Source organism: uncultured Aliivibrio sp., from assembly GCF_946479765.1.
Lineage (GTDB): Bacteria > Pseudomonadota > Gammaproteobacteria > Enterobacterales > Vibrionaceae > Aliivibrio.
Window position 1 is genome coordinate 115344 of record NZ_CAMLHO010000003.1, and the last position, 57671, is coordinate 173014.

The 57671-nt window shown below is 38.5% G+C and carries 54 protein-coding genes (2 of these 54 cut by a window edge); 30 read left to right on the forward strand and 24 right to left on the reverse strand.

Annotated elements, in window-relative coordinates:
- Window positions 1-4057 carry the 3' portion of an SslE/AcfD family lipoprotein zinc metalloprotease gene (locus Q1K78_RS02860; RefSeq protein ID WP_300174229.1) on the forward strand. It extends 677 nt beyond the left edge of the window, so the window shows 4057 of its 4734 coding nt (coding positions 678-4734); the start codon falls outside the window, past its left edge; the stop codon is at window positions 4055-4057.
- Between the two features lie 74 nt (window positions 4058-4131).
- Here the strand turns inward: Q1K78_RS02860 and Q1K78_RS02865 are convergent, their stop codons facing one another.
- Window positions 4132-4458 carry a hypothetical protein gene (locus Q1K78_RS02865; protein ID WP_300174231.1) on the reverse strand — a complete coding sequence of 109 codons (327 nt, stop codon included), beginning with the start codon at window positions 4456-4458 and terminating at the stop codon, window positions 4132-4134.
- Window positions 4459-4541: 83 nt separating this feature from the next.
- Window positions 4542-6530 (reverse strand): methyl-accepting chemotaxis protein, encoded by a 1989-nt coding sequence (locus tag Q1K78_RS02870; RefSeq protein ID WP_300174233.1) that lies wholly within the window; start codon window positions 6528-6530, stop codon window positions 4542-4544.
- 169 nt (window positions 6531-6699) lie between these two features.
- Between Q1K78_RS02870 and nrdR the strand changes: the two genes are divergently transcribed.
- The 10 genes from nrdR (at window position 6700) to Q1K78_RS02920 (ending at window position 16098) form a co-directional block, all read left to right on the forward strand.
- On the forward strand, window positions 6700-7149 hold the full coding sequence (gene nrdR, locus Q1K78_RS02875; protein ID WP_300174235.1) for a transcriptional regulator NrdR: 450 nt from the start codon (window positions 6700-6702) through the stop codon (window positions 7147-7149).
- A gap of 1 nt (window position 7150) precedes the next feature.
- Window positions 7151-8272, forward strand: a complete 1122-nt coding sequence (gene ribD, locus Q1K78_RS02880) for a bifunctional diaminohydroxyphosphoribosylaminopyrimidine deaminase/5-amino-6-(5-phosphoribosylamino)uracil reductase RibD (protein WP_300174237.1) — start codon at window positions 7151-7153, stop codon at window positions 8270-8272.
- A gap of 3 nt (window positions 8273-8275) precedes the next feature.
- Window positions 8276-8932, forward strand: coding sequence for a riboflavin synthase (locus Q1K78_RS02885; protein ID WP_300174239.1), 657 nt, complete (start codon window positions 8276-8278; stop codon window positions 8930-8932).
- Between the two features lie 36 nt (window positions 8933-8968).
- A complete protein-coding gene (gene ribBA / locus Q1K78_RS02890; RefSeq protein WP_300174241.1) occupies window positions 8969-10078 on the forward strand; it encodes a bifunctional 3,4-dihydroxy-2-butanone-4-phosphate synthase/GTP cyclohydrolase II in 1110 nt (369 codons plus the stop codon).
- 149 nt (window positions 10079-10227) lie between these two features.
- On the forward strand, window positions 10228-10698 hold the full coding sequence (gene ribE, locus Q1K78_RS02895; RefSeq protein WP_300174243.1) for a 6,7-dimethyl-8-ribityllumazine synthase: 471 nt from the start codon (window positions 10228-10230) through the stop codon (window positions 10696-10698).
- Window positions 10698-11165, forward strand: coding sequence for a transcription antitermination factor NusB (nusB, locus tag Q1K78_RS02900; RefSeq protein WP_300174244.1), 468 nt, complete (start codon window positions 10698-10700; stop codon window positions 11163-11165). The genes ribE and nusB overlap by 1 nt, the downstream gene beginning before the upstream one ends.
- Before the next feature lie 84 nt (window positions 11166-11249).
- Window positions 11250-12242, forward strand: a complete 993-nt coding sequence (gene thiL / locus Q1K78_RS02905; RefSeq protein ID WP_300174246.1) for a thiamine-phosphate kinase — start codon at window positions 11250-11252, stop codon at window positions 12240-12242.
- On the forward strand, window positions 12242-12745 hold the full coding sequence (pgpA, locus tag Q1K78_RS02910; protein WP_300174248.1) for a phosphatidylglycerophosphatase A: 504 nt from the start codon (window positions 12242-12244) through the stop codon (window positions 12743-12745). Before thiL ends, pgpA begins: the two co-directional genes overlap by 1 nt.
- A 43-nt stretch (window positions 12746-12788) precedes the next feature.
- A complete protein-coding gene (locus Q1K78_RS02915) occupies window positions 12789-13877 on the forward strand; it encodes a substrate-binding domain-containing protein (RefSeq protein WP_300174350.1) in 1089 nt (362 codons plus the stop codon).
- Window positions 13870-16098, forward strand: a complete 2229-nt coding sequence (locus tag Q1K78_RS02920) for a LuxQ periplasmic sensor domain-containing protein (protein WP_300174250.1) — start codon at window positions 13870-13872, stop codon at window positions 16096-16098. The genes Q1K78_RS02915 and Q1K78_RS02920 overlap by 8 nt, the downstream gene beginning before the upstream one ends.
- Here the strand turns inward: Q1K78_RS02920 and Q1K78_RS02925 are convergent.
- The 4 genes from Q1K78_RS02925 to xseB form a co-directional block, all read right to left on the reverse strand.
- A complete protein-coding gene (locus Q1K78_RS02925; protein WP_300174252.1) occupies window positions 16095-16370 on the reverse strand; it encodes a hypothetical protein in 276 nt (91 codons plus the stop codon). The two genes, Q1K78_RS02920 and Q1K78_RS02925, sit on opposite strands and share 4 nt — an antisense overlap.
- A gap of 96 nt (window positions 16371-16466) precedes the next feature.
- Window positions 16467-18350 (reverse strand): 1-deoxy-D-xylulose-5-phosphate synthase, encoded by a 1884-nt coding sequence (gene dxs, locus Q1K78_RS02930; protein WP_300174255.1) that lies wholly within the window; start codon window positions 18348-18350, stop codon window positions 16467-16469.
- Between the two features lie 20 nt (window positions 18351-18370).
- On the reverse strand, window positions 18371-19267 hold the full coding sequence (ispA, locus tag Q1K78_RS02935; protein WP_300174352.1) for a (2E,6E)-farnesyl diphosphate synthase: 897 nt from the start codon (window positions 19265-19267) through the stop codon (window positions 18371-18373).
- A complete protein-coding gene (gene xseB / locus Q1K78_RS02940; protein WP_300174256.1) occupies window positions 19260-19502 on the reverse strand; it encodes an exodeoxyribonuclease VII small subunit in 243 nt (80 codons plus the stop codon). Before xseB ends, ispA begins: the two co-directional genes overlap by 8 nt.
- A 277-nt stretch (window positions 19503-19779) precedes the next feature.
- Here xseB and pomA point away from each other — a divergent pair, with 277 nt between their 5' ends.
- From pomA to thiI, 3 genes are all read left to right on the forward strand, one after another.
- Window positions 19780-20544, forward strand: coding sequence for a flagellar motor protein PomA (gene pomA, locus Q1K78_RS02945; protein ID WP_300174258.1), 765 nt, complete (start codon window positions 19780-19782; stop codon window positions 20542-20544).
- Window positions 20545-20559: 15 nt separating this feature from the next.
- Window positions 20560-21477: a flagellar motor protein MotB gene (locus Q1K78_RS02950; protein WP_300174354.1), complete on the forward strand. Its 918-nt coding sequence runs from the start codon at window positions 20560-20562 to the stop codon at window positions 21475-21477.
- A gap of 149 nt (window positions 21478-21626) precedes the next feature.
- Window positions 21627-23075 (forward strand): tRNA uracil 4-sulfurtransferase ThiI, encoded by a 1449-nt coding sequence (gene thiI, locus Q1K78_RS02955; protein ID WP_300174260.1) that lies wholly within the window; start codon window positions 21627-21629, stop codon window positions 23073-23075.
- Between the two features lie 61 nt (window positions 23076-23136).
- Here the strand turns inward: thiI and Q1K78_RS02960 are convergent, their stop codons facing one another.
- The 7 genes from Q1K78_RS02960 to Q1K78_RS02990 form a co-directional block, all read right to left on the reverse strand.
- Window positions 23137-23727, reverse strand: a complete 591-nt coding sequence (locus Q1K78_RS02960; RefSeq protein ID WP_300174262.1) for a DJ-1 family glyoxalase III — start codon at window positions 23725-23727, stop codon at window positions 23137-23139.
- Window positions 23724-24617, reverse strand: coding sequence for a 2-dehydropantoate 2-reductase (panE, locus tag Q1K78_RS02965; RefSeq protein ID WP_300174264.1), 894 nt, complete (start codon window positions 24615-24617; stop codon window positions 23724-23726). Before panE ends, Q1K78_RS02960 begins: the two co-directional genes overlap by 4 nt.
- 107 nt (window positions 24618-24724) lie before the next feature.
- Window positions 24725-25480, reverse strand: coding sequence for an outer membrane protein OmpK (locus Q1K78_RS02970; RefSeq protein ID WP_300174266.1), 756 nt, complete (start codon window positions 25478-25480; stop codon window positions 24725-24727).
- Between the two features lie 283 nt (window positions 25481-25763).
- Window positions 25764-27107 carry an MFS transporter gene (locus tag Q1K78_RS02975; protein WP_300174268.1) on the reverse strand — a complete coding sequence of 448 codons (1344 nt, stop codon included), beginning with the start codon at window positions 27105-27107 and terminating at the stop codon, window positions 25764-25766.
- A gap of 94 nt (window positions 27108-27201) precedes the next feature.
- A complete protein-coding gene (locus tag Q1K78_RS02980; protein ID WP_300174356.1) occupies window positions 27202-27762 on the reverse strand; it encodes a peptidylprolyl isomerase in 561 nt (186 codons plus the stop codon).
- Window positions 27762-28331 carry a YajG family lipoprotein gene (locus Q1K78_RS02985; RefSeq protein ID WP_300174270.1) on the reverse strand — a complete coding sequence of 190 codons (570 nt, stop codon included), beginning with the start codon at window positions 28329-28331 and terminating at the stop codon, window positions 27762-27764. Before Q1K78_RS02985 ends, Q1K78_RS02980 begins: the two co-directional genes overlap by 1 nt.
- A 13-nt stretch (window positions 28332-28344) precedes the next feature.
- On the reverse strand, window positions 28345-29490 hold the full coding sequence (locus tag Q1K78_RS02990) for a methyltransferase (RefSeq protein WP_300174272.1): 1146 nt from the start codon (window positions 29488-29490) through the stop codon (window positions 28345-28347).
- Between the two features lie 92 nt (window positions 29491-29582).
- Here Q1K78_RS02990 and bolA point away from each other — a divergent pair, with 92 nt between their 5' ends.
- The 11 genes from bolA to alr all read left to right on the forward strand — a co-directional run bounded on the left by bolA (window position 29583) and on the right by alr (window position 40232).
- Window positions 29583-29897 carry a transcriptional regulator BolA gene (bolA, locus tag Q1K78_RS02995; RefSeq protein WP_300174274.1) on the forward strand — a complete coding sequence of 105 codons (315 nt, stop codon included), beginning with the start codon at window positions 29583-29585 and terminating at the stop codon, window positions 29895-29897.
- Window positions 29898-30292: 395 nt separating this feature from the next.
- Window positions 30293-31633: a Na(+)-translocating NADH-quinone reductase subunit A gene (locus tag Q1K78_RS03000; protein ID WP_300174276.1), complete on the forward strand. Its 1341-nt coding sequence runs from the start codon at window positions 30293-30295 to the stop codon at window positions 31631-31633.
- Between the two features lie 3 nt (window positions 31634-31636).
- Window positions 31637-32881, forward strand: coding sequence for an NADH:ubiquinone reductase (Na(+)-transporting) subunit B (locus Q1K78_RS03005; protein WP_300174278.1), 1245 nt, complete (start codon window positions 31637-31639; stop codon window positions 32879-32881).
- Window positions 32871-33638: a Na(+)-translocating NADH-quinone reductase subunit C gene (locus Q1K78_RS03010; protein ID WP_300174280.1), complete on the forward strand. Its 768-nt coding sequence runs from the start codon at window positions 32871-32873 to the stop codon at window positions 33636-33638. The genes Q1K78_RS03005 and Q1K78_RS03010 overlap by 11 nt, the downstream gene beginning before the upstream one ends.
- The gene (locus Q1K78_RS03015; protein WP_274445486.1) at window positions 33638-34270 is read left to right on the forward strand and encodes an NADH:ubiquinone reductase (Na(+)-transporting) subunit D; all 633 of its coding nucleotides are present in this window, start codon (window positions 33638-33640) and stop codon (window positions 34268-34270) included. The genes Q1K78_RS03010 and Q1K78_RS03015 overlap by 1 nt, the downstream gene beginning before the upstream one ends.
- Before the next feature lie 7 nt (window positions 34271-34277).
- Entirely contained in the window at window positions 34278-34874 is a 597-nt protein-coding gene (nqrE, locus tag Q1K78_RS03020; RefSeq protein ID WP_300174284.1) for an NADH:ubiquinone reductase (Na(+)-transporting) subunit E, read from the forward strand.
- Between the two features lie 29 nt (window positions 34875-34903).
- Window positions 34904-36130: an NADH:ubiquinone reductase (Na(+)-transporting) subunit F gene (nqrF, locus tag Q1K78_RS03025; protein WP_300174286.1), complete on the forward strand. Its 1227-nt coding sequence runs from the start codon at window positions 34904-34906 to the stop codon at window positions 36128-36130.
- 164 nt (window positions 36131-36294) lie between these two features.
- Entirely contained in the window at window positions 36295-37329 is a 1035-nt protein-coding gene (locus tag Q1K78_RS03030; RefSeq protein WP_300174288.1) for an FAD:protein FMN transferase, read from the forward strand.
- Window positions 37330-37340: 11 nt separating this feature from the next.
- The gene (gene nqrM / locus Q1K78_RS03035) at window positions 37341-37574 is read left to right on the forward strand and encodes a (Na+)-NQR maturation NqrM (RefSeq protein WP_300174358.1); all 234 of its coding nucleotides are present in this window, start codon (window positions 37341-37343) and stop codon (window positions 37572-37574) included.
- A gap of 136 nt (window positions 37575-37710) precedes the next feature.
- Window positions 37711-38808 (forward strand): DNA polymerase IV, encoded by a 1098-nt coding sequence (gene dinB / locus Q1K78_RS03040; RefSeq protein ID WP_300174290.1) that lies wholly within the window; start codon window positions 37711-37713, stop codon window positions 38806-38808.
- A gap of 212 nt (window positions 38809-39020) precedes the next feature.
- Complete coding sequence (gene alr, locus Q1K78_RS03045) at window positions 39021-40232, forward strand: alanine racemase (RefSeq protein WP_300174292.1); 1212 nt, start codon at window positions 39021-39023, stop codon at window positions 40230-40232.
- Window positions 40233-40309: 77 nt separating this feature from the next.
- Here alr and Q1K78_RS03050 read toward each other — a convergent pair whose 3' ends face one another.
- Window positions 40310-41764, reverse strand: coding sequence for an aminoacyl-histidine dipeptidase (locus tag Q1K78_RS03050; RefSeq protein ID WP_300174294.1), 1455 nt, complete (start codon window positions 41762-41764; stop codon window positions 40310-40312).
- Window positions 41765-42594: 830 nt separating this feature from the next.
- Between Q1K78_RS03050 and Q1K78_RS03055 the strand changes: the two genes are divergently transcribed.
- The 5 genes from Q1K78_RS03055 to Q1K78_RS03075 all read left to right on the forward strand — a co-directional run bounded on the left by Q1K78_RS03055 (window position 42595) and on the right by Q1K78_RS03075 (window position 48311).
- Window positions 42595-43887 carry an NCS2 family permease gene (locus Q1K78_RS03055; RefSeq protein WP_300174296.1) on the forward strand — a complete coding sequence of 431 codons (1293 nt, stop codon included), beginning with the start codon at window positions 42595-42597 and terminating at the stop codon, window positions 43885-43887.
- 37 nt (window positions 43888-43924) lie between these two features.
- Window positions 43925-44383, forward strand: coding sequence for a xanthine phosphoribosyltransferase (gpt, locus tag Q1K78_RS03060; protein ID WP_045101484.1), 459 nt, complete (start codon window positions 43925-43927; stop codon window positions 44381-44383).
- 142 nt (window positions 44384-44525) lie between these two features.
- Window positions 44526-45767, forward strand: a complete 1242-nt coding sequence (gene frsA, locus Q1K78_RS03065; RefSeq protein ID WP_300174302.1) for an esterase FrsA — start codon at window positions 44526-44528, stop codon at window positions 45765-45767.
- A 163-nt stretch (window positions 45768-45930) separates the two neighbouring features.
- On the forward strand, window positions 45931-47040 hold the full coding sequence (gene proB, locus Q1K78_RS03070; RefSeq protein WP_300174304.1) for a glutamate 5-kinase: 1110 nt from the start codon (window positions 45931-45933) through the stop codon (window positions 47038-47040).
- A gap of 14 nt (window positions 47041-47054) precedes the next feature.
- Complete coding sequence (locus Q1K78_RS03075) at window positions 47055-48311, forward strand: glutamate-5-semialdehyde dehydrogenase (RefSeq protein ID WP_300174306.1); 1257 nt, start codon at window positions 47055-47057, stop codon at window positions 48309-48311.
- A gap of 102 nt (window positions 48312-48413) precedes the next feature.
- Here Q1K78_RS03075 and lipA read toward each other — a convergent pair whose 3' ends face one another.
- The 10 genes from lipA to holA all read right to left on the reverse strand — a co-directional run.
- Window positions 48414-49379, reverse strand: a complete 966-nt coding sequence (lipA, locus tag Q1K78_RS03080) for a lipoyl synthase (RefSeq protein WP_300174308.1) — start codon at window positions 49377-49379, stop codon at window positions 48414-48416.
- Window positions 49372-50049, reverse strand: coding sequence for a lipoyl(octanoyl) transferase LipB (gene lipB / locus Q1K78_RS03085; protein ID WP_035470463.1), 678 nt, complete (start codon window positions 50047-50049; stop codon window positions 49372-49374). The genes lipA and lipB overlap by 8 nt, the downstream gene beginning before the upstream one ends.
- Before the next feature lie 146 nt (window positions 50050-50195).
- Window positions 50196-50465: a DUF493 family protein YbeD gene (gene ybeD, locus Q1K78_RS03090; RefSeq protein ID WP_012549745.1), complete on the reverse strand. Its 270-nt coding sequence runs from the start codon at window positions 50463-50465 to the stop codon at window positions 50196-50198.
- Between the two features lie 121 nt (window positions 50466-50586).
- A complete protein-coding gene (locus tag Q1K78_RS03095; RefSeq protein WP_300174315.1) occupies window positions 50587-51762 on the reverse strand; it encodes a serine hydrolase in 1176 nt (391 codons plus the stop codon).
- A gap of 261 nt (window positions 51763-52023) precedes the next feature.
- Window positions 52024-52833, reverse strand: a complete 810-nt coding sequence (locus Q1K78_RS03100; RefSeq protein WP_300174317.1) for a septal ring lytic transglycosylase RlpA family protein — start codon at window positions 52831-52833, stop codon at window positions 52024-52026.
- A complete protein-coding gene (rodA, locus tag Q1K78_RS03105) occupies window positions 52833-53954 on the reverse strand; it encodes a rod shape-determining protein RodA (protein WP_300174319.1) in 1122 nt (373 codons plus the stop codon). Before rodA ends, Q1K78_RS03100 begins: the two co-directional genes overlap by 1 nt.
- Window positions 53954-55828, reverse strand: coding sequence for a penicillin-binding protein 2 (mrdA, locus tag Q1K78_RS03110; protein WP_300174360.1), 1875 nt, complete (start codon window positions 55826-55828; stop codon window positions 53954-53956). Before mrdA ends, rodA begins: the two co-directional genes overlap by 1 nt.
- A gap of 6 nt (window positions 55829-55834) precedes the next feature.
- Window positions 55835-56305, reverse strand: a complete 471-nt coding sequence (gene rlmH / locus Q1K78_RS03115) for a 23S rRNA (pseudouridine(1915)-N(3))-methyltransferase RlmH (protein WP_023603633.1) — start codon at window positions 56303-56305, stop codon at window positions 55835-55837.
- 4 nt (window positions 56306-56309) lie between these two features.
- Window positions 56310-56627 (reverse strand): ribosome silencing factor, encoded by a 318-nt coding sequence (rsfS, locus tag Q1K78_RS03120; protein WP_300174323.1) that lies wholly within the window; start codon window positions 56625-56627, stop codon window positions 56310-56312.
- A 52-nt stretch (window positions 56628-56679) separates the two neighbouring features.
- Window positions 56680-57671, reverse strand: the 3' portion of a protein-coding gene (gene holA, locus Q1K78_RS03125; RefSeq protein ID WP_300174325.1) for a DNA polymerase III subunit delta. It continues 43 nt past the right edge of the window; the window shows 992 of its 1035 coding nt (coding positions 44-1035); its start codon lies beyond the right edge, outside the window; its stop codon occupies window positions 56680-56682.

Genomic DNA, 57671 nt, shown 5'->3' on the forward strand with positions numbered 1-57671 from the left:
TAGTTCAAATGCAGAAAAACTATATGAATATGTGCCAGAGGTTGCTGTACCTGAAAAATCGATATTAGTATTTGATGGTCAACCTGTTGTTGGAGTTGAATATTACGGCCCGACATATCGTGGTAAAACTGACGAAGATGGTTCATTTGAATATAACTGGGGTGACGAAGTTACTTTTGGTATTCAAGCATTAACATTAGGTTCCATTAAAGCCAAAGGGCTAGATATTCAACTTGGTGCTTTAGCTGCTGATCCAAGTAAGTCAAAGAATGTCGAGAACCTGATTAAGCAATTTGATAAAACCCATTCATCTCCTTGGGCTATAGAATCAGATGTGCATGAGCGTTTTGCATTAGAATCAAATAATATTGTTGAGTTAATTAACATGAACTTGGTGAATGCTGATATATCAAGTTTTGATCCAAGTTTTGGCATACCTCCAAAGATTGAAGATGAATTCATCGCTCAATTTGAAGAAGGTGGTAGTGCATTTGATATCGTTTCTTCATTAGAATTGACGCCGATTAATGCTGATAGTTATACGTTTTCACCTTATGTAAGTTTGCGTAGTGTGAATCGTGCTGAAACAGCATCTCAAGCATTATTAACAATGATGGGGCAGAATGATGAAGACGTTAAGAATGACGTTACGCATTTTCATGTTTTTGGCAATCAAAATGATGGTTATAATTTACCAACCCCTCACGCCGCTACCTTTATTAATATAGATAATAATGCGGCACCGGTAGTGATGCCTCGTAGTGATTTAAATGCTTACATTCCGTTTGGTCAGTTAGCGGTAACAGATAAGTTTAGTCGTCCATTTTTTGATTTAGCTAACGAACCGAGTAAAACACCAACTTATATTGATGCTAAAAATAAAACGCATTGGAATTTAAATGGTCAATCAGTTGCTGCTGATTCGCTTGAAAGTTCGTACAAGATGAACAAAGAAACAGCAACGTTTGAATTGCCATTTGTTGTATCAGGAAAAATTGGTGAAGGTAAAGTTTTAGTACTTGGTAACTCTCTGTACAATTCTATTTTAGTCTGTCCTGAAAATTACAGCTTTAATGCAAGTATTAATAAAGAAGGGATTTGTTCAAACAGTAATGGTATGACTGATAGTTTGGATATGTTTAACTTTTTTGTTAATGCATTTAATTGGTTGGATACTAAAAAATCGAATCAAGATATTCAAATAGCAACGAATCGTGCGGAAGTTGATTTTGCTCGTATTAGTGGTTCAGCGTCTCATCCATTTCAATTAAACGAGAGCTTTAAGGCTTTAGGGTTTGGATTGGAGTCTGATGTTTCTCCACAAGGTTTAGATGTAGCTAGTACGCCAATTTATATTTTACAGGCTTACCCTACATTAGGTGGGAATACAGACCGTCCAGATTACGAAAACCCATTAATTAATGAAGATGAAGTAAACGCCTTAATTGATTATGTGAATGAGGGGGGTAGTGTATTGATTATGGAGAGTTTATATAATCGTAATTTACCCGTTTTAGGTCGCTTCTTAGATACTGCTGGTATCAGTGCTATTGGTCGTAATAATGTGGTTAAATTTGTAGGTAAACTACCTAGTAACTTTATTGCGAAATTGGGTGAAGGCAGTACATCATTACGACCTGTTTATACCGAAGAAGTGTATGTACTTGAAGGTTTAGCATTTGAGGCGACTTCGGTTGATGGTAACGATATTCCTGAGAAAGGATATAAGTACGATAAAGCCACCAATACGTATTCTTGGGGTGATAAATCTATTAATAATAAAGCGATTCTTCGTGCGATGTTCCGTCCACAACAAGTGCGAGATGATCAATATGATAATGCAAATAAGCTGTGCCTATTTCAGTTTGATGGTAGTGGTAATAAATTGACAGGAGATGCTCTTGTTTCTTGTATTAACTTGGAATTGCATCGTTTAGCTCAAGAAGGGTTAGAAAAATGGATATCTGATGTTCAAGCTATTTATGAAGTACCTATGTGTACAAATAATGATTACCAATATCAGCTAGATTGTATTGAACGTCGTGAAGGTAATGGAATTCCTATTTCTAAAACAACCTACCCTGGCGCAAATGATATGGTACAAGCTTTTGCTCGCTTACCAATGAGTGAAGATGTATCAAAGGCTATGATTGCAGCTGCAAATATGGGAACTAATCTAACGGATCTTTATCAGCATGAACTGTATTACCGTACTGGTGGTAGAGAAGGTGTTCGTTTGAGTGGTATTGATGTAGACCGTATTTATAACAATCTTTCTGCTTGGATGTGGAATAACGAGCAATATCGTTACGATAGCTCAACGAATGATCAGTTTGGTCATAAAACCGTAGTGGAATTCTTAAACTGTTACTCAAATGATAGCTATCAAAATCCTGAGTTTGATTCAATTAGTTGTCCTGAAGATCTAAAAGCTGAAATGTTAGCTAAAGGGTTTTTAGTGGCGGTTGATGGGGTAAATCAATTAAACCCATCTTACCCATTAAACTACATGGAAAAACCACTAACGCGAATGATGCTAGGCCGTTCATATTTTGATGTCGATGCAAAGAATGGAGCTGCAAAAGATCGTGGTGTTCTGGTTGATGTACGCTCTTACCCGGGTGTAGCGACAACCACTACGCCTGCTAAAAACATCACAATTCATAAAGGTTCTCGTCAATCTGCTGGAGTATGGATCCCTGCTCGTGAAGTAGCTTATGTACATGGTTTAAGTGCGGATGATACTGTCATGGTAGCTATGGCTGACAATCTAACCGGTCGAGTTAACCATGAAATGGCGTTAAATCGCCCACCTCGTGTAAGCATGAGCTTTAATGGTACGGAAGCTGCAAATGGTTTCAAAGTGCCTTATGGTGGTTCAGTATATATCACTCTTGGTTCTAAAGAATCAGCAAAAGTTAGTTTTGATGGTTCGGCAGTAGCAGCGCCAATGTTTACAATGACATCAGCTACAGACGGTAAATGGATAACATCACCAGATAAAACTGATGCTCCAATTACGGAAATTGTGGGTAATCGTTTTAGTTACACAACAACAACTGCGGGGATTAAAGGTCACTCAGAAGCCGATGTTCTAACAATGGCAAAACAATTTGATTTGTTTACTATTGGAGCAAATGAATTTTATGGGCGTGATGAAGTAGCCGGTATTCACCAGATGTTTACTGATGCGGCTCCACAATTAGAATATCAAAATATGCGTTTGGTAGATGATGTTCAAATCTCAATCGGTTCTGCGCATTCAGGTTATCCTGTGATGAGTTCTAGTTTCCCCCGTAAAAAAGTATCGTCGTTATTTGAAGCAACGAATGATTGGATGTTAGGTCATGAAATTGGTCATAACCAAGCAGCCAATTGGTTAAATGTTGCAGGTGCTGGTGAAACGGCAAATAACGTATTGGCACTGTATACTCAAGATCGTAATACAGGTGATATGCCGCGTATTAAAGTATCAATTACGAATGCAACAGAGTGGGCAAATGGAACAAATCCATGGGCTGACGGAACAAATGCAGATCGACTAAACTTTTTTGGTCAATTGAAGGTTTGGGCTGAAGATAACTTTGATATTGCCCAATGGGAATCTGATGCTAAGTTAGCAGAAGAGCATAGTATTTATAATAAGAATGAAGCAGGTCAATATGATCAAGGTTGGAATTTCTATAAATACTTACATCGAGCAGCGCGTATGCCTGCTACTTTCACTGAAGGTAAAAAGACGAATAAAGTTAACTATTGTTCGTCGGAGTTTGCTCAGTCAAAGAGTTTATCTAACCAAGATATGATGATGATCTGTTCTTCATTCTTAACAGGTAAAGATATTGAAACTTTCTTTACTGAATGGAAGTTTGGTGAATCGAAAGTAACTCTGCAAAGTGGTGATAAATACTCTGAAGGAATTAGTAAAGCTGCTTTAGCTGTCATGGAAGATATGCGTAAGCAAGATGTTATCGTTAAATCAAAGACATCGCCATTAACAATCAATGCGACTAAATCAAAAGAAGTAATGTTACCTCAAGTTCCATACTTTAATTAATATGTAGTCATAAACTAAAGCCCCCGGACCATCACGGTTCGGGGGCTTTTTATTACCAGTAAGTAAATTAAAACTTACTTATTAATATTAATCAACGCGCCAGATTTACATTGGAAAGTATAGTAACGGCTTGTTTCATTAAATTTACCTAGACCTTCACCAGTACAGTAATCCACATTAATATCGCGCATTACCTCTAATGTTTTTTCATTGTTTAGTTGGAACTTAGAGCCATCGCTACAGATGATACGAACACGGCCATCATCACTTACTGAATAGACTTTTACTTCCGTATTACATAGCTCAAAAGACGCATCTTGATAGTTATCTTGTTGTTTTGGAGTACTGCTACAACCGGCTAAAACAAGTGCAAAAGCACACGCTAGACTGATCTTTTTCATTTTGATTATTCCTTTAAGCTAAATTATCTTTTAAATATATCTTGTAACTCTTTGGATTGCGAGTTTATGCCAGATAAATCAGCTTAGACCTTAATCGTATTGATTTGAATTGTTAACTCAGACATCGTTTGTTCGATATTCATCATTTCATTTTCAAGATGATGAATAAGATCATTGGTGCCATTTGCTAATGAGGCTAAATCTTCAATGTCAGCATTAACAGAATTTGCAGTTTCAGATTGCTCTAATGTGGCGGCTGAAATACTGGTATTAAAATTGTCGATGTCAGTAACAGCAGAGTGCAATGAATCAATAAAAGTGGATGAGTAATTAACGTTATCTTGAGTTTTATTACTCAGTTCTTTACTGTGTTCCATTAGTTCAAAAGCCTGCTTTGCACTTGTACCAATAGAATCGAGTAGTTGACGAATATCACCAGTCGCTTCTTGGCTACGTTGAGCAAGCTTTCGTACCTCATCAGCAACAACGGCAAAACCTCGGCCTTGTTCTCCTGCGCGAGCGGCTTCAATGGCTGCATTTAACGCTAATAAATTAGTTTGCTCAGAAACGGAAGTAATCGTGTCCAAAATCTCAGAAACATTTAATGTTTGTTTTTCAAGAGTTTCTACATGCTTATGAGTATTGATAATGCTGTGATGTAAGTCATTTACAATAGTTGTCGTTGTTTTTGTGTGATTTCTACACTCACTTGCGTGATTGGTCGCTTGAGTTGTGGTTCCATGAGCGTTATTGGTGACACTTGCAATCTCAGAGCTAGTTTGTGCCATTTCAGTCATCGCCGTCGCAATGCTGTCACAGTGAGTTAAGGTGGTTTGGCTTGATTGAGTTGCTTTTTTTAGGTGGTGACTTAATGAATTAAGTTCGTTCTGAGTCTTAGAGGTAACGATATGAGCCGCTCGTAAAGGTAATGAAATACTTTCAATTAAAGAGTTAATGTCTTTTGCTATGTCATCAAATTCATCCTCCCCATTATCATCTAAGGTTAGCGTTAAATCCTTGGTTGCTGAGATCTCATTGATACGAAGGCTGAATATGGTCATTCGTTTACTGATTGAGCGTGTTGTTATAAGGCTCATTATTGTAATCGGAAGGATCAGTAGTAGTGCGATAGCAATATAGATATTACGAATGAATTTTGCATCATTCATCGTACCGTTAGCCGCCGCATTTAACTTTTTAGATATGTCATCAGTAATCGCTTTGATTAAGCCGATACGTTGAGTTGCTAATGGAAACCAATCACTAGCCGCTGGGCCATTTAATTTGTTCAAATTATCTTTTTGAGATAAGTAGTTATTTTGAATAGTAGATACTTTTTGCCAAGTAGCTGAGCGAGAAGTTGAATTGAATTGCTCGATAAAAAATGGAGATAGAACAGAGCTTGCTTGGCGAATAGCGAGGGATTCCGTTGTTAGATAATTATTAATGTCAGCGTATGTATCTAAACTTGATTTCTTCCCTGCAAATGCCCCATTTAATGCCCCTCTTACTTTACCTGCTTCTTCTTTTACTTGTAGTAAAGCGGAAAGTCCGAGCATTTCGTTACGCAGTTCTTGAGAATTAATATTACCAATGATTACAGAGATAGAATCAAGAGAAAGTTGATTAAGCATCGAGTAATAAACAAAAGGAGATTGGGTGATGCGTAAACTATCCACTTGAGTTCGAATCGATGGTTTATTGTTTAGTTGTGAGGTGATATCTGATAATAAGGTACTAACCATACTCTTATCTAAATACACCGCGTTGAAATTACGTAATGTTTTCTCTGAGAGATCAGATTTTTTACGTTGTTGTATTAATTTTTCTTTGCCTGATTGGCCTTTTGTCGCAATAAACCCAGCTGTTAATCCACGTTCGACTGCAAAATTGTGTGCCATGTTATCTAAAGCGTTAAAAAGAGAAACTGCTTCAAGAGAATAATTTGCGTTATAAACATTTTTATTTTCTTGCATTAAAAGTTGAATAAGAAAAACGGAGATAATCAATGTTGGCAAGATCGATATGATTAACAAGCGGAGCTTAATACTTTTAAAAATAGACAGCGTCATAGATAACCTTTTAAATGTGTAGTGATATGCATGTTTATCGGCAAAATTAATTGATACTTTAATTGATAGTTGTAAATTACTCTTAGTGTAAGCCTGCTCTTCTTTCGCTTGAAAGTAGGCATGGTTCTGCTTTTCTTGTACACTAAATAAAAAATAATAGGAGACAAGAATGCATTGTCCATTTTGTAGTGCAACCGACACAAAAGTTATCGATTCACGATTGGTTTCTGATGGTCATCAAGTTCGTCGTCGACGACAATGTTTGGCGTGCAATGAGCGTTTTACAACGTTTGAATTTGCTGAACTAGTGATGCCAAAAGTGATTAAATCTAATGGTAATCGTGAACCGTTTAATGAAGATAAATTGTCAGGTGGTTTGTACCGTTCGTTAGAGAAGCGACCTGTTAGTGCCGATTTAGTTGAACTTGCGTTGAATACCATTAAGTCACAACTACGCGCAACGGGCGAACGAGAAGTGCCTTCTGATATGATTGGTAATCTAGTAATGGACCAATTAAAAGAGCTCGATAAAGTCGCTTATATTCGTTTTGCTTCGGTATATCGCAGCTTTGAAGATATTAAAGAGTTCGGTGAAGAAATCGCAAAATTAGAGAAATAACATGACATTTAGCACCCAAGATCACCAAATGATGCAAAAAGCTATTTTATTGGCTAAACAAGGTATCTATACCACAGCACCTAATCCAAATGTTGGGTGCGTATTGGTCAAAAATGGAAAGATTATTGGAGAAGGTGCTCACCTTAAAGTGGGTGAACCTCATGCTGAAGTTCATGCATTACGACAAGCAGGAGATAATGCCAAAGGTGCAACAGCGTATGTTACGTTGGAGCCATGCTCGCATTATGGAAGAACTCCACCTTGTGCGGAAGGCTTAATCAAAGCCGGTGTTGCTAAAGTTATCTGTGCGATGGTTGATCCTAATCCACAAGTGGCTGGGCGAGGTTTAGCGATGCTAAATGCTGCTGGTATTGAAACCGAATCAGGTTTATTAGAAGCAGACTCTAGAGCCTTGAATCCTTCATTTTTACAACGAATGGAGACCGGGAAACCTTTTGTTCAGTTAAAAATGGCGGCAAGTTTAGATGGTAAAACAGCATTGGCTAATGGTGAAAGTCAGTGGATAACCTCTAAAGAAGCGAGACAAGATGTTCAGCGTTATCGTGCTTTATCTGGTGCCATATTATCAACAGCAAAAACGGTAATAGAAGATAATGCTTCTTTAAATGTACGCTGGGATGATCTACCGTTATCAATTCAAAAAAACTATCCAGAAAGAAAACTAAGACAACCATTACGCGTTATTTTAGATCGTCAACACCAACTCACTTCAGATCTTAAATTATTCAATGTTGAAGGAAATGTTACCACCATTTCTTCCCAGTTATCTCACCCTATCAGTTCTCAACATAGCCATCTGCATTGCAATGTTTGTGACGATGGTAAACTTATCTTATCTGAAGTTATCGATAAAATAGTGCAAGAATGCAATGTTAATCATATTTGGGTAGAAGCTGGGGCCACCTTAGCGGCGAGTATGATAGAAGCCAATTTAGTGGATGAATTAATCATTTACTTAGCGCCTAAATTGATGGGTTCTGATGGTCGCAGTTTATTAAATATTGTCGGATTAACCACCATGTCTGAAGCTATCGATCTAAACATAACAGATGTTCGAATGGTAGGTAAAGATATTCGAATTACAGCAAAAATAGCAAGGTAACGTATGTTTACAGGAATTATTGAATCAACCGGTACACTTCAAGCAATTACACCAAAAGGTGAAGACATCAGTGTGACCGTTAATGTCGGTAAATTAGACATGGGTGATGTAAAGCTTGGCGATAGCATTGCAACCAACGGAGTATGTTTAACTGTTGTTGCGATGACAGCCCAAACTTATACCGCTGATTTATCACTAGAGACACTTAAACGTACTGGATTTGTCGATTACAAAGCAGGCGATAAAGTTAATCTAGAAAAAGCTATGTTACCAACGACTCGTTTTGGTGGTCATATTGTTTCAGGCCATGTCGATGCGGTTGGTGAAATTATTGAACGCCACCAAACAGGTAGAGCGGTCGAGTATTGGATCCAGTTGCCACAAAATCTAGCTAAATATGTAGTAGAAAAAGGGTCAATAACGGTCGATGGTATTAGCTTGACTGTAAATGATTTACGTAAAAATGCATTTAAGTTGACGATTGTTCCTCATACGGCAGCGGAAACAACAATGGACAACTTCTGTATAGGTCAAAAAGTGAATCTAGAAGTGGACTTAATTGCACGATATTTAGAAAGACTTGTGATCGGACAGAAAGAAGAGCAACCTCAGTCTTCTGTTACGATGGATCTTTTGGCAAAATCAGGTTTCTTAAATTAACCACTTAACCTAACTAATATATTAAAGGTATTTCACATGGCAATTAGCTCAGCAAAAGACATTATTGAAGATATTCGCTTAGGTAAGATGGTTATCCTGATGGATGATGAAGATCGTGAAAATGAAGGCGATTTAATCATTGCAGCAGAAAAAATCACACCAGAAGCGATCAATTTCATGGCAACACATGGTCGTGGTTTAATTTGTTTAACAATGACAAAAGATCGCTGTGAAAAATTAGGTCTACCACCAATGGTGCAAGACAATAACGCACAATTTACAACTAACTTTACTGTTTCTATTGAAGCCGCTGAAGGTGTTACAACGGGTATTTCAGCAGCAGATCGCTCTCGTACTGTTGAAGCTGCTGTTGCTAAAAATGCCGTTGCTGCTGATCTTGTTCAGCCTGGTCACATCTTCCCTCTTGCAGCACAAGAAGGTGGTGTATTAACACGTGCAGGACATACAGAGGCTGGTTGTGACTTGGCGCGTTTAGCTGGCTTTGAACCAGCAGGTGTGATTGTTGAAATCCTAAATGATGATGGCTCGATGGCTCGTCGTCCTGATCTGGAAATTTTTGCTGAAAAACACGATGTGAAATTGGGTACGATTGCTGACTTAATTGAATACCGTAATAACAACGAAACAACGATAGAGCGTGTTGCGGAGTGTAAACTACCAACAGAATTTGGTGATTTTGATTTGGTTACTTACCGTGACACGATCGATAATCAACTTCATTACGCAATGAAGAAAGAAAATACATCAGGTACTGCACCATTAGTTCGTGTACACCTTCAAGATACTTTCACCGATATCCTTCATTCCGATCGTTGTGCAGAGCGTAGCTGGACACTACCAACAGCAATGCAACGCATTGCCGATGAAGGTGGTGTGCTTGTGATCTTAGGGAACGAAGAGTCAACTGATAGTATTGTACATAAAATCAAAGTATTAGAGCGCCAAGATAGCGGTGAAGCGCCAACGATGGCTAAGAAACAAGGTACGTCACGCCGTGTTGGTGTTGGCTCACAAATATTAGCTGACATGGGCATTTCTGATATGCGTCTGCTATCATCTTCTTCAAAGCGTTACCATTCATTATCAGGCTTTGGTCTGAATGTAGTAGAATACGTTTCAAAATAAGCGTATTGATGGGCTCTATTGTGTAAATAGAGCCCAAATAATTAGATATTTGTCACAAAGCTGTGATAGAATTCGCCGATTCTCACTATGATATGTAGTTGAAAATAGTTACTCAGTTTAATTGGAATAATATAGATACAGGAAGGCTTATGAACGTAATTGAAGGCGGCATTGCTGCTCCTAATGCGAAAATTGCAATTGTCATTTCTCGCTTTAATAGCTTTATTAATGAAAGTTTACTTTCAGGCGCTATCGATACTTTAAAGCGTTTTGGTCAAGTATCTGAAGAAAACATCACTGTTGTTCGCTGCCCTGGCGCCGTAGAATTACCATTAGTTGCTCAACGAGTAGCTAAAACAGCAAAATATGATGCAATTGTTTCATTGGGTTCTGTTATTCGTGGTGGTACACCACATTTTGACTATGTATGTAGTGAATGCAATAAGGGTCTAGCACAAGTATCTTTGGAATACAGTATTCCAGTGGCATTTGGTGTTTTGACTGTTGATACAATCGATCAAGCAATCGAGCGCGCCGGTACCAAGGCTGGTAATAAAGGGGCAGAGGCTGCACTAAGCGCACTCGAAATGATTAATGTACTGTCTCAAATAGAATCCTAATGGGAGTTAGTGTGAAACCAGCCGCACGTCGTAATGCACGTCAATTTGCGCTTCAAGCAATTTATTCATGGCAAATAAGCAAAGAAAATGTTGCTGCTATTGAAGATCAGTTTTTAACCGCAGATAAGTATGATGAAGAAGAGCATCATGCAAAAGAGCCTAAACTACAAGCTCCAGAGACAGATGTAGCGTACTTCCGCGATCTTTTCTCAGGTGTTGCTCTTAACCACATTAAGTTAGACGGTAAAATGCGTCCATACTTATCTCGTCCACTTCAAGATCTTGATCAGATGGAACTTGCGTTACTACGTATGTCTATCTATGAAATGATGAATCGTGACGATGTACCTTACAAAGTTGTTATCAACGAAGCGATTGAACTTGCAAAAGTGTTCGCAGCAGAAGATAGCCACAAATTTGTAAATGGTGTATTAGATAAAGCGGCTCCAACATTACGTAAAAAGTAAGTTGGATTTAGCATACTAATTAATAGTAAAGGTCAGCCTAATCGCTGGCCTTTTTTATAACTAAAAAACAGTATTTTATATAATATGAGTAGTGAATTTAATTTAATTGACCAATTTTTTGTGCAAGGAAACCTGTCTCGAAGTGATGTTGATTTAGGGATTGGTGATGATTGTGCGCTAGTATCAGTACCAGAAGGTCATCACGTTGCCATTACCACCGATACGTTAGCGGCAGGCACCCATTTTTTAGCTGATGCTAATCCTGAACTTATTGGTTATAAAGCGTTAGCATCAAATTTAAGTGATTTAGCCGCAATGGGTGCTAAACCTACTTGGGTATCTTTAGCATTAACGTTACCTGAGCCAGATGAGAAATGGCTTGAAGGCTTTTGTAAGGGCTTTTTTGGATTGGCCAAACAATACAATGTGCAACTTATTGGTGGTGATACAACTAAAGGGCCACTGAGCATTACCATTACAGTTCACGGTATTGTACCAAAAGGGGAAGCGATGACCCGTAAAGGAGCAAAGCTAGGTGATGATATATATGTAACAGGGCCTTTAGGAGACAGTGCTGCAGGACTTGAGATTTTATTGAGAAGGTCACCCCAATCACAAACCGCATTAGAACAAGAGTTAGAATACAGACATTATTACTCGACACCGAAAGTTGAACTTGCTCAACAAATACGTCATCTTTGTCATTCAGCATTAGATATCTCGGATGGGCTTATTTCGGATTTAGGGCATATACTTAAACAATCGAATGTAAGTGCTAAAATTGACGTTAATAGATTGCCGGTTTCTAATGAGTTAGTTAAGTACTATGATGATGAAGATAAATATCAGAAAGTAGCGCTGACTAGTGGTGAAGAATATGAACTTTGTTTCACTGCATCTAAAGAGAATAGAGAAGCGATTAGACAAATAACTACCCTTTTAAATCATAACGTTAGTATAATTGGTGAAATAGTTAATGGGCCATTTACCAACTTACAGAATAGTATGCAATTATATAAAGAGACAGTGCTATTGGACTGGGCACTTTATGGCTATGACCATTTTAGGAATGAATAATGACAAATCCTTTAGCATTAATTAGTTTAAAAAATCCGTGGCATCTTTTAGCAACAGGATTTGGTAGTGGTTTAGCGCCAATTATTCCTGGAACAATGGGGACATTAGCGGCCATTCCATTTTATTTATTGCTTGCTCAGCTGCCTTTTTACTTATTTGTTGTAGCTGTTATTGTATCTGCGCTTGTTGGCATTAAAATTTGTGATGTGACTTCTGCGGATATGAAAGTTCACGATCACGGTTCAATCGTTTGGGATGAGTTCGTTGGATTGTGGATCACAATGAGCATCGTACCTTATTTGAATTTATCAGTAACTGATTGGAAATGGTTACTTACCGGGTTTATCTTATTTCGATTTTTTGACATGGTAAAACCTTGGCCAATTGGATGGCTAGATAATAAAGTTCATGGCGGCTTTGGCATTATGCTTGATGATATTGTCGCTGGATTTATGGCTCTAATTAGCCTTTGGTTAGTTGGAAAATATTCTGGTTGGTTGTAATTAAATGAGTAAAGTCAGAGCAAGTTTTTGCTCTTTATGTTTAATGTTGGTTGCTTTCTTTGGTTATTCAAAAGCGGTATTTTCTGATCCGGTTTTAGTTGGCTATTGGGGCTACAATGAATATTTGGCTAAGTATCCTAAAGAAGATGAACTAACAGCATCATTATCTAACATGGTAAAGATGGAGCCAGTCTCACTTTCTGTTAAACAAGATAAACCAATTAAGATTTCATTTGTTTATCCTGGAGGGCAAGCTTCTGATTATTGGAAGCGTAATTTGATTGCTTTTGAATCACGCTTACAAGCATTAAATATAAAGTATGAATTAACGCCAGTATCAACTCGACTTAATGTTGATTTTAAAGAGCAAAGCCGTTCTTTATATGATGCAATTAATAAGAAATCGGATTATCTTATTTTTACTTTGAATACTACCCGCCATCGTAAGTTTATTGAGCATGTAATTCAAAGCCCTAAAACGAAAATAATTGTACAAAATATTACCACACCAGTGAAGGCATGGCGTGATAATCAACCACTGTTATACGTAGGGTTTGATCATGTGATTGGTACTCGCTTACTTGCTAAATACTTTCAAGAAAAGTTTCCTCATGGTGCGAAGTACGGAATGCTGTACTTCTCCTATGGTTACTTAAGTACAGCGAGAGGTGATGTTTTTGTTCAATCAATGGACAATAATAAATACACATTAACCTCCTCTTTTTATACCGAAGCCACAAAAGAGAGTGCATTTACCGCGACGAAAAGCATCGTGAAAGACAGTCCTGATGTTGATTTTATCTACGCCTCTTCTACAGATATAGCATTAGGTGCACTAGATGCCTTGGATGAAATGACCAATATCCAACCTGTAATTAATGGGTGGGGTGGTGGTTCATTGGAATTAGATGCAATTGAAAATGGTAAGTTAGATGTAACAGTCATGAGAATGAATGATGACACTGGTGTTGCGATGGCTGAGGCGATTAAATTGGACTTAGAAGGCAAGGAAGTTCCAACCGTTTATTCTGGAGACTTTGAAGTAGTAACTTCTGAGACGAGTGCAGAAGACCTCATCTTATTAAAACAAAAAGCTTTTCGTTATTCTGGAGTGGATTTAAAGAATGAGTAATGAACATGTTTTGAAAAAAGCATCGTTAGCAGATCTTATATTTCGAGCTATTTTCATCATATTTTCAATTTTGACGGTAGGTATTACTATACATACCTACCAATTAAGTATAAATACAATTAATGAAGAGGTTAAGCGTAATTTACAACAAACCTCTAGTTTAATCACTAATTACTTAAATCATAGATTATCGACATTACAAATTAGACAAGATACTGATGCTGGTAGTTTAGGTATTCAAAATAATGATAGTAAAGATCATATTAAAAGTTTAGAAAATTATTTTTCTGATATTGAAGAAAGGTCACCCCATAATTCGCCTGATTTTCGGTTTATTGAAGTGGATAATTCATTGTATTGGGATGATGGAAATAGTCTTTTTTTTGGTTTAGAAGATAATGATTTTCAAAGAATTGTCAAAAAAAATATTCATATAAATGCTTGGTATTATATGATGATTGATCAGTCTGTATCACAAGTCCATTTTTTAATAAGAAAAACACCAATTGTAGTATCTTCTACGGGTAAGATGAGGGGCTATTTATATAATGCAGTTATATTGAATAATAATGTTTCTTTCCTTAATGATTTAAAAGAAATAAGTAACAGCCAAGATATATTAATTGCAAATAATGGAAAAATAATAACGTCAAGCATAGGAAAAGAAAGAGAAGAATATAAAGAAATTCAAATTGCATTGACTAATCCTGAATGTAAATTAACGAATAAAATATTGAATGTTACAGAGTTAGATATTAAATCATTAAATGGTTCTTTATCAATCGCTTCTTTAAAAAATAGAGATAATATTGATCTTCTTGAGCAGAATTTTATTTATAGTGTCGTACTTTCTTTCTTAATTTTAATTGCACTAGCTGTGATAATTAGAGGGTTGTTTGAACATAAAATATTATTAGCACTGAATTCATTATTAGATTATGCCAATAATGTATCTAAAAATGAGGCATCAACAGAATATAAAGGGAGTGGTATTGTTGAGTTTGATCATATTGGTCATAAGTTAGAATGTATATTTATTGAGCTCATAGAAGCAAAAAAAGAAAGTTATAAAGCGCAAGCAGTAGCAGAGAAATCCACACAGGTAAAATCAGATTTTTTAGCTCGAATGAGTCATGAAATACGAACGCCATTAAATGGTATTCTTGGGATCTCTAGTTTATTAAGGCAAAGTGATTTAACTATAGAGCAGAAAAAACAAATGATGATCCTTCATCAGGGCGGAGAGCATCTTCTTGCTGTATTGAATGATGTACTGGATTTTTCTCAAATAGAACAAGATAAACTCAATATTAACTGTGAGCCCTTTGCTTTAAGTGAAGTGTTAGAAACTATTAAGGCGATATACACCCCTATTTGTAACGAGAAAGGGATTGAGTTTTTGATAAATAATAATATTAATAGTGCTGTATTAATTAATACAGACCAAGTGCGAATTACCCAAATATTATTTAATTTATTAAGTAATGCAGTTAAATTTACTGAAAATGGTTATGTAGCATTAACTTTGTCGTTAAAGTTTCAAGACTCTCAGGCAGTGTTGCATATTGATGTTAAAGACACTGGTATTGGTATTGCTCAGAATAAGCAGGTACTAATGTTTGAACCTTTTATTCAAGTTGAATCTTCTGAAATCAGGAAAGTTGGTGGTAGCGGTTTGGGTTTGGCAATTATAAGGCAATTATTGAATCTGCTTTATGGAAGTATTCGTGTTGAAAGCCAGATTGGTGCCGGTTCTGTATTTTACATTCAAGTTCCTGTAACTGTTATTGATGCATCCGTATTGACAAGGAATATTAAGCATAATAATCATGACTCTTTATTACCAGCGAACTTAAATGTATTGTTAATTGAAGATAATAAGTCAAATGCTTATATAGCAAAAGCATATTGTCAAAAATATAATTTAAAAGTAACTTGGGAAACCTCAGCTAAAGAGGGGATAGGTCGATTGTTAGAGTCATCTTTTGACCTTATTCTGATGGACAATCAAATGCCGGGTATAAGTGGAATTGAAGCAACAAAGTATATACGACAAGAATTGAAATTAAGCACCCCAATTTATGCTTATACTGCCGATGTATTAAAGGAAGCTCATGATGAATTTCTATCTGTGGGTGCAAATTATATAATAACGAAGCCAATCAAAGAAAAATCGATTCTAGATGCGTTAGTTTTTTATAAGTCAGAGCTCAGAAGTTAACTGCGTTTAATTCGGACTATTTTCATGATATCAATATCAAACCCAGCAATAGTTTCCACGCTAGGATAATATGTCACATTTACGTTAGCTCCTTTAAGTGAGCGGTAGGCTTTTATTCTATTAAATTTAAATGGTACGTTACAGTTTTCGATCATAATGGTGTGCAGTACCCACTCGCCAATATCTCGTTGAGTATGAGATGTCACTTTTACATCTACGCTATGAGTGAGTTGTTGGTGCTTATTAAGCATTTTATCTACGTCTGATTTCATGATTTCACCGCGATTAATTTTATTGCTCAAATTTTACTGAATAATAGAGACAAAAAATGCCACAGAGTTGTGGCATTTTTTATAAGATGAAATTAATTATAAGTCTAAATAATCTCGGATTTGTTTTTCAATGCCAGGTGCATCTAAACCTAATTCGGTATGCATTTCTTCTTGTGTTCCTTGAGCAATAAACTCATCAGGTAGACCAAGTTGAAGGACTGGCTTTATTAGACGGTTCTTCATTAAGAACTCAATTACACCAGAACCTGCCCCACCAGAAATTGCATTCTCTTCGATAGTAACAAGAATATCGTGGCTTGTTACTAACTCACAAAGCAAAGTTTCATCTAATGGTTTTGCAAAGCGCATATCTGCCACCGTCGCGTCCAGCTTTTCCGCTGCGGCTAAGCTGCTTTCTAAGAAAGTACCAAAGTTTAGAATAGCAACACGTTCGCCTTTTTCTGTGATTTTAGTTTCACGAATTAAACGACCTTTACCTATCTCTAATGATTGCATTGTTTTATCAACTACAATACCTGTTGCGCTACCTCTTGGGTATCTAACAGCACTTGGGCCAGTGTGTTTGTGACCGGTATAAAGCATTTGACGGCATTCATTTTCATCACTTGGTGTCATGATGACCATATTAGGGATGCAGCGCATAAAGCTGATATCAAAAGCACCTTGATGTGTTTGACCATCTGCACCAACAAGACCAGCACGATCAATAGCAAACATTACGGGTAAGTTCATAATAGCAACGTCATGGATAAGTTGATCATAGCCTCGTTGTAAGAACGTAGAATAAATTGCAACGATAGGATGATAACCTGCGATAGCCATACCACTGGCTAGAGTTACAGCATGCTGCTCTGCAATTGCGGTATCAAAATATTGATCTGGAAATTCTTTTGAAAAACGAACCATGCCAGATCCTTCACGCATTGCCGGTGTGATGGCCATTAGTTTGTCATCTTCTTTTGCCATATCGCAAAGAAAATCACCAAAAATGTTTGAGAAGGTTGGTGTGCCACCTGATGATTCAGGTAAAGAATCATTGTTTGGATCGAATTTAGGTACACCATGATAGCTGATTGGATCTTTTTCAGCGGGCTCATAGCCTTTGCCTTTTTTCGTCATAATGTGTAAGAACTGCGGACCTTTTAGGTTGCGCATATTCTTAAGAGTGCGAACTAATTCGTTTACATCATGACCATCGACAGGACCAATATAATTAAAGCCTAGCTCTTCGAACATGGTTCCAGGTACGACCATGCCTTTTAGATGCTCTTCAGTGCGTTTAAGTAATTCTTTAATCGTAGGTGTTCCAGAAAGTACTTTTTTACCGCCTTCACGAATAGATGTGTACAGGCTGCCAGATAAGACGCGTGCCAATTGATTATTAAGCGCCCCGACATTTTCTGAAATAGACATCTCATTGTCATTTAAAATAACTAGCATATCAGGGTGAATATCACCAGCATGGTTCAATGCTTCAAACGCCATCCCAGCAGTAATAGCACCATCACCAATAACGCTAACTACTTTGCGATTTTCTTGTTCTTTTTCAGCACAAATAGCTAGGCCTAAAGCGGCACTAATAGATGTCGATGAGTGACCAACAGATAATACGTCATATTCACTTTCATCACGCCATGGGAAAGGGTGCAATCCATCTTTTTGACGAATAGTAGACAGTTTTTCACGGCGACCGGTTAAGATCTTATGAGGGTAAGCTTGATGACCAACATCCCAAATGATCTGATCAAATGGCGTGTTATAGACATAATGTAAAGCGACCGTCAGTTCAACAACACCAAGCCCAGATGCTAAGTGACCGCTTGTTTTACTGACTGACTTTAGAAGGTAAGCACGAAGCTCATCACACAATGCTAGTAAGCTCTCTTTTGGTAAAGAGCGCAACTCGTCCGGCGTATTTGCTAAAGCCAGAATTGGGTATTTTGAAATATCTAGTGACATAATATTAGCGCTTATCTGTTTTAGTTTTTACGCTCAATGACGTATTGGGCGAACGCTTGCATTGCATCCGTATTATAAGGGATGTCATTTAGAGCATTAATTGCAGTTTGGTATAGTTGCTCTGTTTTTTGTTGAGCACCGTTAAGTCCCAATAGAGCAGGGTAAGTGCTCTTTTCTAATTCTAGATCAGAACCTTGTGGTTTACCGAGAGTTTCAGTATCGCTAATGATATCTAAAATATCATCTTGAACTTGAAATGCGAGACCAATAGCATCAGCATACTTTTCAAGTTGTGGAAGAATGGTTTTGCCTTTTTCTCCGGCACATAGTGCGCCTAATTGAATGGCACACTTCATTAATGCCCCTGTTTTATGGGCATGAATTTTCTCTAAAGAAGCAAGATCAACCAACTTCCCTTCCGCTTGTAGATCAAGGGATTGGCCCATGCACATACCGGATGCGCCGGATGCTCTGGATAATACTCTGATCATATCAATACGTGACGATTCTGCTTCTTTAGAAAGTACACCATTAGCTAAAATATCAAACGCTAAGGTTTGCAGTGCGTCACCAGCAAGAATGGCGGTTGCCTCATTAAATTTAATATGACAGGTAGCATGACCACGGCGTAAATCATCGTTATCCATTGCTGGCAAATCATCATGAATTAATGAGTATGAGTGAATACACTCAATAGCAGCAGCAGCAGCATCGGCATGTTCTGCATTTATACCTAACATTTCTGCTGTAATATAAACAAGATAAGGACGCGCGCGTTTGCCTCCTAATAACAATGCGTATTTCATTGCTTCTGTAAGAGGTTGCTGCTGGATCTCTATTTTTTCAAGCCATTGATTTAAATGTTCAATATTACGTTGCTGAAAAATGGGTAATTGCTGTTTAAGTGAATCAGTCATCATTAGTATCAAAAGGCGTTAGTTCAGCATTATCATCAGCTTGAAGTAGAATATCAACGCGTTGCTCTGCGTCGGTCAGTTTTTCTTGTCCTGCTCGTGCTAGTGCAATACCACGTTCAAATTTCTTTAAGGCATCTTCAAGAGGCAAGTCGCCACTTTCTAATTGAGTAACGACAGAATCTAGTTCTTCAATTGCCGCTTCAAATGATAAATTTTCCGGTTTTTTTACAGCCATAATGATTCACTCTTAAAATGATCCAAGAAAGGTAACTCAGAGTCGGTAAAGGGTCAATTGAACTGGCGATAAAGTGATACATAAAAGGGGAATTTAGCGTTTAAGGGTTACTTTTCAAGCAATATATTATTTTTACACTCTTTTTTAATAAAAAAATTAAACCATCCAAGACTTCGGTCGATAAGTAAGAAGCGGCAAAAAAGTGATGATATTTATGGCTTGATTTTTGCTTAGCTCATTATAAATAAACACAAGCAGCAAGATAGGGGAGCGCTCTGTGGATTTAGCAACGTTAATAGGCTTAGTTGGTAGTTTTGCATTTATTATTATGGCAATGGTACTGGCTGGTGGTTTAGCCATTTTTATGGACATAACATCGGTTCTGATTGTACTTGGTGGTTCAACTTTTGTTGTACTTATGAAGTTTACAGTTGGTCAATTCTTTGGCGCAGGTAAAATTGCAGCTAAAGCATTTATGTTTAAAACAGATGAACCGGTTGACTTAATAGTCACTATTGTTGAAATGGCAGATGCGGCTCGTAAAGGCGGTTTCCTGGCATTAGAAGAAAAAGAGATCAGCAACTCATTTATGCAAAAAGGCATTGATTTGTTAGTTGATGGGCATGATGCCGAAGTGGTTAAAGCCACATTACAGAAAGACATCGCATTAACCAATGAGCGTCATGAAAGAGGTGTTGGTGTATTCAACGCTTTTGGTGATGTAGCCCCTGCAATGGGTATGATTGGTACGCTTATCGGTCTAGTTGGGATGTTATCTAACATGGATGATCCTAAATCGATTGGTCCAGCAATGGCGGTTGCCTTGCTAACTACACTATATGGTTCTGTTATCTCAAATATGATCGCATTCCCTATTGCGCAGAAATTGGAATTACGTAAAGAGCAAGAAAAACTAAATCGTCGTTTAATTCTTGATGGTATTTTAGCAATTCAAGATGGTCAAAATCCTCGTGTTATTGATAGCTATTTACGTAACTATTTAAACGAGAAAAAACGTGTTGTTGATACTGGCGAAGAATAAGACGAGGAGCTAATGATGGAAGATGAAGATAAGTGTAAATGTCCTCCTGGAGCCCCCTTATGGATGGCAACATTTGCTGACTTAGCAACGCTGTTAATGTGTTTCTTCGTATTGTTACTCTCTTTCTCTGAGATGGATGTACTGAAATTTAAGCAAATTGCAGGTTCAATGAAATTTGCATTTGGTGTTCAGAATGTTCTTGAAGTAAAAGATATCCCTAAGGGGACTAGCGTTATTGCACTAGAGTTTCGACCGGGTCGCCCTGAACCTACGCCGATTGAAGTGATCATGCAGCAAACGATCGACATTCCTCAGAAAACATTAGATTTTCATGATGGAGAATCAGATCGTGCTGGTGGAACGAAGAGAGATGCGGGTAAGCAAACGGGGGGAGAATCATCATCTACGGCAACACAGACCGAGTCTGAATCTGAAAGCCAGAGTCAGGCACAACAAGAATTAGAAGACGTTATTAAAAAAGCGTTAGAAAGTGAGATTAAAGATGGTGCGTTAGAAGTTGAAAATCTAGGTCAACAACTTGTGATCCGCATTCGTGAAAAAGGGGCGTTTCCTGCGGGGTCTGCTTTTTTACAACCCCAATTCCGCCCGCTGATCCGTCAAATTGCGGAACTGGTTAAGGATGTACCTGGTGTAATTCGAGTGTCTGGTCATACCGATAATCAACCATTAGATTCGGAATTATATCGTTCTAATTGGGATTTATCTGCTCAACGAGCTGTTTCTGTTGCTCATGAGATGGAGCGAGTTAAAGGGTTTGAAAGTGATCGTTTACGCGTTCGTGGTATGGCATCGACAGAGCCATTAGGACCTAATAAAACTTGGAAACAACGAGCTAGAAATCGTCGTGTTGAAATTAGTATTATGCAAGGTAAAGCGCATAAAAGTGATGAAGTACCCAGTGCTCAACAATAAGATTGCTCTAAATAGATGAATAGGAAAGGTGGGTTGAATTAGCAACCTGCCTTTTTTTTCGGTATAATCTTGCGCCTCAGATTAGGGCATCGCCAATCTAATCTATTTATATTTATTTGATCGTTACTCCACATCAGTGAAGCCTATATATGAAGTTTATCGTTAAGCCACATCCAGAAGTTTTTATTAAAAGTGATTCAGTACGTAAGCGTTTTATTCGTATTCTTGAAACGAATTTACGTAGCATCATTAAACGTGAAACCAAAGGCGTTGAAGTGATTAACCGTCGTGATTACATTGAAGTTTCAGGTCTTGATGGCACATACCGTAATCAAGTACTTACGGCTGTAACGCATACTCCGGGTATTCACCATACGTTAGAAGTAAAACAAACAGCATTTGCTGATATGCACGACATCTATGAACAATGTTTAGAGATGAACCGTGAGATCATTGAAGGCAAAACATTCTGTGTTCGTGTGAAGCGTCGTGGTACTCATCCATTTACATCGATTGAGCTAGAGCGTTACGTAGGTGGCGGTTTAAATCAGGCGGTTGAATCTGCAAAAGTAAAATTAAAAAATCCTGACGTTACCGTTAAGTTTGAAGTTGAAAATGAAAAACTAAACTTAGTGATTGCTCGTCATAAAGGTCTTGGTGGTTTCCCTCTTGGAACTCAAGAAGATGTATTAAGTTTGATCTCTGGTGGCTTTGATTCAGGCGTTTCGAGCTACTTACATATCAAACGTGGTTCAAAAGTGCATTACATGTTCTTTAACCTAGGTGGCCCTGCTCACGAAATTGGTGTTAAACAAGTTTCTCATTTCTTATGGAAGAAATACGGTTCATCGGCAAAAGTAAAATTCATTGCGGTCGATTTTGAACCTGTGGTAGCTGAAATTCTTGAGAAAGTCGATGATGGTCAAATGGGTGTTATCCTGAAACGTATGTTTATGCGTGCCGGTGGCATGGTTGCTGAGAAGTTAGGTATCCAAGGTATGGTTACTGGTGAAGCGCTAGGTCAAGTATCAAGCCAAACACTGACTAACTTACGTCATATTGATAATGTAACAGATACATTGATCCTTCGTCCGCTAATCAACTGGGATAAAGAAGATATCATTGATGTTGCTCGTCAAATTGGCACAGAAGATTTTGCTAAAACGATGCCTGAGTATTGTGGTGTGATTTCTAAAAAACCAACCATTAAAGCTGAAAAATTCAAGTTAGAGAAGGAAGAGGCTAAGTTTGATTTCTCTATTCTTGAGCAAGTGGTTTATGATGCTCGCGTAATGGATATTCGTGCAATTGAAACTGAAAGCCAAGAACAAGCGCCTGAAGTTGAAATGGTCTCTGAGTTAGGCTCAAATGTTGTTGTTTTAGATATTCGTAGTGCGGAAGAAGAAGACGAAAACCCATTAGAAATTGATGGTGTAGAAGTTAAGCATTTGCCTTTCTTTAAGATTGCGACTCAGTTTGGTGATTTAGACCAATCTAAAGAGTACCTATTGTACTGTGATCGCGGTGTAATGAGTCGTCTTCAAGCATTATTGTTAATTGAAAATGGCTATAAAAATGTAAAAGTTTACCGTCCGTAATTTAGTATCATAGTTGTATTTTAGAAGGGAGTTGAGAAATCAGCTCCCTTTTTATTTGCTATTATACTTTATGGTAATTTAATGTTGGTAGTGTTACTAAGTCAGTCGCTAATTGAGCGGTCAGTTCTTTACCACCAAATTGCGCCACAATTTCCATTGCAAACTCTAGTGCTGAACCCGGGCCTTGACTTGTAATCAGGTTATTTAATACATCGGTAAACACACGCTTTACTCGGCGGTTTTGTTCTGGAATGTGGTGCATTAGTGCTGGGTAACACGTCATTAAAGCGGTAGGATAAATATTATGATGTTGGAGTACGATGGCAGGTGCTGCACAAATTGCAGCAACCCATTTACCATCGTCTTTCTGTTGTTTTAATAGCTCAATTAATAAAGTACTGTCACGGAAGTTTTCAGATCCTTCTAGCCCACCAGGAAGAACGATACAATCAAATTCTTCATCAGCCACATCGACTAGTTTTACATCGGCAGTTAGTATTACTCGTTGTGCAGCCTTCATGGTCAATGCACCATCAAATGCGGTACTGGCTATGGTGACATCAAATTTAGCGCGCTCTAGAATATCAATAACGGTAATTGCTTCAAGCTCTTCTGTTCCTGGTGCTAGACAAACGAGAATTTTAGTGGTCATAGTGTGTTCTCTTCTAATTGTTTTATTTTATTATACAAGGCTTGGTTAATCGGTGCTGAAATTTGGTGCTTCTCGGCTTGTTTTAAAAGATAGCCAGTAATGAAATCAATTTCACTTCGGCGTTGATAAAAAAGATCGCGGTTCATGGAGGAGTAATTTTCTGCGGTAGCATTAATCACCAAATCGACCGTGTTTATTAATTCACCTAAAGGCCATTCAATTTTTTGTTGCTGTAAAACAAGATGAACTTCATGGCAGATACCCATGACCGTTACATGGTGCTTGGCCTGTGATAACTCACCATTTTTGCATTGCTCTATCGCGGTTAGTGGATTGATGGCACAATTAATAGCGAGCTTTTTCCACTGTGAGATATGGATGTTTGAATTCCATTCGACAGAGGCTAATGCATGATGAAGTACATCTTGCATAAAATGACATTGTTCGCCAAGTGGATTGAATGGGCCGATCACTGTAGTACCAAGCCCAGTGTGTTCAATTGATTTTTTATTGTGTTTTAGTGCTGCATGAGTCGTGGTTGCTTGTAAAATAGGGTGGTGATCTATGTGATTTTTTACAGTATCAATAGCTCCCATGCCATTATGCATAAAGAGTAATATAGTCTCTTTTGATAAATGGGGAAGCAAAGGGAGTAGAGCGCTTTCTACTTGCCATGCTTTAACGGTAATAAAGAGTAAATCACAATAGGTCAGTGATTCTTTATCGTTACAAGAAAAAGTGTGCGAAGAGTTTTCTTGTGCATTTAAAGAAAGAGAAACATCAGAAGGCGCTGAGCTTCTTGTCCATAAAGAGACATTATGCCCTGCTTTTTGCAGATAACATGCCCATAAAGAACCGACAGCTCCAGGACCAAGAATGGTGATATTCACGTGGCTATCCATTAAGTATAAATAATGAAAGCAGTGTAATGGGTTTGCTAGAAAAAACAAAGGCGCTCATGATGAGCGCCTTAGTAGAATAGAGATTCTAAATTAGATTAGAAGTTGTATTGTAGACGGTAAATAACCAAATCTTGATAATCTTTACGAGCTAGTTTATTTACAGTGAAGCGGTAAAGAACACCCGTTGACCAGTTTTTGTGGAAGTTCCACATAGCATTTGCACTACCATTTAGGCCCCAATCACCACCTTGTTGCTCTGCATATGCATCCATACGGCCAAACTCATATTCACCCCAAGTAGAGAAAGTAAAGTTTTGACCAATTAAATCAGTATTATAGAAGCCAACCCAACCGGCCATGCCACCATTATTACCTCGGATCTCTGCATCAGCATTAATTTGGTGAGCACCGATAAATGGAGTGAATGCCCAACCATCACCTTTAAGACCAGTATAGCCAAGACCTAGAACACGGTTTTGCTCATGAGCGCCAAACTCATCAAAGTCAGTATTATATACTTGAGCATATAAACTTACACCAGACTCTGTAAGATTATAGTGAATTGTACCTTTTGCAGAAGCTCCACGCTTATCTTGAGCACGGTCAACACCTTCGTAATCGTAGAAACCGTAGATTTGACCCCAATCAAATGCAGCACCGCCTTCAATACCAATTACAGCTTGGTTACGTCCTGAAATATCGTTACCGTTGTTATCAGCGTCGTTACCAATACCCTGATCCCAAACTTGGTAATCAGCGTACATGCTACCAAAACCATATAGGTATTCAGCTTGAGCAGGGATAGCAACAGTGGTAGCAAGAACAGATAGAGCTAAAAGGGATTTACGCATAATGGCATCTCTATAGTTATGTATTACTAAAAGTATTGGCGAGTCGTTTAATACCGCCTCTAAGTTGTGCATATAATATCTATAAAGTTCACTTTTTAAAATGCAATTAATGTAACGTTTATGTTGTATATTGATCTTGATCTTATTTATAAATATATCAGCATAAATTAAGTGATCTAAATCACGTAATGAGTGTCATTGTAATAATAAACTGTGAACAAAAACGACAAAGCCCCCGGAATATGGAGGCTTTGGTAACAGAGTTGTTATGTATTAACGTGCGTTAAGAACCTTGTGCCTTATCAAGTAGGGCTTTGAAATGTCCTTTAAGCATAAGTAACATGATCAAACTTGGGACAACCATCACGGCAGTTAATATAAAGAACAATGGCCAACTATTTAAATAGTCAACGAGCTCTCCACTGAAAGAGGCCAGAGTGGTTCTACCTAAGTTACCTAATGATGCAAGAAGGGCGTATTGGGTAGCAGAAAACGCTTCTCCCGTTAATATAGTTAAGAAGGAAACAAACGCAACAGTAGAAAAAGCCGTTGTAAAATTATCAACCAGAATAGTCGCTAAGAATAAATGCTCGTTTGGTCCAACATTGGCAATGAGGGCAAACATCAAATTACTTGCTGCCATGGCAATACCACCGATCATTAAGCCTTTGATAACACCAAATCGTACATTGATTAAACTGCCTAATAAGGTAAAGAAGACCGTTGCCCCCCACCCAATAAGTTTTGAGTAGTAACCAATTTGTTCATTACTAAAGCCAATTTCTTTATAGAAAGTAATCGACATTCTACCGAGGAAGGCTTCACCAATTTTAAATAAGAAGACAAACAGGAGTAAAGTACAGGCTGTTTTAACTCCATTACGATTAAAGAAATCATAAAATGGCTCAATAACAGTAACCGTAAACCAAGCTGCTGTTTTAGAATGCACGATTTTGTTATGTCGAGTTTCTGCTTCGTGTTGAAGTTCATTACGTTTAGTTTTCGGTTCACCAACGAGCAAAGTAAAGACCATTAGTAAAGCAACAATACCAGCCATACCATAATAAACCCCATTCCAACCAATACTGTCAGCATTAACAAATGCTAGGTATCCAGGAAGTGAGTAACCAGTCCACCAACCTATCACAGCCATTGCAGAAGCTTGTGGCATCTTACTTGATTCTGATTTAGGAAAGGTATCAATACGGAACGCATCTATGGCTACGTCTTGTGTGGCAGATGCGGTTGCAATAGCAAGAGCGAACATAGAGGTTAAGGCTAAATTATTTGCAGGGTCTAAACCCGCAATTTGTAAGGTACAAACAAAAACAATAGCCTGACATAGAAAAATCCAGCTACGGCGCTGACCCAATTTATTCCCTAAAAATGGTAATTTGACACGGTCAACAAGTGGAGCCCACATGAAGTTGATAGCGTAAACAGCAAAAACAGAGCCAAAGTAACCTATTGCAGCACGAGTTAACCCTGCATCTTTAAGCCAACCAGACATGTTTGAACCAATTAGTACCCATGGGAAACCACTAGAGCAACCAAGCATGAAAACCCAAAGTAGACGTTTGTCCATGTAGCTTTTAATGGCTGATTTCCATTGCATGGATTGAGACATGAAACGCTCCTTGTTGTTATTGTATGGATATTAGAAAAAACAAAGCAGCTCGAAAGCTGCTTTGATAATGAAACAGAATCAATAGTAAACTAAATTATTTAATCAATGTTGCTTTAGTTATGATAATTGGTTCAACTGGGATATCACGCATTCCATTAGGTAATGCTTTTGTTGGTTTTGTTGCCATCTTTTGAATAACATCAAAACCTTGGGTTACTTTACCAAATACGGCATAGCCTGGTGGACGTTGATTTGCATTTAAGAAACCATTGTCACTAAGGTTGATATAGAATTGACGTGTTGCTGAATCAGGATTATTGGTACGAGCCATTGCAACCGTGGCTGTATCATTACCTAAACCGTTATAGCCTTCATTTTTAATCGGGCCATAACTTGATTTTTTCAGCATGTCTTTATCAAAGCCACCGCCTTGAGCCATAAAACCAGGAATAACACGGTGAAATTGAGTACCTACATAGCTACCATCTTCAACATAACGAATAAAGTTAGCGACTGAAATCGGTGCTTTTTCTGAGTTTAATTCAATGGTGAAATTGCCTTCTGTCGTTTCAAATTTTACTGATTCAGCGGAGGCTACTTGAGTAAAACCCAGAGCGGCAATTAATAGCGCTGTTTTAGATGTCCATTTCATAATTAGAAGTTACCTTTAATGTAAGTTTGTAGCTCTTCATCAACCGCAATTTTGTCTAACACTGCATTTAGAAGATCATTTAAAACTTGTTCGATATCTTGGTTGTCAGCACTCATTGAGCCTGTTTTTTTAGATACGCCATTGTACGTTTTTACAAACTTACCTTGTGGTGTCTCTGCCGTAATTTGAAGTTTCACCTGGGTTGTTATTTCATTACTCATTAATGAATGTTGAGCACTCACTAATGCTTCAATAATGTCTAAACGTAGCGTGTTATCGCTATCAACCGTGATGATAAAACCTTGTGTTGTTAGCTGTGTTGCTAATGCGTCTTCAAGCGTTACACGTAAATTTTGTTTCGCGTGAATCGGTTGAACATTTTGGCGTCCGTTATCAATAACAGCAACATATTGAGCGGTACGTAAATCACTGCTATCCAAGGTTAGTTTTACACCATCAACAATTTGGTGTGCGCTTGAAGATGCGACAGGTTGGATATCCAACTGAGGATCAGAAGGAGCACTACATGCAGCTAAAAATAGAGCAGAAAGGGCAATAATGGCCTTTTTCATTGGGATATCCTTTTTATTTTGATTTTTCAGCTTTAACGGCTTCTAAAATAACGAATTTTGAATTGCTCGCGATGGTGGTGACGTTTTCTTCACCGAACAAGCGACATAATTTATCATCATAATCAAGATGACGGTTTCCAATAACTAATAACTTCCCTTCTTGACATAAGATGTGCTTAGCATCACAGAACATTTGCCACGCGATATGGTCGGTAATGGCTTGCCCTTGGTGGAAAGGGGGATTACATAGCACTAAATAGCTACTGTGCTTTTTAAAGCCATCTAAACAGTTGTTGGCAATAAATTGGAATTGACGCTCTTTACCTAAATTAACTTCTAAATTACGACGCGCTGATTCAATCGCCATAAAGCTCTCATCAACACAGGTAATACGAGCTTCTGGGTTTAGTTGGGCAGCTTTAACACTTAACACGCCATTGCCACAGCCTAAATCAATGATGTGGCGCAGTTCTGGGTCGACAGGAATATGTTCAAGTAAAAAACGAGCACCTTGATCCAAACGCTCACCAGAATAGACGTTAGGGTAGTTTAGTAGGTCAATATCTTCATTGTCGACACTCCAACATACTGCTTCTGCAATGGTTGCAGGATTAGTAGCATTGGCATTTGAAAAAACTAAACGGTGTTTTTTCCAAGCCAAAGAGGTTTTTGTTTCGCCTAGAAAGTCTTCAAACAATTCAAGAGTCGAATTGTGGATTTCTTTGGCTTTATTAACTGCAATGATTGGACATTCAACCGTCATTGATTGACGAAGTTGCTGAAGTTGCCATGTTAACATGCGATTGTTTTTTGGAATTTGCATGATAACCAGATCGAAACCTTGGGGCATCTCTTCTGTTGAAGTGATTAGCTGCACACGATTACATTGGTTACGTTGTAGATTTTTTAAGGTACCACGTTGAGCGACAAAGGAATCCGTCATCATTGTAACGTTATGCTTCTCAGAGAACCAACAAGATAAAGCACCAAAATTATCATTTAAGATAAGGATGTTTTTGCCATCTTCTAAGTTTAACTCTTCTATATGGTTAATGATGTACTCATCACCAGCATCCCAAGCTTGTAATAATTCTTGAGCACGTTTTGGGTAACGTTGTAAATTTAGGCTTCGGTCGAACAGACACAATTCGGTTTTCATAATTTAGATCTTCAGTTGGGTACGCTTCTGGCTATTGTCGCAAATGGTGTATAAAGTGGAAACAGAAGAATTCAAATAAAGAAAGGAATTATATGATTCAGCATCAAATTGAGCATAAATTACACACAGAACTGTCATCGTCGTACTTCAAAGTGCTAAATGAGAGCTATATGCATAATGTACCCGAAGGCTCTGAGAGTCACTTCAAAGTGATTGTAGTGAGTGATGAATTTGAAGGTAAACGTTTATTGGCTCGTCATCGAATGATAAATGCGATTCTCGCGGACGAATTAGCAAATCATATTCATGCGCTTGCTATCCACACTTATACTGAAACTGAGTGGGAAGCATTAGATACCGAAAAAGTACCATCATCGCCTAACTGCATGGGTGGTTCAAAAAGTTAACAATGAAACGAGAATGTTTAGTTTTTAACATAAAATAAATAAATATCATCTTCAATTGTTAAAATATGAGCAACTATTGATATCAGTACTACTAAGGTGGTATTTTTTGATTTTGAACAATAATTGTGCGCTGGATCTAAAATGCTTAAACCATTTCAATGATTTCTAACAATGAAGAGCAAAAAATTGCGGGAATCTGGCTATTGAACGTGGCATCTACACCATAAAAAATGCTAGAATCCTTCGCCTTAAAATAGCTTTTTTCGTCTTTATGTAAAAAGCATATTGCTAAATTGTTGCGGTGTTGGTGGTTTTGATTGTTAACGCTGAACATGATTAGTAATGTCGTGTCTTATATAGAATCCTTTTTCCCAATTAAATTAGTGCAAGTGCGTATGATTACAATAAAAAAGGGTTTGGATCTTCCTATAGCAGGAGTTCCAACTCAGGTGATTAATGATGGTAATTCCATCACTAAAGTCGCCTTGCTTGGCGAAGAGTATGTTGGTATGCGTCCTACGATGCATGTCCGCGTAGAAGATGTAGTAAAGAAAGGTCAGATTCTTTTTGCTGATAAAAAGAATCCTGGTGTTATTTTTACATCTCCAGTAAGTGGTAAAGTTGTTGAAATTAACCGTGGTGCTAAACGTGTACTTCAATCTGTAGTCATTACAGTTGAAGGCGAAGAGCAGGTTACTTTTAATAGCTATGTAGCAAATCAGTTGGCTTCTCTTGATCGTGATGCGATTAAGCAACAGCTTATTGATTCTGGTGCATGGACTGCATTACGTACTCGTCCGTTCAGCAAGGTTCCAGCGATCGATTCTGAAACAAAGGCTATCTTTGTAACTGCTATGGATACTAATCCTCTAGCAGCTGATGCAGAAGTGATCATTAACCAACAAGAAGACGCTTTTGTTGCAGGCTTAGACCTATTATCTGTGTTAACAGGTGAGAAGGTTTACGTATGTAAGAAAGGAGGTAGTTTACCTCGCTCTTCTCAAAAAAATGTTGAAGAACATGTATTTGATGGCCCGCATCCAGCTGGTCTAGCAGGTACACACATGCATTATTTGTATCCTGTGGATTTAAATAATGTGGCGTGGAGTATCGGCTACCAAGACGTTATTGCTTTTGGTCAATTATTCTTAACGGGTGAAATCTACTCTGACAGAATCGTATCTTTAGCTGGACCAGCCGTAAATAATCCTCGTTTAGTTCGTACTATGATTGGTGCTAGCTTACTTGAATTAACGGACAGTGAAGTCATGCCTGGTGAAGTACGAATCATTTCTGGTTCTGTATTAAACGGTACTCAAGCGTCAGGCCCTCATGCCTACCTTGGTCGTTACCATCAGCAAGTATGTGTTCTTCGTGAAGGTCGTGAGAAAGAGTTTTTAGGCTGGGCTGTCCCTGGTAAAAACAAATTCTCAGTTACTCGTTCTTTCCTGAGTCACCTATTTTCAGGTCAAGTGTTTAACATGACGACAACTACTAATGGTAGTGATCGTGCAATGGTTCCAATTGGTAGTTACGAGCGTGTAATGCCATTAGACATGGAACCAACTATGTTATTACGTGATCTTTGTGCAGGTGATGTTGACAGTGCTGTTCGTTTAGGTGCATTAGAATTAGATGAAGATGATCTAGGTCTATGTACTTATGTGTGCCCTGGTAAATATGAGTATGGTCCAATGCTTCGTGAGATCTTGGATACCATCGAGAAGGAAGGGTAATTGATGAGCCTTTTAAATTTATTTGAAAAAGTTGAACATCATTTTGAACCTGGCGGTAAATATGAGAAGTGGTTTGCTTTATATGAAGCAACAGCAACACTTTTCTATACTCCTGGTACAGTAACTAAAGGTAGTTCACATGTTCGTGATAGCGTTGATTTAAAACGTATCATGATCATGGTTTGGTTTGCTGTATTCCCAGCAATGTTCTGGGGTATGTACAACGCTGGTAACCAAGCTATTGTTGCTCTTGAGCACATGTATTCTGGTGCGGAACTAGCAGCTGTAATTTCTGGTAACTGGCATTACTGGTTAACTGAAATGCTTGGTGGCACCGTGAGTGCGGATGCTGGTTGGGGCAGTAGCATGCTACTGGGTGCAACATACTTTTTACCTATCTACGCAACAGTGTTTCTTGTTGGTGGTTTCTGGGAAGTGTTGTTCTGTATGGTGCGTAAGCATGAAGTAAATGAAGGTTTCTTTGTTACTTCTATTCTTTTCGCATTGATCGTTCCACCAACTCTTCCACTATGGCAAGCAGCGTTAGGTATTACTTTCGGTGTTGTTGTAGCAAAAGAAATCTTTGGTGGTACTGGTCGTAACTTCCTAAACCCAGCGCTTGCGGGTCGTGCATTCTTATTCTTTGCATACCCAGCTCAAATTTCAGGTGATGCAGTTTGGACTGCTGCTGATGGCTTCTCTGGTGCTACAGCACTTAGCCAATGGGCACAAGGCGGTCAAGGTGGCTTAGTTAATACTGTCACTGGAAACACTATCTCTTGGATGGACGCATTCATTGGTAAAATCCCAGGTTCAATCGGTGAGGTTTCAACACTTGCTCTGATCCTTGGTGGCCTAATGATCGTTTATATGCGTATTGCATCTTGGCGCATTATTGCGGGTGTTATGATTGGTATGGTTGCAGTGTCTACACTGTTTAATCTTATCGGTTCTGATACAAACGCAATGTTTAGCATGCCTTGGCATTGGCACCTAGTTTTAGGTGGTTTTGCATTCGGTATGATCTTTATGGCAACAGACCCAGTATCGGCTTCATTTACCAGTAAAGGTAAGTGGTGGTACGGTATTCTAATTGGTGCAATGGCTGTAATGATCCGTGTAGTTAATCCTGCATACCCAGAAGGTATGATGTTAGCTATTCTGTTTGCAAACTTATTTGCTCCACTGTTTGATAACCTTGTCGTTGAAGGTAACGTGAAACGGAGACTAAAACGCTATGGCAAGTAATAACGATAGCATTAAAAAAACACTCGGTGTTGTTATTGGTTTGAGCTTAGTGTGTTCAATCATCGTATCAACTGCTGCGGTTGTTCTTAAGCCGAAGCAACTAGCAAATGCCGTTCTAGATAAGCAAAGTAAAATTGTTGAAGTCGCTGGTGTGACTGGTTCTGGTACTATTCCTGAGCTATTTGCCGCGAACATCGAACCTCGTCTTGTTGACTTTAAAACAGGTGAGTTCGTTGATGGTGATGCTGCAACTTACGATCAACGTAAAGCAGCAAAAGATCCAGAACAATCGATTAAGCTAACTGCTGAACAAGATAAAGCTAAGATCATTCGTCGTGCTAACTTAGGTGTTGTTTACCTAGTTAAGAGCGGTGGTACAGTATCTAAAGTTATCATCCCGGTTCACGGTACTGGCTTATGGTCAATGATGTATGCATTTGTTGCGGTTGAGACTGACGGTAACACAATTGCAGGCCTTACTTACTACGATCAAACGGAAACTCCTGGACTTGGTGGTGAAGTAGAAAACCCAGCGTGGCGTGCACAATTTGTAGGTAAGAAACTGTTTGATGCAGATCATAACCCTGCAATTAAGATTGTTAAAGGCGGTGCTCCAGCTGGTTCTGAGTACGGTGTTGATGGTCTTTCTGGTGCAACACTAACAGCTAACGGTGTTCAACACACGTTTGACTTCTGGTTGGGTAATGATGGCTTTGGTCCATTCCTTGCTAAAGTTCGTGATGGAGGTCTGAACTAATGGCTAGCGCAAAAGAAATTAAAAAGAGCATTTTAGCGCCGGTGTTGGATAACAACCCGATCGCGCTGCAAGTTCTTGGTGTATGTTCGGCTCTAGCTGTAACTACTAAACTAGAAACGGCTTTTGTTATGACAATTGCAGTAATGTTTGTTACTGCTTTATCTAACTTATTTGTTTCGCTAATTCGTAATCACATGCCAAACAGTGTTCGTATCATCGTTCAGATGGCGATCATTGCCTCTTTGGTAATCGTTGTTGACCAAGTATTGAAAGCATATCTTTACGATATATCTAAGCAGCTTTCTGTATTTGTTAGTTTGATCATTACAAACTGTATTGTAATGGGTCGTGCTGAAGCGTTCGCAATGAAGTCTGCACCTCTTCCATCATTCATTGATGGTATTGGTAACGGTCTTGGTTACGGTTTTGTATTGATGACAGTTGCATTTTTCCGTGAACTTTTAGGTTCTGGTAAACTGTTTGGTGTTGAAGTTCTGCCACTTGTTTCTAACGGTGGTTGGTATCAACCAAATGGTCTAATGCTTCTAGCACCATCTGCATTCTTCTTAATTGGTTTTATGATTTGGGCTATCCGTATCATCAAGCCTGCACAAGTAGAAGCGAAGGAGTAAGGTCGGAATGGAACATTATATTAGTTTACTTGTTAAATCGATCTTCATCGAAAACATGGCGCTTTCATTCTTTTTAGGTATGTGTACTTTCTTGGCTGTGTCTAAGAAAGTAAAAACATCGTTTGGTCTTGGTGTTGCTGTAGTTGTTGTATTGACAATCGCAGTACCATTGAACAACCTTGTTTACACTTACTTATTGAAAGAAAACGCGATTGTTGCGGGAGTTGATTTAACATTCCTTAGCTTCATCACCTTTATCGGTGTAATCGCAGCTCTTGTACAAATTCTAGAAATGGTTTTAGACCGCTTCTTCCCACCTTTGTACAATGCATTAGGTATTTTCCTTCCGTTAATCACAGTTAACTGTGCAATTTTCGGTGGTGTATCTTTCATGGTTCAACGTGACTATAACTTTGCTGAATCGGTAGTATACGGTTTCGGTTCAGGTGTTGGTTGGATGTTGGCTATTGTAGCGCTTGCTGGTATTCGTGAAAAAATGAAATATTCAGATGTACCTCCTGGTCTTCGTGGCCTAGGTATTACTTTCATTACAGTAGGTTTGATGGCGTTAGGCTTTATGTCTTTCTCTGGTGTTCAACTGTAGGGTAAGCACCCAATAATAAGGAATAACAAATGCAAAGCATTATTCTTGGTGTAGCGATGTTTACCATTATTGTACTGGCTTTAGTATTAGTGATCTTATTCGCTAAATCTAAACTAGTACCATCAGGTGACATTACTATCTCTGTAAACGGTGATCCTGAAAAAGCGATCATTACACAGCCTGGTAGCAAATTACTTAACGCTCTTGGTAGCGCAGGTATATTTGTATCATCAGCGTGTGGCGGTGGTGGCTCTTGTGGTCAGTGTCGTGTGAAAGTGAAATCTGGTGGTGGTGATATTCTACCGACAGAGCTTGATCACATTTCAAAAGGTGAGGCTCGTGAAGGTGAGCGTCTAGCATGTCAAGTTGCAATGAAAACTGACATGGAAATTGAACTTCCAGAAGAAATCTTTGGTGTTAAAAAGTGGGAATGTACGGTTATCTCTAATGATAACGAAGCTACTTTTATCAAAGAATTGGCTCTTGCTATCCCTGATGGCGAAGAAGTTCCATTCCGTGCTGGTGGTTACATTCAAATTGAAGCTGAACCGCATCACATTAAATACGCAGATTTTGATGTTCCTGATGAATATCGTGGTGATTGGGATAAGTTTAACTTGTTCCGTTACGAATCAATCGTTAAAGAGCATTCGATCCGAGCATACTCTATGGCTTCATACCCAGAAGAGAAAGGCATTATCAAGCTTAACGTGCGTATCGCAACTCCGCCGCCAAATAACCCAGATGTAGCTCCTGGTGTTATGTCATCTTATATCTGGTCTTTAAAAGAAGGCGACAAATGTACTATTTCTGGTCCATTTGGTGAATTCTTTGCTAAAGACACTGATAATGAAATGGTATTCATCGGTGGTGGTGCAGGTATGGCGCCAATGCGTTCTCATATCTTTGACCAACTTTTACGTCTTAAATCAACTCGTAAAATGTCTTACTGGTATGGTGCACGTTCTAAGCGTGAAATGTTCTACGTTGAAGACTTTGACGGCCTAGCGGCTAACAATGACAACTTCGTATGGCACTGTGCTCTGTCTGATCCTATGCCAGAAGATAACTGGGATGGTTACACAGGCTTCATTCACAACGTACTTTATGAAAACTACTTGAAAGATCATGAAGCTCCAGAAGATTGTGAATACTACATGTGTGGTCCACCAATGATGAATGCAGCTGTAATCGGCATGCTTAAAGATCTTGGTGTTGAAGATGAAAACATCTTACTAGATGACTTCGGTGGTTAATCCATTGAAGTAAGAAATATTGGCTGACTCATCACTGAGTCAGCCTTTTTTCGTATTAATGAGCTATATTTAACCTGACAAAGTACAGGGTTATAGGTTTTGTAAATCTATATTCCTGTGTATTGTTTACGTTATTTTGAAATATTTTAATTAAGGAGTTGGCAGTGATTGTCAGTGTTACTCATTTAGTGAATAAAACTAAAATTGTTTTATTGTCTTGCTTAGCGTTAGTGTTGCTTTCAGGTTGTGGTGATCAACGTGAGCAGATATATATAAATGGCCCGACAATGGGGACAAGTTATAATATTAAATTCATTAGTAAAGATGGCTTACCAGCAACGGAAGCTATCCATGCAGAAGTGGATAGAAAGCTAGAACTCGTTAATGATCAAATGTCGACATACCGTAAAGATTCTGAGCTAAGTCTATTTAACCAAAGCACAGATTTAACACCATTTACTGTTTCGGAAGATACGGCAACAGTAATCAACGAAGCCATTCGTTTAAATCAACTGACGGAAGGTGCATTAGATATTACGGTTGGTCCACTTGTTAATTTATGGGGGTTTGGTCCTGAAGCTCGCCCTGAAGTTGTTCCAACAGAAGATGAATTAAATGCACGTCGTGCTGTCGTTGGTATTGAACATTTAAGTGCAACAACGACAACAGTAACAAAAAACATTCCCAATCTTTATGTCGATCTTTCAACTATTGCAAAAGGTTGGGGCGTTGATGTTGTTGCGAATTATTTAGAATCACTCGGCATAACTAACTACATGGTTGAAGTCGGTGGTGAAATGCGTGTTAAGGGTAATAATAAAGAAAATGTTGCTTGGCGTATTGCGATAGAGAAACCATCGATAGATGAAAGAGCGATTCAAGAAATTATTGAACCTGGACATTATGCTGTAGCGACTTCTGGTGATTACCGTATCTATTTTGAAAAAGAGGGCGTTCGTTACTCTCATATTATCAATCCAATTACGGGTAAACCTATCGCTAATAAAGTGGTCTCAGTTACAGTACTTGATAAATCTTCAATGACCGCTGATGGACTAGCGACAGGCCTAATGGTATTGGGGGAAGAAAAGGGCATGGAAATCGCCAACAAAAACAATATTCCTGTTTTCATGATTGTGAAAACAAAAGATGGCTTTAAAGAAATTGCTTCTGAAGCCTTTAAACCTTTTTTGAAATAAGTGAGTAGATGATGAATACTTTTCTAATTACATTTGGTGTTTTTCTAGCGGTGATTGGTGCAATGGCAATCGGCTATATTGTGCAGCGTAAAGTCGTTAAGGGAAGCTGTGGTGGCCTTGGTGCTGTTGGTATTGATAAGGTATGTAATTGCCCCGAACCTTGTGATGCACGTAAAAAACGTGAAGCAAAGGAAGCGGTTAGAGCTGAGAAATTAGCGGCTTGGGAAAAAGATCGTATCGCATAAAAGCCGTTAATCGATTGAATATAAATAAAAACAGCATCAATTTATGGTGCTGTTTTTTTATTTGTCTATTTATATAGTTTGAATATTAAATAGTTCAACGTTATTATTTAACTGTTTATTTATACAGTTGAATGATATGAGTATCGATACCCAAAACTTACCGTTAGTAGAAAAAAAAAGTCAGCAAAAAATAATTCATATTGATATGGATTGTTTTTACGCAGCGGTAGAAATGAGGGATAACCCAGCATTACGAAATATCCCTTTAGCGGTTGGTGGCAGTGAAAGGCAGCGTGGCGTTTTAAGTACTTGTAATTATGAAGCTCGAAAGTTTGGTATTCATTCTGCTATGCCTACAGGTAAAGCATTAAAGCTTTGCCCTAGTCTTGTGGTTGTTCCGGGAAGAATGCAGGTATACAAAGAGGTCTCTTATCATATCCACCGTATATTTCGACGTTATACCGATAAAATAGAGCCTCTTTCTTTAGATGAAGCCTATTTAGATGTAAGTAACTGTTCACTTTTACATGGTTCAGCGACACTAATAGCCGAGCAAATACGTAAAGATATTTTTGATGAGCTTGAATTAACTGCCTCTGCTGGTATTGCCCCACTTAAGTTTTTAGCTAAAATTGCCTCGGATCTTAATAAACCTAATGGTCAATACGTCATCACTCCGGATACGGTAATGGATGAAATAAATAAATTGCGGTTAGAGAAAATACCAGGAGTTGGAAAGGTCAGCTTAGAGCGCTTGCATCAATTTGGCTTGTATACCTGTAGTGATGTCCAAAAGAGTGATCAGCGAGATTTACTGTTAAAGTTTGGGAAAATGGGGGCTTCGCTTTGGAAGCGCTCACATGGTATTGATGAGCGGGAAGTGATCACTGAACGGAATAGAAAATCAGTGGGCGTAGAGAGAACTTTTACTCACAACATTAGTTCATTTGAAGAGTGCTGGGCGGTGATTCAATCTCGTTTATATCCTGAGTTAGAGAAACGCTTATTAAAAGCGAATGGTTCATTAAATATTGCGAAACAGGGTATAAAGATTAAATTTGCTGATTTTCAGCAGACGACGATTGAGCATGTGCACCATGATCTTACTTTACCGTTTTTTGAAGAGTTACTGATTGAAGTTCTTGAAAGGAAAAAAGGCAGAGAAATCCGTTTAATTGGGGTTAGTGTCATGCTAAAGGAAAAAGAGGTTTTTCAGCAATTACGTTTAATTTAGACTCGTTATTTTCTTTATGATGTAGCGATGTTGATCCTTGTGTTTGAAAAACAAGAGGTAAGTGTAATCGATTTACTTACTTTTGCTTCTTTGTCGTTAGGTATAGTTTGGGTGTTTGTAATATACAGTGTTTTATCTAGAGGTTAGAAAATAAGCTCTATATAATTCCGTTTCAAATTTATAAGATAATAATTATATCGAAACGGTTGTTTATGAAATTTACAAAATGTGCATTGGCGTTAAGTTTAGTTTTTCCTACCGTGGCAGTTTCTGCGCCACTACTTTCTTTAGATACGTTAACGAATCAAGAGAAAATTCAACAAACCAATGCATGGTTAGAAATAGATACAAAAGCATTCCAGCATAATATAGATACATTAAAACAGACGTTATCTGAAGGCACAAAAGTATGTGCAATCATGAAAGCTGATGCTTATGGTAATGGTATTGAAGGATTAATGTCTTCTGTTATTGATCGTAATGTTGACTGTATCGGCATTACCAGTAATGAAGAAGCACGCATTGTTCGAGCAAAAGGTTTCGAAGGCGAAATCATGCGTGTTCGAGCAGCAACACCTAATGAGATTGAATCAGGATTAACCTATCAAATTGAAGAATTGATTGGTTCGAGCGAACAAGCAAATACGATTGCTAAATTAGCTAAAAAAAATAATACGATTATTCCCGTACACTTAGCGATTAATGCTGGTGGTATGGGGCGTAATGGCTTGGATTTATCTCAAACACAAGGAAAGAAAGAAGCGCTAAATATCGCTTTTAATGGTTATATCAATATCGTTGGTATCATGACGCACTTTCCAAATGAATCAGTTGAAGAAATTAAAATAAAACTGGATTTATTTAAAAAAGAAAGCCAATGGCTTATTGATGAAGCTCAGTTAAAGCGTGAGAGCATCACTCTGCATGTAGCAAACTCTTACACCACGATTAACCTACCTGAAGCACATTTAGATATGGTTCGTCCGGGTGGTCTACTTTATGGTGATATGCCAAGTAATCCAGAATTTAAACGTATCGTTCGTTTTAAAACATCAGTAGCGTCTTTAAACTATTTGCCAAAAGGCAGCACGATTGGTTACAGCAGTACTTATGTATTAGGTCGTGATTCTATTTTAGCTAATTTACCATTAGGCTATTCTGATGGTTATGTTCGTTCTATTGGTAACAACGGTTATGTTTTGATCAATGGTCAGAAAGCGAATGTAGTCGGTGTGACATCAATGAACACAACCATGGTTGATGTTACTGATATTGCGGATGTTCAGCCGGGTGATGAAGTCGTTCTGTTTGGCTCTCAAAATGAAGAAATGATTGAAACTAAAGAAATGGAAGCATTTAGTAGCAGAAGTATGCCTGAGCTGTATGTGATTTGGGGTGCTACAAACCCGAAAGTGTATTTCTAATACAATATATTTTATGTATAAAAAACGGTCAACATCTTAGATGTTGACCGTTTTTTTATGTGATTAAAGATTGCTCATTATTTCTTAGGAATATTTTCCAAGATAGCAACCATTTGTTCCCAGTAAAGAGCAACGGTATCAATTTTCACTTTCTCATCTGGAGAGTGAGGGAATTTGATCGTTGGACCAAATGAGATCATGTCCATGTTAGGGTAAGGTTCTTTAAATAGACCACACTCTAAACCAGCGTGAATAACCATTATGTTTGGTTTGTTGCCGTAGATGCTTTCATATACATCACGGAAAACATGCATGATTTCAGAATCAGCATCAGGCTTCCAACCAGGATAAGTACCAGAGAATGTTACCTGTGCACCAGCTAGCTCTGCAACTGATGAAAGCATACCTTCAACCATACTGCGACCAGAGTCCATTAATGAACGGATAAGGCAAAGAATGGTAATGCTTTCTTCTTCTGTTGTAATAACACCAACATTTAAAGAGGTTTCAACCACGCCTTCAATGTCATCGCTCATACGGATAACGCCGTTTGGACACGCATTAAGAGTGGCAATGAAGCGTGCTTGAGTTTTTGATGTTAGTACATATTCAGCAGAAATATCTTCATTGAAGGTAACAATACCTGTTTCAACTCGGCCTAATTCTTCTTTTAACAGCTCTGTGTAAAACGTGAATAACTCAGCTAGCTTAGCTTCATTTTCAGTAGGAACTGCTACCGTTGCGAACGCTTCACGAGGAATGGCATTACGTAAGCTACCGCCACGGAATTCAACAAGGCGTAGCCCTAATTCAACAGCATGTCCTGCAAGGAAGCGACCTAGTAACTTGTTCGCATTACCACGACCAGTGTGAATATCACAACCAGAGTGACCGCCTTTTAGGCCTTTTAATGTGATTTGACGAGTAGTGTAGCCAGTAGGTAAGGTTTCACGTTCAATATCAAGTTTGATTGAACCATCCGCTCCACCAGCACAACCCATATAGATCTCTCCTTCTTGTTCAGAGTCGGTGTTAAGAAGAATATCACCTTCCAGCCAGCCAGCTTCTAAACCAAAAGCACCGGTCATGCCTGCTTCTTCATCGATAGTTAGTAATACTTCAAGAGGGCCGTGTTTGATCTCATTTGATGCTAAAACAGCAAGACAAGAAGCCATACCCATGCCGTTATCGGCACCTAATGTTGTGCCTTTTGCTGTAACCCATTCACCATCAATGTATGGTTGGATTGGATCTTTGGTAAAATCATGGTCAGTATCTTCGTTTTTCTGCGGAACCATGTCGATGTGAGCTTGAAGAACGACGCCTTTACGATCTTCCATTCCTGCTGTTGCTGGCTTTTTAATGAAGACATTACCAGTCGGATCACGACGAACCTCTAAACCTTCATTTGTTGCCCACTCAATAATATATTGAGCTAATGCTTCTTCATATTTAGAAGGATGGGGGATTGAACAAATTTTGTCGAAAAACTGCCACAGTGGTTGAGGGCTAAGTTGAGTGATCTCAGACACAAGGATCTCCTTTTGAAAGCTATATTTATTTAGAAATGCTCTATTAACGTGAGCAATTGATTATTTATTTAACTCAGTATACCCCTGAATTTAGCCAATTACTCTGTTTGATATCGTAATTACGTTATCAGACTTTATGAAAGCATAGCGAGGATGTATTTATTTTTAAATAGCAAACGATTACGTAATAAAGTTACAAAATAAGAGCGTTACTTGAGTGTTATTGATGATTTATGTGACGTCGATCATGTTTTTTGTTGTAATTTAATTTCACGGTGCTATAGTTAGCTTCTCTGCTGATGCAGTAGAGTGTAAATGCTCAAAGGATGAGTCCGATTTATCGCCTCCAAGGAACCGAGATCAATTTTATTGTTTTTAAATGTCAATTGATAAGGTGATGTTATGTCTTTTTTAAGTTCTTCAAGTTTCTGGAACCAACGCTCTGTTTACACAAGTCAATTTGTATACCCAGCTTGCTTTGGTTACTAATAAAACTTGGGTTTTATACGGTAATGTAGTACCCCTATAATTGGAATTCAATTTAGCCCATTTTGGGGTAACTTAATTCTCCGCCAGCCAAATCATTTGGGTGGCGTTTTTTTTATCTCAAATTTATTCCCCTCCTTACATATAAACTATCTTATTATTACTAACTCACTGATTATAATAGTGAAGATTTTCATTTGTAAATTAGCGTTTTAACTTTATTTACTATTTACACAGTAAATGGGTAACTATCGCTAGAAATTCCCATAATTCCTCTTTATAATCCTCAGCCAATCGATTACGCAAACGTTTAGATTGCATAAAATACGCTAGGGATGACTCAAATGCTTGAGAAACTATTTCAATTGAAAGAGAACGGTACTGATGTTCGTACTGAGATTATTGCTGGGTTAACCACCTTTTTAACGATGGCTTACATTATTTTTGTTAATCCGGCAATTTTAGCAGACGCTGGTATGGATAGAGGTGCAGTATTTGTTGCCACTTGTATTGCTGCTGCTATTGGCTGTTTTATTATGGGTTTTGTTGCTAACTACCCAATTGCTCAAGCTCCAGGTATGGGACTTAATGCATTCTTTACTTATACTGTAGTACTCGGTATGGGTCACACATGGCAAGTCGCACTCGCTGCGGTATTTATGTCGGGTGTTTTATTCATACTGTTAAGTTTGTTTAAAATTAGAGAGTTAATTATTAATTCAATCCCTCTTTCTTTACGAACTGGTATTTCTGCGGGTATTGGTTTATTCCTTGCTTTTATTGCCTTGAAAAATTCAGGTATTGTTGTCGATAATCCAGCAACACTTGTTTCAATGGGACACATTAATAGCTTTCCTGCGGCAATGGGAGCATTGGCTTTCTTTTTGACGATTGCGCTGGTTCATCGTGGTTATAAAGCGGCTGTTATGATCGCTATTTTAGCTGTGACGGCTATTTCATTGCTTTTCGGTGACGTTCAATATGCTGGTATTATTTCAATGCCACCAAGTATAGCGCCTACTTTTATGCAATTGGATTTTTCTAGTGCGTTTGAGCTGAGCATGCTAACGGTTGTTTTTGCTTTCTTATTTGTTGATTTATTTGATACAGCGGGAACGTTAGTTGGTGTTTCTCAAAAAGCAGGGATCATGGATAAAGATGGAAACATACCTCGCTTAAATAAGGCATTGTTGGCTGATTCAACAGCAACATCTGTTGGTGCTTTATTGGGTACATCAAATACAACGTCATTTATTGAAAGTGTTGCAGGTGTAGCTGCGGGTGGTCGTACTGGTTTAACTGCTGTTGTTGTTGGTCTTTTATTCCTTCTAGCACTGTTTTTCTCTCCACTCGCGGGTATGGTTCCTGCCTATGCTACTGCTGGTGCATTGTTTTACGTTGCCATTTTAATGATGTCTGGTCTTGTTAGTATCGATTGGCGAGATCTTACTGAAGCAGCCCCTGTTGTTGTGGTATGCTTACTTATGCCTTTAACCTTCTCTATTGCTGATGGTATCTCTTTGGGCTTTATCTCTTATGCGGCAATTAAGCTGTTAAGTGGTAAAGGTCGTGATGTTCATATCAGTGTTTGGGTTCTTGCTGCACTATTCACGCTGAAATTTATTTTTACGGCATAGTCGCTGATGGCTGTGTCACTTAGAGGTTTTGTCACTTATGGCTAATAAATTTGTAATTACTTGGGATAACATGCAGATGTACACTCGTCAGCTTGCTGAACAGTTACTTCCTGCGGAACAATGGAAAGGTATTTTGGCTGTGAGTCGTGGTGGACTTGTTCCTGCTGCAATCCTAGCTCGTGAACTAAATATTCGTTACGTTGATACAGTTTGTATCTCAAGCTACGATCATGATCATCAGCGTGATATGACGGTTGTTAAAGCAATGGAAGGTGATGGTGAAGGTTTTATCATCATTGATGACCTTGTTGATAGCGGCGATACTGCTGTTAAATTACGTGAAATGTACCCTAAAGGTAAATTAGTAACAGTATGTGCTAAACCTGCGGGCATTCACCTAGTTGATGCATACGTTGTTGATATCCCACAAGATACGTGGATTGAGCAACCATGGGATATGGCGGTAACATACGTAGATCCTATTTGTAAAAAGTAATCGAAATCAAATTGATAAAAAATGACTCTCTTGTAGGGTCATTTTTTTTGCCCTGTCTTTAATTTTATCGCGAACTTCGTATTTCTCATCTTTCTTTCAGTATATAGTAAAGGCAATGAACCTTTGTATTATTGGTGTTTGTATGACTCAACCTGAAAGTGAAAACCTCTCTGTAACCCTATTTAAAACTCAGAAGCAAGCTTTAGAAACATCCGGCTTGATCCCTTATCTTCCAAGTAGTTTAGAGCAGGTTTCAGTAAAGACTGAGCGCCGTTGGTATCGTGAACTTCGTCGTCCTCAATGGATTTGGCAAGGTGTTGAGCCGATAGAGCTAGAGTCTATTTTGTCACGTATAGCGAGCAGTGATAAAAATAGAACTCGCGATGAATGGTTGGATACAGTTAGTGGTTATCACGCTGGCAATTGGGCTTATGAGTGGATTCATGCAGGAATGAAGCATCAGAAGAATGCGTCTGAATTGCAAGGTGATGCAGCCGCAGAAGCCTGTTTTAAAGCTAGTTTGTATTTTAGCATCGCAGGCTATCCACATATAAAAGGCGATAATTTAGCAACACAATCTCAGGTATTGGCAAATCAAGCTTATGATATGGCTGCAAAGCAAAGTTCTCATCGAATAGAGAAGATCCAAGTGCCTTATAAAGGAAAAAAAATCACTTGTTATTTGCATTTGCCAAGTACAGAAAAACCATTACCTGTTGTTATTGTCAGTGGTGGTTTGGATTCATTACAAACGGATATGTGGCGTTTATATCGTGATTTTCTTGCTCCTAATAATATAGCAATGTTAACACTTGATATGCCATCGGTTGGTCATAGTTCTTATTGGCCTTTGAGTGAGGATTCGAGTTGTTTACACCAAGCGGTATTGAATCATTTACCTAATATTCCGTGGGTTGATCGTTTTCATGCGGCAGTGATGGGATTTCGATTTGGTGGTAATGTTGCATTAAGGCTCTCTTTTTTAGAACCAGATAGATTAAAAGCGTGTGTAGCTCTTGGTGCTCCAATTCATCATATTTTATCGAACTCTGCGCAATTGAGGAAGATGCCTAAAATGTATTTAGATGTACTGGCTTCTCGTTTAGGGAAACAAGTTGTTGATATCAATAGCTTAACCAGTCAAATGCAGGCATGGTCTTTGAAGAATCAAGGCTTTCTTTCTGGTGGTAGAAAAACATCAGTATCGGTTCTTTCGATTGGCTTACAAGGAGACCCCGTATCTCCTAAGTCAGATAATAAATTAGCAGCCTTATTTAGTCAGTACGGAAAAGGCGTTGAGCTAAAAAGTAAAACTTTGCATAGTGGCTATGAAGAAGCATTAAATCAGATGATTGAGTGGATAAAAGAAGAAATGAAGCAATAATCTGACTATTTATCTCTCTCATTAAAGTGAAATATCATTAAATCGTATTTTTGGCTTGTACTGTTCTGATTTGCTTGCTAAAAATAGGGTGTTTTTTCCATTATTGTTGCGATAACTATATTTCGTAACTCAAAACATTATTAGTTAAATAGGTAGTAGGGAATTGAATACACAATCTCAAACCATAGTCGTTAAACTTGGTACAAGTGTACTCACCGGTGGCACATTAAAGCTTGATAGAGCGCACATGGTTGAACTTGTTCGCCAATGTGTCCATCTGAAAAAGTTAGGCCACCAAGTTATTGTTGTTACATCTGGTGCGATTGCTGCCGGTCGTGAGCATCTTAACTACCCCGAACTACCCAAAACCATGGCCAACAAGCAGTTACTTGCTGCTGTTGGTCAAAGTTGCTTAATTCAAGCATGGCAGAGTTTGTTTGCTATTTATGGTGTTAACGTCGGCCAAATGTTATTAACTCGAGCGGATTTAGATGATCGTGAACGTTATCTAAATGCCCGTGACATGCTGCAAGCTTTATTAAAAAATGGCATTGTTCCTATTGTTAATGAGAACGACGCAGTCGCAACGAATGAAATTAAGGTGGGTGATAACGATAATTTATCCGCTTTAGTGGGGATTCTTGCTGGTGCTGATAAATTGTTGTTGTTAACTGATCAGTCTGGTCTATTTACCGCAGATCCACGTAAAGATCCAAAAGCTGAATTGATTAAAGAAGTTCATACCATCGATGAAACATTACGTAAGATTGCCGGTGGTAGTGGTACGACTTTAGGTACTGGTGGTATGGCGACTAAATTGCAGGCAGCAGATATTGCGCGCCGTGCAGGTATTGAAGTGGTTATTGCAGCAGGCAGCGCAGAGAATGTCATTAGTGATGTGGTGGATTCTAAACCACAGGGTACTAAATTCTTACCGGTTGAATGTGCGTTAGAGAGCCGTAAACGTTGGATTTTAGCCGGTCCTGCTTCTAATGGTACGATTGTGATTGATGACGGCGCAGTCAATGCAGTACAGCAAAAAGGCAGTAGCCTATTGAGTAAAGGGATCACCTCTATTTCGGGCTCTTTTATTCGTGGTGGCGTTGCTAAGATTGTAAATACTAAAGGTGAGTTAGTTGCTCGCGGTATTTCTCGTTACTCAAGTGACGATTTAAATAAGATTTTAGGTAAACACAGCCAGGATATTTACGCAGTATTAGGTTATGAATATGGACCTGTAGCTATCCACCGTGATGATTTAGTACTGATTTAGTAAAGGGATATAGTGTGAATTTAACGAGTATGGGTCAGGCAGCAAAAGCCGCTGCTTTTGATTTAGCGGTTGTACCAACAGCCCAGAAGAACAAAGCATTGGCGATTATTGCTGATGAACTTGAAGCGAACAAAGAGGCGATTCTTGCTGCTAATGCAAAAGACATTAGTGCAGCGGTAGAAGCGGGCATTTCAGATGCAATGCAAGATCGTTTATTACTAACAGAAGATCGTTTAGTTGCTATTGCTAATGACGTTCGTAATGTGATCAACTTAAATGATCCTGTTGGCAGTGAAATTGACAGCAAAATGCTTGAAAACGGTATGTCGCTTTCTCGTCGTCGTGTACCAATTGGTGTGATTGGTGTGATTTACGAAGCGCGTCCAAATGTAACCATTGATATAGCTTCATTATGTTTAAAAACCGGTAACGCAAGTATTCTACGTGGTGGTAAAGAGACGTTCTTCTCTAACATGGAGTTAGTAAAGGTTATTCAAGTAGCACTTGAAAAAGCAGGTTTACCAGCTGCGTCAGTGCAATACATTGAGAAACCAGATCGTGAATTAGTTTCTGAACTACTGCGTCTTGATGATTATGTAGATATGATTATTCCGCGTGGTGGTGCCGGTCTTCACAAAATGTGTAAAGAAAATAGCTCAATTCCTGTGATTATCGGTGGTTTTGGTATTAGTCATGCCTTTGTTGATGACAGTGCTGATTTAGAAAGAGCCTTGTTGGTTGTTGATAACTCAAAAGCACAACGCCCATCTGCATGTAATGCGCTTGATACACTGTTAGTTCATGAGGCAGTGGCTCCACAATTCTTAGCATTATTAGCGAATAAAATGGCAGATCGTGTTGAATTGGTTGCTGAACCAAAAGCTTATTCGTTACTAAAAGAGTTTAAAAACGTGTCATTACGTGAAGCACAAGACGGTGATTTTGATACTGAATGGCTAAGTTACACATTAGGTGTGAAAGTGGTGTCTGATGTAAATGAAGCAGCGGCTCATATGCAAACACATAATGCGAGTCATTCTGATACTATTTTAACAAATAATATTGAATCTGCTGAAAAGTTCATTAATACCGCAGGTTCAGCAGCCGTGTATGTGAATGCATCAACACGCTTCACTGATGGGGCTCAGTTTGGTTTAGGCGCTGAAGTAGCAGTATCTACCCAGAAGCTTCATGCTCGTGGTCCAATGGGCTTAGAAGAGCTAACAAGCTACAAATGGGTAGGTAAAGCGGATTATCTAATCCGTAGTTAATCGCTCTTGAATAAGCTTCTAGCAAATAAATAAAAAGGTTGACGCAAAAACGTCAACCTTTTTTCATTTCTGAATTCTGAATTCTGAATTCTGAATTCTGAACTATTTAACTTCTTCGCCTTTCGCTTGAAGATCAGCATGGTAAGAAGAGCGGACAAATGGACCACAGGCAGCATGAGTAAACCCAAGCTCAAGAGCGATCTCTTTTAGTTCATCAAACTCAGCCGGTGGAACGTAACGTTCAACAGGTAAGTGGTGGCGACTTGGTGCTAAGTATTGACCCAGCGTTAACATCGTTACACCATGAGATCGTAAGTCTTTTAGTACTTGAACAATCTCTTCTTTCGTCTCACCTAGACCCATCATCACACCAGATTTTGTTGGTACTGTTGGATGTTGCTCTTTGAATTTCTTCAATAGGTCCAGTGACCACTGGTAATTTGCACCAGGTCGAACTTTACGATATAAGCGAGGAGCCGTTTCTAAGTTGTGGTTAAATACGTCTGGTGGATTGCTGTGCATCGCATCTAATGCACGATCCATACGTCCACGGAAATCAGGTACTAGCGTTTCAATACGGATTTCTGGGTTTAATTCACGAATTTCACGGTTACAATCAGCAAAATGTTGTGCACCACCATCGCGTAAATCATCGCGGTCTACTGACGTGATTACCACATATTTCAATTTCATGTCTTGAATTGTTTTTGCCAATTTCTTTGGCTCTTCTGCTTCAGGTGTGACTGGACGACCATGAGCAACATCACAGAAAGGACAGCGACGAGTACAAATTGCACCTAAGATCATAAAGGTAGCAGTACCGTGGTTAAAACATTCTGCTAGGTTAGGGCAAGAAGCTTCTTCGCATACAGAGTGAAGATTATTTTTACGCATTGCAGATTTAATCTCATCAATACGCTTACTGCTTGATGGAAGTTTAATCTTCATCCATTCAGGCTTACGTAATACTTCTTTTTTCTCTGTTGGCATGTTTTTAACTGGAATTAATGCCATTTTATCGGCATCGCGGTATTTAACGCCTTTTTCCATTTGAATTGGCTTACTCATGATGGCTGCTTTCCGTTATGTACTCAATATCAGTGTAATCAAGTAATGTTGTTAATTCTTTAATAAGTAAAGGGTGAACATCTTCAACGTGTTCTGCTTTGTTCTCTACCGTATCATTTTCTTTAATTAAATCGTGCAGTTGTATCATTTCCATTCCAGCATAACCACAAGGGTTAATTCTTAGGAAAGGAGATAAATCCATGTTTACGTTTAGTGCCAGTCCGTGGAATGAACATCCTTTACGGATACGCAAACCAAGAGAGCATATTTTTTTATTATCAACATACACACCCGGAGCATCAGGTCTTGCTGCTGATTCAATAGTAAACTGACTTAATGTGTTGATTACCGTGTTTTCAATATGTGTGACTAATTCACGGACACCTATTTTCTTTCTGCGTAAGTTAATCAAAACATAAGCGACGAGTTGACCAGGTCCATGGTAGGTTACTTGCCCGCCACGATCACTTTTTACGACAGGGATATCTCCAGCAGCCAGAACATGTTCTTCTTTACCTGCTTGTCCTTGAGTGAATACTGGATTGTGCTCAACTAACCATACTTCATCACACGAGTTTTCATCACGTTCATCAGTAAAGGTATGCATCGCTTTCCATACCGGCTCATAATCTTGTCGGCCAAGGTTTTTAACTACTAGACGCTTGTTCAATAGGGTCACACTTGATTTGAAAATTTGGCTAATGATAGCAAGGATAGAAAGGAAGGAATAGATAAGAAATGTAGGGGTATATCAAAATTTAAAAATGGCAGGTAATATTTTCTACTAAATAGTACGCTTATTACCTACCAAATATATTAAAGAACCATACGAACCATTTCGATGTCAGCAAGTTCTTTATACAGTATTTCTACTTGTTCAATCGATGTCGCTGTAATACTTACAGATACAGAGTTGTAGTTACCTTTGCCGCTTGCTTTTACGTGTGGCGTGTAATCACCTGGAGCATGACGTTGAATAACTTCAAGTACAAGGACAGGAAGGTCTTCATGAGCAAGGCCAACGGCTTTATAGGTAAATTTACATGGGAATTCAAGAAGATCTTTTAGCTTTGGTTGCTCTTGCATAACCGTCTCCAATCGAGAGTGGATAAATATTAGAAAGTAATTTTACTGTGACCTAAGTCAGATAACAAGGGAAATAAAAAAGGCGACCGAGGTCGCCTTTAATCAATTGCTTAGCTAGTTATTAGCTTAACCAACCTTTAAACATTAATACGATATAATCGATTAGACGGCTAAATATGCCACCTTCTTCTACATTATTTAGAGCAAGTAGTGGGTATTCTGCAATATCCTCACCATCAACTTGGTAGAAAAGCTTACCAACAACATCACCTTTATAAATAGGTGCTTCTAGCGTTTTTTCTAGAACAAAGCTTGCTGTCATTTTCTTCGCTTGACCACGAGGTAAAGTAACATAAGTGTCTTCTGCAACGCCTAGTGCAACTTCATCAGTGCTACCCATCCATACTTTTTCAGTAACGAAGGTCTCATCTGCTTTATGTGGAGACACTGTTTCAAAGAAGCGGAAACCGTAGTTTAGAAGTTTCTTACTTTCAGCTTTACGGGCATTACCTGATTTTGTACCCATAACAACCGCAACAAGGCGCATTTTGCCTTCAGTCGCTGAACTTACTAGGTTATAACCCGCACCATCAGTGTGGCCTGTTTTGATGCCATCAACATTCATGCTTTTATCCCACAGTAAACCATTACGGTTATATTGCGTGATACCATTATATGTATATGATTTTTGAGAATAAACGCGATATTCTTCTGGTACATCACGGATCAATGCTTGACCAATAAGAGCCATGTCGTAAGGCGTAGAATATAGGTCCTTAGTATCTAGGCCGTGAACATTACCAAAATGAGTGTTCTCTAATTTTAATGTTCTGCCCCAAGCATTCATTAAATCAACAAAGGCATCTTCTGAGCCAGCAACATGCTCTGCCATAGCAACACAAGCATCGTTACCTGATTGCACAATAATGCCTTGATTTAGTTCGCGTACTTTAATCGTACTGCCAACTTCAATAAACATTTTTGAAGAACCTGGGAAATTCTTTGCCCATGCATTTTTACTGATAACTACATCGTCATCCATTGAGATGTTGCCACTCTCAATTTCTTGACCGATAACATAACTTGTCATCATTTTAGTTAAACTTGCTGGATTCATTCGTACATTCATGTTCTTTTCTGCAAGAACTTTTCCTGAATGATAATCCATTAGTACGTAACCCTTTGCTGCAATTTGAGGTGCATTCGGGATAACGGCTGGTGCAGCAACTGCAACGGTTGAGCCAAGAATTAAGCTCGATAAAATGATTCGTTTTAACTGTTTTGCTGAATTTTTCATAATAATAACTTTGCACTGTGAGGTAGTGAAAACTGAATACATAATAGCAGATTTGAATATCATGACCAGATGTGTAATTAAATAACTGATTTTCTATGAAAAGACAGCTAATAAAAATGTATAGGTGTACGGTTTAATTAAAGGGTATCTTATTGTTATATAAAGACAATGCTAATTTTAACTAGTTCAATTAATGTTGCCTTTCTAAAATTAGCATGATATCCAGTTACAATATTTACATAATGTTGACATTCAAGAGAGTTATTTTTTAAGTTCTTGAATTATAAATGCTGAGATGTAGCTGTTATTCTTCACTTCTAATAGCGTAGCGTCTGCGATATCACGATCTAAAAATGGCCCTAAACGTACACGATAAACAGTGTTTGATTTAATAATATTTGTCGGACTATTGAATTTTTTTTGTAGTTTTTCAGCCGCCTTGGTTGCGCCATGGCCACTTTTTAATGCCACCATTTGAATGTAATACTGGTTTGGATCTATAGCATGCCATTCATGGGCATTTTTAGGTTTATCAATTGAGATATATTCAATTTTAACATTTGCAGTGCCGGTTTTGATTACGTCTAGCTTTGTTGCTGCGGCAAAACTTAAATCAATAATACGTCCCTCATGGAAAGGACCTCGATCATTTACTCTTACTATTGCTGTTTTACCATTGTCTTTATTGGTGACTTTTACATAGCTTGGAATAGGTAATGTTTTGTGTGCAGCACTCATTGAGTACATGTCATACACTTCACCATTTGATGTTTTATGACCGTGAAATTTCTTACCATACCAAGAGCTTTTACCTTCTTGGGTAAAGTTTTTTGGTTCTTTGACAATAGGGTAGTCTTTGCCTAATAGCGTATAATCTTTATTACCATATAGGCTTTTTGGTTCATATCGTGGGTGAGAATCTTCAATATGCTTAACTGAAATTGGCATATCAGGTGCGATATCATTATTGATTTGATAGCGACCTGCATTTGGTTCATCTGTTGAGTTTTTTGGTGGTTCAGATGCACAACCTGTTAATACAAGAGAAATAAGAAGTAAAATAATACGCATTAATTGGCCTTAGAATGAACTTTTTTGTGTGTGTGAATTGACATAAGAATACCGAAACCAGCCATTAGAGTGACCATAGATGTACCGCCATAACTAACTAATGGAAGTGGAACGCCTACAACGGGTAAAATGCCACTTACCATGCCTATATTTACAAAAATATAGACAAAGAAACTTAGAATGACACTGCCTCCCATCATGCGACCAAAAGCGGTTTGTGCTTGGCTTGCTAAAAATAAACCACGGCCAATAATAAATAGGTAAATTGAGAGCAGTGCCATCACTCCAATTAAGCCCCATTCTTCGGCAATAACAGCAAAGATGAAATCCGTATGGCGCTCAGGAATAAACTCTAATTGAGATTGTGTGCCGTGTAACCAACCTTTACCCACTAAGCCACCAGAGCCAATAGCGATTTTTGATTGAATAATATGGTACCCAGCACCAAGTGGATCTGATTCCGGATTAAATAATGTTTGTACCCTTACCTTTTGGTAAGAGCGCATTAAGAAAAACCATAAAATAGGGATAAATCCTCCAACAGCGACGGTTGCAGCACAGATTATTCTCCAACTTATCCCTGCTAAAAAAATAACAAAAATACCAGACGCTGCGATTAATATAGAGGTGCCAAGATCGGGCTGTTTAGCAATCATTATGGTTGGAATAAATACCATAAGTAGAGCAAAAAAAAGAGTTTTGATGCTCGGTGGTAGTGGCTTATTGCTAATATAGCGCGCAACCATTAACGGTACCGCTAGTTTTATTAATTCAGAGGGTTGAAAGCGAATAAATCCAAGATTAAGCCAGCGCTGAGCCCCTTTCGATGCTTCACCAAAAAAGAGAACGCCCAATAATAAAACTATACCAATAGTAAATAAGTAGGGGGCTGCGACTTCATAAGCTCTAGGTGATATTTGAGCTAACACAAACATGACACTTAATGAGAGAAGCATACGCATGGCTTGTTTATCCATCATCAATAAGCTTTGACCACTGGCACTGTACATAATGACAAGAGCACAAGCCATTAATAATAAAATACCTAATAATAGTGGTAAGTCGATGTGGATACGGTGGAAAAAATCTCTATTTTTCCCCGATGCGATATCTACTCTCATTATTTTGTCGTTACCTCTTCTGGATTCGTGAGCAGTACATGGTCAAATACACTACGCGCAACGGGCCCACCTTGAGTCGAACCACCGCCTGCATTTTCAAGAACAAGTGAAATAATAACTTTTGGATCTTTTGCTGGAGCAAAACCAGTAAATAACGCGTGGTCACGTAAGCGTTCATCAATCTCATCTGCATTATACTCTTGGCCCTTTAGACCAAAGACTTGAGATGAACCAGACTTACCTGCACTGACATAAGGAGTACCAGCAAAAATGCGCCTTGCTGTGCCTTTAGAGCCATTGTTTACTAAGATCATGCCATCTACTGCTAATTGCCAATAGCTGTCTCTAATCCCTTTTATTGGCGGATATGGTTCTGGTTCAAATGGCGCCTCTGCATTATTACTAATAATTGCTTTTAGTAAATGAGGCGCTTGTACCTTTCCGTGATTAACCAAAACCGATGTTGCTTTAGCTATCTGCATTGGCGTTGCAGTCCAGTAGCCTTGACCAATACCAACCGGAATTGTATCTCCTTGATACCAAGGTGTACGGAAACGAGCAACTTTCCAATCTCGGGTTGGCATATTAGCTTTACTTTCTTCATGAATATCAATGCCAGTATAGTCACCGAAACCGAATTTCATCATCCAGGCTGATAAGCGGTCAATCCCCATATCAAAAGAGATTTGGTAGAAGAAAGTATCAACAGATTCTTCGATGGCTTGTTTTAAATTAACAGTACCATGGCCCCAACGTTTCCAATCGCGGAATGGTCGGGTTTTTGAATTAGGAATACGCCAATAGCCAGGATCATTACGGGTAGTAAACGGCGTGACTATTTTCTCTTCTAGTGCTGATACTGCAATAAAAGGTTTTACTGTTGATGCTGGTGGGTATATACCAAGTGTTGTTCGGTTAACCAGTGGGCGATCAGGGTCATTTAATAAGGCGTTGTAGTTTTTACTTGAAATACCATGTACAAATAGATTTGGATCGTAACTTGGGCTAGAGACCATGGCTAATACTGCGCTTGTCTTTGGCTCTAAAACAATCGCAGCGCCACGTCGGCCATCAAGTTGTTTTTCAACAAACTGCTGTAATTCGATATCAAGGTTTAATACGATGTCTTTGCCTGGGATTGGTGGTACGTATTTAAGCGTTCGGACAACACGGCCACGACTGTTTACTTCGATTTCTTGATAGCCAGCGGTACCATGAAGAATATCTTCATAATAACGTTCAATACCTAATTTACCGATATCTCGGGTAGCTTGATAATTTGCGTCTTTTTCTTCTCGAGCTAAACGGGCTAAGTCACGGTCATTAATTTTAGCAACGTAACCAAGTACATGAGTAAATGTTTTGCCATAAGGATAAAAACGTTTTAGATAGGCCTTTACTTCAACGCCTGAGAACTTGTGCTGATTAACGGCAAAAACAGCAACTTGTTCTTGAGTTAATTGAGACAGAATAGGGACAGATTTAAAGCGGCGAGTACGACGACGATCTTTTTGGAAATCATCAATATTATCTTGAGTTATGGGTAAGATATTTTGAAGCTCACTCAGTAATAGAGGGACGTCTTTTACTTTATCTGGTGTAATTTCTAAATTAAAAACAGGACGATTTTCTGCAAGAGGCAAGTGATTACGATCGAAAATCAATCCTCGATTTGGGGCGATAGGTACAATTTTAATACGATTATCGTTTGAGCGTGTTTTGTAATCTTGAAATTCATTAATTTGGATATTGTATAGATTGGTCAGCAGTAGACCAATAAGTACAATGATCCCCGCAAACGAGACAATTGCTCGGGATGCAAATAGTCTCGTTTCGGCGTGGTAATCACGAATTTGTGTGCGTTTGCGCTTAATCAACTCTTATTCTCTGTGGTAAGGATGATTGGCAGTAATGCTCCATGCTCGATATAGGCTTTCTGCCATAACAACACGAACAAGAGGGTGAGGAAGCGTTAAAGGAGATAGAGACCAACTTTGTTCTGCCGCGGCTTTACAAGCTGGAGATAATCCTTCAGGACCACCAATCAATATAGATACGTCACGAGCATCTAATTTCCATACTTCTAATTGCTCTGCAAGCTGTTCTGTATTCCAAGGTTTACCTGGGATGTCTAAAGTGACAATACGGTTACCTTTTGGTACTGCTGCAAGCATTGCTTCCCCTTCTTTTTGAAGAATTCGTGCAATGTCTGCATTTTTCCCACGTTTACCTGCCGTGATCTCTATGAGTTCTAGAGGCATGTCTTTTGGGAAGCGACGACTATACTCTTTATAGCCTTCTTCAACCCATTTTGGCATTTTTGTACCAACAGCAATTAATTGAAGTTTCAAAAGGTTAGCTCCATAACTTTTCTAGTTGGTACAGCTCACGGTGTTCTGCTTGTAGGATATGAATCATGACGTCGCCCATATCAACAACAACCCATTCACCTTCTGCTTCGCCATCAACGCCGTATGGCATTAAACCAAGGTCTTTTACTTTATCTGAAACATTAGACGCAATAGAGCTAACGTGACGTTTTGATGTGCCAGTACATACAATCATAAAATCTGTGATGCTTGATTTATCACGAACATCAAGAGTGATGATGTTTTCAGCTTTCATATCATCAACGTGGTTGAATAGAAAATCATGCAGTTCTTTATCTTGCAAAGTAATCACCTAGAAATGGGTTATTTATAAGGAGTATATCAGTGATACTCGATTAATGAGATAAGTTGGGTGTCACTGAAATGTGAATATTACACATGTCTAATGTCAATTGACTAAGTTGTGGCCAACAATTGGTATCAAAATCTGTTTTTGTTGCGATTTCCATTCTCGCGAGAGAACGGATTAAGTGCTGTATTTGCACCATAGATAAACGCTGTAATGCCGCTTGATACAAAGAACGGCGATTTTGCCATACTTTATGGCGGTCAAAAACAGTAAACATAGCCTCACCTTGAGTGATAGCCTGTTGGAAGTTTTGTAATAAAAAGAGTTCTTTTTGCAGTGTTCTTAGAAGAATAACCATTTCTATACCTTCGCTCTCTAACTGACGAAGGATCCGTTGTGCTCGTTTTGCTTGGCCTGACAATAAGGTGTCAACCAATTGGAAAGGAGTGAAGTGGTTATTTCTATTTAACGCTTCTTCTATGCGAATTAAAGTCAGTAAACCATCAGGGTATAACAGGGCTAGCTTGTCTAAACTTTGAGCGAGAGCAAGTAAATTGCCTTCATGCCATTGAGCCAGCATTTGTATCGCTTCTGCGTCAGGTTTCAGTTTTAGTTTTTTACAACGCTGCTGAATAAACCGAGGCAGTTGTTGATTATCAGGCGTATTACAAGGAACAAATAACCCGATCTGCACTAATGCTTTAAACCATTGAGTGCTTTCTTGGCTTTTATTTACTCTTGGGCCTTGGAAAATTAATAAAATGTCATCATGGAGTGCAGGGACAAGCTCTTTGATTTTATTGGTATGTACTGTGGTAAGTCCAGTATCTGGAATAGTAAGCTCAAGTATTTGTCGAGATGAGAATAAACTTAATGCTTGAGTACAATCAAAGATCAATTCCCAATCAAGTTGTTTATCTAGGGTAAATTGATGTTTCTCTTCAAACCCTTGTGTGAATGCTGTTTGGCGAATAGCATCAAGACACTCTTGTTTTAAAAGAGGTTCGTTACCAAATAAAAGGTAGCTTTGACGTAAGC

What these genes read in the sequence shown, in the direction of transcription:
- nqrE (WP_300174284.1), top strand. Translation starts at nt 34,278, where the DNA reads ATGGAACATTATATTAGTTTACTTGTTAAATCGATCTTCATCGAAAAC.
- Q1K78_RS03005 (WP_300174278.1), top strand. Translation starts at nt 31,637, where the DNA reads ATGAGCCTTTTAAATTTATTTGAAAAAGTTGAACATCATTTTGAACCT.
- Q1K78_RS02925 (WP_300174252.1), bottom strand. Translation starts at nt 16,370, where the DNA reads ATGAAATCAGACGTAGATAAAATGCTTAATAAGCACCAACAACTCACT.
- xseB (WP_300174256.1), bottom strand. Translation starts at nt 19,502, where the DNA reads ATGGCTGTAAAAAAACCGGAAAATTTATCATTTGAAGCGGCAATTGAA.
- Q1K78_RS02990 (WP_300174272.1), bottom strand. Translation starts at nt 29,490, where the DNA reads ATGAAAACCGAATTGTGTCTGTTCGACCGAAGCCTAAATTTACAACGT.
- ribD (WP_300174237.1), top strand. Translation starts at nt 7,151, where the DNA reads ATGACATTTAGCACCCAAGATCACCAAATGATGCAAAAAGCTATTTTA.
- Q1K78_RS03015 (WP_274445486.1), top strand. Translation starts at nt 33,638, where the DNA reads ATGGCTAGCGCAAAAGAAATTAAAAAGAGCATTTTAGCGCCGGTGTTG.
- nqrF (WP_300174286.1), top strand. Translation starts at nt 34,904, where the DNA reads ATGCAAAGCATTATTCTTGGTGTAGCGATGTTTACCATTATTGTACTG.
- Q1K78_RS03095 (WP_300174315.1), bottom strand. Translation starts at nt 51,762, where the DNA reads ATGAAAAATTCAGCAAAACAGTTAAAACGAATCATTTTATCGAGCTTA.
- ribBA (WP_300174241.1), top strand. Translation starts at nt 8,969, where the DNA reads ATGGCAATTAGCTCAGCAAAAGACATTATTGAAGATATTCGCTTAGGT.
- Q1K78_RS03000 (WP_300174276.1), top strand. Translation starts at nt 30,293, where the DNA reads ATGATTACAATAAAAAAGGGTTTGGATCTTCCTATAGCAGGAGTTCCA.
- Q1K78_RS03055 (WP_300174296.1), top strand. Translation starts at nt 42,595, where the DNA reads ATGCTTGAGAAACTATTTCAATTGAAAGAGAACGGTACTGATGTTCGT.
- gpt (WP_045101484.1), top strand. Translation starts at nt 43,925, where the DNA reads ATGGCTAATAAATTTGTAATTACTTGGGATAACATGCAGATGTACACT.
- bolA (WP_300174274.1), top strand. Translation starts at nt 29,583, where the DNA reads ATGATTCAGCATCAAATTGAGCATAAATTACACACAGAACTGTCATCG.
- Q1K78_RS02870 (WP_300174233.1), bottom strand. Translation starts at nt 6,530, where the DNA reads ATGACGCTGTCTATTTTTAAAAGTATTAAGCTCCGCTTGTTAATCATA.
- rodA (WP_300174319.1), bottom strand. Translation starts at nt 53,954, where the DNA reads ATGAGAGTAGATATCGCATCGGGGAAAAATAGAGATTTTTTCCACCGT.
- ribE (WP_300174243.1), top strand. Translation starts at nt 10,228, where the DNA reads ATGAACGTAATTGAAGGCGGCATTGCTGCTCCTAATGCGAAAATTGCA.
- ispA (WP_300174352.1), bottom strand. Translation starts at nt 19,267, where the DNA reads ATGACTGATTCACTTAAACAGCAATTACCCATTTTTCAGCAACGTAAT.
- pgpA (WP_300174248.1), top strand. Translation starts at nt 12,242, where the DNA reads ATGACAAATCCTTTAGCATTAATTAGTTTAAAAAATCCGTGGCATCTT.
- thiL (WP_300174246.1), top strand. Translation starts at nt 11,250, where the DNA reads ATGAGTAGTGAATTTAATTTAATTGACCAATTTTTTGTGCAAGGAAAC.
- Q1K78_RS02970 (WP_300174266.1), bottom strand. Translation starts at nt 25,480, where the DNA reads ATGCGTAAATCCCTTTTAGCTCTATCTGTTCTTGCTACCACTGTTGCT.
- thiI (WP_300174260.1), top strand. Translation starts at nt 21,627, where the DNA reads ATGAAGTTTATCGTTAAGCCACATCCAGAAGTTTTTATTAAAAGTGAT.
- ybeD (WP_012549745.1), bottom strand. Translation starts at nt 50,465, where the DNA reads ATGCAAGAGCAACCAAAGCTAAAAGATCTTCTTGAATTCCCATGTAAA.
- Q1K78_RS02960 (WP_300174262.1), bottom strand. Translation starts at nt 23,727, where the DNA reads ATGACCACTAAAATTCTCGTTTGTCTAGCACCAGGAACAGAAGAGCTT.
- lipA (WP_300174308.1), bottom strand. Translation starts at nt 49,379, where the DNA reads ATGAGTAAGCCAATTCAAATGGAAAAAGGCGTTAAATACCGCGATGCC.
- nusB (WP_300174244.1), top strand. Translation starts at nt 10,698, where the DNA reads ATGGGAGTTAGTGTGAAACCAGCCGCACGTCGTAATGCACGTCAATTT.
- dxs (WP_300174255.1), bottom strand. Translation starts at nt 18,350, where the DNA reads ATGTCACTAGATATTTCAAAATACCCAATTCTGGCTTTAGCAAATACG.
- Q1K78_RS03010 (WP_300174280.1), top strand. Translation starts at nt 32,871, where the DNA reads ATGGCAAGTAATAACGATAGCATTAAAAAAACACTCGGTGTTGTTATT.
- dinB (WP_300174290.1), top strand. Translation starts at nt 37,711, where the DNA reads ATGAGTATCGATACCCAAAACTTACCGTTAGTAGAAAAAAAAAGTCAG.
- Q1K78_RS02920 (WP_300174250.1), top strand. Translation starts at nt 13,870, where the DNA reads ATGAGTAATGAACATGTTTTGAAAAAAGCATCGTTAGCAGATCTTATA.
- Q1K78_RS02975 (WP_300174268.1), bottom strand. Translation starts at nt 27,107, where the DNA reads ATGTCTCAATCCATGCAATGGAAATCAGCCATTAAAAGCTACATGGAC.
- Q1K78_RS02865 (WP_300174231.1), bottom strand. Translation starts at nt 4,458, where the DNA reads ATGAAAAAGATCAGTCTAGCGTGTGCTTTTGCACTTGTTTTAGCCGGT.
- Q1K78_RS03100 (WP_300174317.1), bottom strand. Translation starts at nt 52,833, where the DNA reads ATGCGTATTATTTTACTTCTTATTTCTCTTGTATTAACAGGTTGTGCA.
- frsA (WP_300174302.1), top strand. Translation starts at nt 44,526, where the DNA reads ATGACTCAACCTGAAAGTGAAAACCTCTCTGTAACCCTATTTAAAACT.
- Q1K78_RS02950 (WP_300174354.1), top strand. Translation starts at nt 20,560, where the DNA reads ATGGAAGATGAAGATAAGTGTAAATGTCCTCCTGGAGCCCCCTTATGG.
- Q1K78_RS02985 (WP_300174270.1), bottom strand. Translation starts at nt 28,331, where the DNA reads ATGAAAAAGGCCATTATTGCCCTTTCTGCTCTATTTTTAGCTGCATGT.
- nqrM (WP_300174358.1), top strand. Translation starts at nt 37,341, where the DNA reads ATGAATACTTTTCTAATTACATTTGGTGTTTTTCTAGCGGTGATTGGT.
- nrdR (WP_300174235.1), top strand. Translation starts at nt 6,700, where the DNA reads ATGCATTGTCCATTTTGTAGTGCAACCGACACAAAAGTTATCGATTCA.
- Q1K78_RS02885 (WP_300174239.1), top strand. Translation starts at nt 8,276, where the DNA reads ATGTTTACAGGAATTATTGAATCAACCGGTACACTTCAAGCAATTACA.
- alr (WP_300174292.1), top strand. Translation starts at nt 39,021, where the DNA reads ATGAAATTTACAAAATGTGCATTGGCGTTAAGTTTAGTTTTTCCTACC.
- Q1K78_RS02915 (WP_300174350.1), top strand. Translation starts at nt 12,789, where the DNA reads ATGTTGGTTGCTTTCTTTGGTTATTCAAAAGCGGTATTTTCTGATCCG.